Source organism: Stutzerimonas chloritidismutans, from assembly GCF_038562055.1.
Classification (GTDB): domain Bacteria; phylum Pseudomonadota; class Gammaproteobacteria; order Pseudomonadales; family Pseudomonadaceae; genus Stutzerimonas; species Stutzerimonas chloritidismutans_A.
Genome location: NZ_JBCFXD010000020.1, coordinates 1 through 52,167 on the forward strand (window position 1 = coordinate 1; position 52,167 = coordinate 52,167).

At 61.6% G+C, this 52,167-nt stretch carries 46 protein-coding genes and 3 tRNA genes; 28 read left to right on the forward strand and 21 right to left on the reverse strand.

What is annotated here, in order from left to right:
• Positions 1-2: 2 nt before the first annotated feature.
• The 7 genes from AAGW23_RS20295 to AAGW23_RS20325 all read left to right on the forward strand — a co-directional run bounded on the left by AAGW23_RS20295 (position 3) and on the right by AAGW23_RS20325 (position 4,753).
• Positions 3-77 (forward strand) — tRNA-Gln (locus AAGW23_RS20295).
• 53 nt (positions 78-130) lie between these two features.
• Positions 131-205 (forward strand) — tRNA-Gln (locus tag AAGW23_RS20300).
• Between the two features lie 83 nt (positions 206-288).
• Positions 289-1,230 carry a ribose-phosphate pyrophosphokinase gene (locus AAGW23_RS20305; RefSeq protein ID WP_021208703.1) on the forward strand — a complete coding sequence of 314 codons (942 nt, stop codon included), beginning with the start codon at positions 289-291 and terminating at the stop codon, positions 1,228-1,230.
• A 124-nt stretch (positions 1,231-1,354) separates the two neighbouring features.
• The gene (locus AAGW23_RS20310; RefSeq protein WP_342408080.1) at positions 1,355-1,972 is read left to right on the forward strand and encodes a 50S ribosomal protein L25/general stress protein Ctc; all 618 of its coding nucleotides are present in this window, start codon (positions 1,355-1,357) and stop codon (positions 1,970-1,972) included.
• Positions 1,973-2,006: 34 nt separating this feature from the next.
• Positions 2,007-2,591 carry an aminoacyl-tRNA hydrolase gene (gene pth / locus AAGW23_RS20315; protein WP_148924468.1) on the forward strand — a complete coding sequence of 195 codons (585 nt, stop codon included), beginning with the start codon at positions 2,007-2,009 and terminating at the stop codon, positions 2,589-2,591.
• Between the two features lie 138 nt (positions 2,592-2,729).
• Positions 2,730-3,830, forward strand: a complete 1,101-nt coding sequence (gene ychF / locus AAGW23_RS20320) for a redox-regulated ATPase YchF (RefSeq protein ID WP_342408081.1) — start codon at positions 2,730-2,732, stop codon at positions 3,828-3,830.
• A gap of 224 nt (positions 3,831-4,054) precedes the next feature.
• The gene (locus AAGW23_RS20325; RefSeq protein WP_342408082.1) at positions 4,055-4,753 is read left to right on the forward strand and encodes a DNA-3-methyladenine glycosylase; all 699 of its coding nucleotides are present in this window, start codon (positions 4,055-4,057) and stop codon (positions 4,751-4,753) included.
• 8 nt (positions 4,754-4,761) lie between these two features.
• Here the strand turns inward: AAGW23_RS20325 and AAGW23_RS20330 are convergent, their stop codons facing one another.
• Both AAGW23_RS20330 and AAGW23_RS20335 read right to left on the reverse strand, forming a co-directional pair.
• Positions 4,762-5,877, reverse strand: coding sequence for a metallophosphoesterase (locus AAGW23_RS20330; protein ID WP_342408083.1), 1,116 nt, complete (start codon positions 5,875-5,877; stop codon positions 4,762-4,764).
• 404 nt (positions 5,878-6,281) lie between these two features.
• Positions 6,282-6,476: a hypothetical protein gene (locus AAGW23_RS20335; RefSeq protein ID WP_342408084.1), complete on the reverse strand. Its 195-nt coding sequence runs from the start codon at positions 6,474-6,476 to the stop codon at positions 6,282-6,284.
• 258 nt (positions 6,477-6,734) lie between these two features.
• Between AAGW23_RS20335 and AAGW23_RS20340 the strand changes: the two genes are divergently transcribed.
• The 4 genes from AAGW23_RS20340 (at position 6,735) to AAGW23_RS20355 (ending at position 9,201) form a co-directional block, all read left to right on the forward strand.
• A complete protein-coding gene (locus tag AAGW23_RS20340) occupies positions 6,735-6,866 on the forward strand; it encodes a hypothetical protein (protein ID WP_342408085.1) in 132 nt (43 codons plus the stop codon).
• Between the two features lie 71 nt (positions 6,867-6,937).
• Positions 6,938-7,014, forward strand: a tRNA-Met gene (locus AAGW23_RS20345).
• Between the two features lie 77 nt (positions 7,015-7,091).
• Complete coding sequence (locus tag AAGW23_RS20350) at positions 7,092-7,319, forward strand: hypothetical protein (protein WP_342408086.1); 228 nt, start codon at positions 7,092-7,094, stop codon at positions 7,317-7,319.
• Positions 7,320-7,734: 415 nt separating this feature from the next.
• The gene (locus tag AAGW23_RS20355) at positions 7,735-9,201 is read left to right on the forward strand and encodes a lipid II flippase MurJ (RefSeq protein WP_342408087.1); all 1,467 of its coding nucleotides are present in this window, start codon (positions 7,735-7,737) and stop codon (positions 9,199-9,201) included.
• Between the two features lie 316 nt (positions 9,202-9,517).
• Here AAGW23_RS20355 and AAGW23_RS20360 read toward each other — a convergent pair whose 3' ends face one another.
• Positions 9,518-11,449: a sigma-54-dependent Fis family transcriptional regulator gene (locus AAGW23_RS20360; protein WP_342408088.1), complete on the reverse strand. Its 1,932-nt coding sequence runs from the start codon at positions 11,447-11,449 to the stop codon at positions 9,518-9,520.
• 395 nt (positions 11,450-11,844) lie between these two features.
• Here AAGW23_RS20360 and AAGW23_RS20365 point away from each other — a divergent pair, with 395 nt between their 5' ends.
• Genes AAGW23_RS20365 through AAGW23_RS20405 form a run of 9 tightly spaced genes read left to right on the forward strand, consistent with a single transcriptional unit; the run spans position 11,845 to position 19,463 of the window.
• Positions 11,845-12,348 carry a gluconate 2-dehydrogenase subunit 3 family protein gene (locus tag AAGW23_RS20365; protein ID WP_342408089.1) on the forward strand — a complete coding sequence of 168 codons (504 nt, stop codon included), beginning with the start codon at positions 11,845-11,847 and terminating at the stop codon, positions 12,346-12,348.
• 48 nt (positions 12,349-12,396) lie between these two features.
• Positions 12,397-13,974: a GMC family oxidoreductase gene (locus tag AAGW23_RS20370; RefSeq protein ID WP_342408090.1), complete on the forward strand. Its 1,578-nt coding sequence runs from the start codon at positions 12,397-12,399 to the stop codon at positions 13,972-13,974.
• Positions 13,975-13,999: 25 nt separating this feature from the next.
• A complete protein-coding gene (locus AAGW23_RS20375) occupies positions 14,000-14,989 on the forward strand; it encodes a thiamine pyrophosphate-dependent dehydrogenase E1 component subunit alpha (protein ID WP_342408091.1) in 990 nt (329 codons plus the stop codon).
• A gap of 49 nt (positions 14,990-15,038) precedes the next feature.
• Positions 15,039-16,109 (forward strand): 2,3-butanediol dehydrogenase, encoded by a 1,071-nt coding sequence (locus AAGW23_RS20380; protein ID WP_342408123.1) that lies wholly within the window; start codon positions 15,039-15,041, stop codon positions 16,107-16,109.
• A gap of 13 nt (positions 16,110-16,122) precedes the next feature.
• Positions 16,123-17,145 carry an alpha-ketoacid dehydrogenase subunit beta gene (locus AAGW23_RS20385; protein WP_342408092.1) on the forward strand — a complete coding sequence of 341 codons (1,023 nt, stop codon included), beginning with the start codon at positions 16,123-16,125 and terminating at the stop codon, positions 17,143-17,145.
• A 5-nt stretch (positions 17,146-17,150) separates the two neighbouring features.
• Positions 17,151-17,384, forward strand: a complete 234-nt coding sequence (locus tag AAGW23_RS20390; RefSeq protein ID WP_342408093.1) for a lipoyl domain-containing protein — start codon at positions 17,151-17,153, stop codon at positions 17,382-17,384.
• A 2-nt stretch (positions 17,385-17,386) separates the two neighbouring features.
• On the forward strand, positions 17,387-18,088 hold the full coding sequence (locus AAGW23_RS20395) for a 2-oxo acid dehydrogenase subunit E2 (RefSeq protein ID WP_342408094.1): 702 nt from the start codon (positions 17,387-17,389) through the stop codon (positions 18,086-18,088).
• Positions 18,085-18,852 (forward strand): lipoate--protein ligase family protein, encoded by a 768-nt coding sequence (locus AAGW23_RS20400; RefSeq protein WP_342408095.1) that lies wholly within the window; start codon positions 18,085-18,087, stop codon positions 18,850-18,852. The genes AAGW23_RS20395 and AAGW23_RS20400 overlap by 4 nt, the downstream gene beginning before the upstream one ends.
• A gap of 53 nt (positions 18,853-18,905) precedes the next feature.
• Positions 18,906-19,463 (forward strand): VOC family protein, encoded by a 558-nt coding sequence (locus AAGW23_RS20405; RefSeq protein WP_342408096.1) that lies wholly within the window; start codon positions 18,906-18,908, stop codon positions 19,461-19,463.
• Between the two features lie 197 nt (positions 19,464-19,660).
• Here the strand turns inward: AAGW23_RS20405 and AAGW23_RS20410 are convergent, their stop codons facing one another.
• On the reverse strand, positions 19,661-20,248 hold the full coding sequence (locus AAGW23_RS20410) for a glutathione S-transferase (RefSeq protein ID WP_342408097.1): 588 nt from the start codon (positions 20,246-20,248) through the stop codon (positions 19,661-19,663).
• Positions 20,245-20,673 (reverse strand): VOC family protein, encoded by a 429-nt coding sequence (locus AAGW23_RS20415; RefSeq protein WP_342408098.1) that lies wholly within the window; start codon positions 20,671-20,673, stop codon positions 20,245-20,247. Before AAGW23_RS20415 ends, AAGW23_RS20410 begins: the two co-directional genes overlap by 4 nt.
• A 113-nt stretch (positions 20,674-20,786) precedes the next feature.
• Here AAGW23_RS20415 and AAGW23_RS20420 point away from each other — a divergent pair, with 113 nt between their 5' ends.
• On the forward strand, positions 20,787-21,689 hold the full coding sequence (locus tag AAGW23_RS20420) for a LysR family transcriptional regulator (protein WP_342408099.1): 903 nt from the start codon (positions 20,787-20,789) through the stop codon (positions 21,687-21,689).
• Positions 21,690-21,807: 118 nt separating this feature from the next.
• Here the strand turns inward: AAGW23_RS20420 and AAGW23_RS20425 are convergent, their stop codons facing one another.
• Entirely contained in the window at positions 21,808-23,814 is a 2,007-nt protein-coding gene (locus AAGW23_RS20425; RefSeq protein WP_342408100.1) for a TonB-dependent receptor, read from the reverse strand.
• A gap of 526 nt (positions 23,815-24,340) precedes the next feature.
• Here AAGW23_RS20425 and AAGW23_RS20430 point away from each other — a divergent pair.
• Positions 24,341-26,497 carry a PQQ-dependent dehydrogenase, methanol/ethanol family gene (locus AAGW23_RS20430; protein ID WP_342408101.1) on the forward strand — a complete coding sequence of 719 codons (2,157 nt, stop codon included), beginning with the start codon at positions 24,341-24,343 and terminating at the stop codon, positions 26,495-26,497.
• 16 nt (positions 26,498-26,513) lie between these two features.
• Positions 26,514-27,950: an aldehyde dehydrogenase gene (aldA, locus tag AAGW23_RS20435; protein ID WP_342408102.1), complete on the forward strand. Its 1,437-nt coding sequence runs from the start codon at positions 26,514-26,516 to the stop codon at positions 27,948-27,950.
• Between the two features lie 115 nt (positions 27,951-28,065).
• Here aldA and AAGW23_RS20440 read toward each other — a convergent pair whose 3' ends face one another.
• The 6 genes from AAGW23_RS20440 to AAGW23_RS20465 all read right to left on the reverse strand — a co-directional run bounded on the left by AAGW23_RS20440 (position 28,066) and on the right by AAGW23_RS20465 (position 35,055).
• The gene (locus tag AAGW23_RS20440) at positions 28,066-29,979 is read right to left on the reverse strand and encodes a sigma-54-dependent Fis family transcriptional regulator (RefSeq protein ID WP_342408103.1); all 1,914 of its coding nucleotides are present in this window, start codon (positions 29,977-29,979) and stop codon (positions 28,066-28,068) included.
• A 365-nt stretch (positions 29,980-30,344) separates the two neighbouring features.
• Positions 30,345-31,334, reverse strand: coding sequence for a HupE/UreJ family protein (locus AAGW23_RS20445; protein ID WP_342408104.1), 990 nt, complete (start codon positions 31,332-31,334; stop codon positions 30,345-30,347).
• Positions 31,334-32,194, reverse strand: a complete 861-nt coding sequence (locus tag AAGW23_RS20450) for a peptidyl-prolyl cis-trans isomerase (RefSeq protein ID WP_342408105.1) — start codon at positions 32,192-32,194, stop codon at positions 31,334-31,336. Before AAGW23_RS20450 ends, AAGW23_RS20445 begins: the two co-directional genes overlap by 1 nt.
• Positions 32,195-32,203: 9 nt before the next feature.
• A complete protein-coding gene (locus AAGW23_RS20455) occupies positions 32,204-34,057 on the reverse strand; it encodes a DUF3604 domain-containing protein (RefSeq protein WP_342408106.1) in 1,854 nt (617 codons plus the stop codon).
• 403 nt (positions 34,058-34,460) lie between these two features.
• On the reverse strand, positions 34,461-34,766 hold the full coding sequence (locus tag AAGW23_RS20460; RefSeq protein ID WP_342408107.1) for a hypothetical protein: 306 nt from the start codon (positions 34,764-34,766) through the stop codon (positions 34,461-34,463).
• Between the two features lie 37 nt (positions 34,767-34,803).
• Positions 34,804-35,055, reverse strand: a complete 252-nt coding sequence (locus tag AAGW23_RS20465) for a sulfatase-like hydrolase/transferase (RefSeq protein ID WP_342408108.1) — start codon at positions 35,053-35,055, stop codon at positions 34,804-34,806.
• Between the two features lie 319 nt (positions 35,056-35,374).
• On the opposite strand from AAGW23_RS20465, the gene AAGW23_RS20470 reads away from it, so the two are divergent.
• Positions 35,375-35,767, forward strand: coding sequence for a VOC family protein (locus AAGW23_RS20470; protein ID WP_342408109.1), 393 nt, complete (start codon positions 35,375-35,377; stop codon positions 35,765-35,767).
• A 157-nt stretch (positions 35,768-35,924) separates the two neighbouring features.
• Here the strand turns inward: AAGW23_RS20470 and AAGW23_RS20475 are convergent, their stop codons facing one another.
• The 4 genes from AAGW23_RS20475 to otsB form a co-directional block, all read right to left on the reverse strand.
• Positions 35,925-36,860, reverse strand: a complete 936-nt coding sequence (locus AAGW23_RS20475; RefSeq protein WP_342408110.1) for a DMT family transporter — start codon at positions 36,858-36,860, stop codon at positions 35,925-35,927.
• Complete coding sequence (gene can, locus AAGW23_RS20480; RefSeq protein WP_342408111.1) at positions 36,860-37,507, reverse strand: carbonate dehydratase; 648 nt, start codon at positions 37,505-37,507, stop codon at positions 36,860-36,862. The genes AAGW23_RS20475 and can overlap by 1 nt, the downstream gene beginning before the upstream one ends.
• An 80-nt stretch (positions 37,508-37,587) precedes the next feature.
• The gene (otsA, locus tag AAGW23_RS20485) at positions 37,588-38,997 is read right to left on the reverse strand and encodes an alpha,alpha-trehalose-phosphate synthase (UDP-forming) (RefSeq protein WP_342408112.1); all 1,410 of its coding nucleotides are present in this window, start codon (positions 38,995-38,997) and stop codon (positions 37,588-37,590) included.
• Between the two features lie 24 nt (positions 38,998-39,021).
• The gene (gene otsB / locus AAGW23_RS20490) at positions 39,022-39,786 is read right to left on the reverse strand and encodes a trehalose-phosphatase (RefSeq protein WP_342408113.1); all 765 of its coding nucleotides are present in this window, start codon (positions 39,784-39,786) and stop codon (positions 39,022-39,024) included.
• 185 nt (positions 39,787-39,971) lie between these two features.
• On the opposite strand from otsB, the gene AAGW23_RS20495 reads away from it, so the two are divergent.
• Positions 39,972-40,514, forward strand: coding sequence for a hypothetical protein (locus tag AAGW23_RS20495; RefSeq protein WP_342408114.1), 543 nt, complete (start codon positions 39,972-39,974; stop codon positions 40,512-40,514).
• Between the two features lie 94 nt (positions 40,515-40,608).
• On the opposite strand, the gene rimI is transcribed toward AAGW23_RS20495, so the two are convergent.
• The 5 genes from rimI to AAGW23_RS20520 form a co-directional block, all read right to left on the reverse strand.
• Entirely contained in the window at positions 40,609-41,061 is a 453-nt protein-coding gene (gene rimI, locus AAGW23_RS20500; protein ID WP_342408115.1) for a ribosomal protein S18-alanine N-acetyltransferase, read from the reverse strand.
• Positions 41,054-41,905, reverse strand: a complete 852-nt coding sequence (locus AAGW23_RS20505; RefSeq protein ID WP_342408116.1) for an energy transducer TonB — start codon at positions 41,903-41,905, stop codon at positions 41,054-41,056. Before AAGW23_RS20505 ends, rimI begins: the two co-directional genes overlap by 8 nt.
• Positions 41,902-43,449 carry a 2-isopropylmalate synthase gene (locus AAGW23_RS20510; protein WP_342408117.1) on the reverse strand — a complete coding sequence of 516 codons (1,548 nt, stop codon included), beginning with the start codon at positions 43,447-43,449 and terminating at the stop codon, positions 41,902-41,904. The genes AAGW23_RS20505 and AAGW23_RS20510 overlap by 4 nt, the downstream gene beginning before the upstream one ends.
• Before the next feature lie 346 nt (positions 43,450-43,795).
• Positions 43,796-45,034 (reverse strand): saccharopine dehydrogenase family protein, encoded by a 1,239-nt coding sequence (locus AAGW23_RS20515; RefSeq protein WP_342408118.1) that lies wholly within the window; start codon positions 45,032-45,034, stop codon positions 43,796-43,798.
• A 28-nt stretch (positions 45,035-45,062) separates the two neighbouring features.
• Positions 45,063-46,160 (reverse strand): carboxynorspermidine decarboxylase, encoded by a 1,098-nt coding sequence (locus tag AAGW23_RS20520; protein WP_342408119.1) that lies wholly within the window; start codon positions 46,158-46,160, stop codon positions 45,063-45,065.
• Positions 46,161-46,480: 320 nt separating this feature from the next.
• Between AAGW23_RS20520 and mksB the strand changes: the two genes are divergently transcribed.
• The 3 genes from mksB (at position 46,481) to mksF (ending at position 51,351) form a co-directional block, all read left to right on the forward strand.
• Complete coding sequence (mksB, locus tag AAGW23_RS20525) at positions 46,481-47,722, forward strand: Mks condensin complex protein MksB (protein ID WP_342408120.1); 1,242 nt, start codon at positions 46,481-46,483, stop codon at positions 47,720-47,722.
• A gap of 96 nt (positions 47,723-47,818) precedes the next feature.
• The gene (gene mksE, locus AAGW23_RS20530) at positions 47,819-48,505 is read left to right on the forward strand and encodes an Mks condensin complex protein MksE (protein ID WP_342408121.1); all 687 of its coding nucleotides are present in this window, start codon (positions 47,819-47,821) and stop codon (positions 48,503-48,505) included.
• Positions 48,502-51,351 (forward strand): Mks condensin complex protein MksF, encoded by a 2,850-nt coding sequence (gene mksF, locus AAGW23_RS20535; RefSeq protein ID WP_342408122.1) that lies wholly within the window; start codon positions 48,502-48,504, stop codon positions 51,349-51,351. The genes mksE and mksF overlap by 4 nt, the downstream gene beginning before the upstream one ends.
• Positions 51,352-52,167: the final 816 nt, after the last annotated feature.

A 52,167-nucleotide genomic window follows, 5' to 3' on the forward strand; every position in this document is an offset into this window, starting at 1 on the left:
ACAGGGGCGTCGCCAAGCGGTAAGGCACCAGGTTTTGATCCTGGCATGCGTTGGTTCGAATCCAGCCGCCCCTGCCATAACCTTTCGGGGTTAGTACAGCCGGACAAGCACTTTTCAGGGTTACATCTACAGGGGCGTCGCCAAGCGGTAAGGCACCAGGTTTTGATCCTGGCATGCGTTGGTTCGAATCCAGCCGCCCCTGCCAAACATCACGAGAGCTGTTCAAAACGCCTGGCCTTTTGAACAGCTTTTTGTTTCATCGGATCCACCCTCAGGCAGGTACTGCGCGTGTCCAAGATGATGGTCTTCACGGGGAATGCCAACCCCGACCTGGCCCGGCGTGTTGTACGTCAGCTGCATATCCCTCTCGGTGACGCTTACGTCGGTAAATTCTCCGACGGCGAAATCAGTGTCGAGATCAATGAGAACGTTCGCGGTAAGGACGTCTTCCTGATTCAGCCGACCTGTGCTCCCACCAACGACAATCTGATGGAACTGGTTGTGATGGCAGACGCCTTCCGCCGGTCCTCCGCCACTCGCATCACAGCCGTCATCCCCTACTTTGGTTACGCCCGTCAGGATCGCCGCCCGCGCTCCGCACGTGTGCCTATCAGTGCCAAGGTCGTGGCAGACATGCTCGATGTGGTAGGCGTTAACCGCGTCCTCACGGTCGACCTGCACGCCGATCAGATTCAGGGTTTCTTCGACATGCCCGTGGATAACATCTACGGCTCGCCGGTCCTGGTTGATGACATCCAGGCTCAGCGCTTCGAGAATCTGATGATCGTCTCCCCCGATATTGGTGGCGTGGTGCGTGCTCGTGCCGTCGCCAAGTCGCTGGGTGTGGATCTGGCGATCATCGACAAGCGTCGCCCGAAGGCCAACCAGTCTGAGGTGATGCACATCATTGGCGATATCGAAGGTCGTACCTGCATCCTCGTCGATGACATGGTCGATACCGCCGGCACTCTGTGCCACGCTGCTACTGCTCTGAAAGATCATGGCGCTGCCAAGGTCTTTGCGTATTGCACACACCCGATTCTGTCCGGTCGCGCCATCGAGAACATCGAAGGCTCGGTTCTCGACGAACTGGTCGTGACCAATACCATTCCGCTGTCCGCAGCGGCGCAAGCCTGTACCCGTATTCGCCAGTTGGACATCGCGCCAATGGTGGCTGAAGCGGTTCGCCGCATCAGCAATGCTGAATCGATCAGCGCGATGTTCCGCTAAGCCCAACGCTTAGCCCCTTGCGCAGAACGAAAATGTGCCCCGCCTCGTGCGGGGCTTTTTGCCCAACCGCCCGGTAGCGCTGGTCGCGAGCGTTTCGGGTGCGTTGTTATCCTGGAGAAACACAATGACTGATTTCACCCTGAATGCCCAAGTGCGTTCCGACCTGGGGAAAGGTGCGAGCCGCCGCCTGCGTCGTAACGCCAGCCTCGTCCCGGCCGTCATCTACGGTGGCGACAAGGCCCCGCAGTCCATCAGCCTGCTGGCCAAAGACCTGGCCAAGATGCTGGAAAACGAAGCCTCCTTCAGCCACGTGCTGACCCTGAATGTCGACGGCCAGAACGAATCCGTTCTGATCAAGGCACTGCAGCGTCATCCGGCCAAGAGCTTCGTCCTGCACGCTGACTTCGTCCGCGTCGTCGAAGGTCACAAGCTGACCGCTACCGTTCCGCTGCACTTCATCAACCAGGAAACCTCGGTTGGCGTGAAGCAGCAGGGTGGCGAAATCCTGCACAACATCAACGAAGTCGAAGTGTCCTGCCTGCCGCAAGACCTGCCAGAGTTCATCGAGGTCGACATGGCCAAGGTTGAAGTCGGCCAGGTTCTGCACATGACCGACCTGACTCTGCCGAAAGGCGTTCAGCTGGTCGCCCTGGCACACGGCAGTGACCTGCCAGTTGCCAACGTTCACGCCCCTCGCGTGAGCAAGGAAGACACTCCGAAAGAAGAAGGCGCTGCCGAGTAATCCACTCGTCATCACCTGAGGAAGGGCCTCTGTCGTGACTGCCGTTAAACTGATCGTCGGCCTGGGTAATCCAGGCCCTGAATACGACCAGACCCGGCATAACGCAGGGGCCCTTTTCGTTGAGCGTCTGGCTGCCCACAAGGGCGTCAACCTCAGCGCCGATCGCAAGTATTTCGGCCTGGTCGGCAAGTTTCGCCATCAGGACGAAGATGTCCGCCTGTTGATCCCCACCACCTTCATGAACCGCAGCGGTCAGGCGGTGGCGGCACTGGCTGGATTTTTCCGTATTCCCCCCGAGTCCATCCTGGTTGCCCACGATGAACTCGACATGCCCCCCGGCATTGCCAAGCTCAAACAGGGCGGCGGCCATGGTGGGCATAACGGGCTTCGCGACATCATTGCCAAGCTCGGCAATCAGAATAATTTCTACCGCCTGCGTCTGGGCATCGGCCATCCAGGCCACAGCAGTCTGGTAACCGGTTATGTATTGGGCCGGGCGCCCCAGGCCGAGCGCGAAAAGCTCGACGCCAGCATCGACTTCACGTTCGACGTGCTACCCGAGATTCTTGCCGGTGACTGGACGCGTGCGATGCAGCGTCTGCACAGCCAGAAGGCCTGATCGAACTCGACGCGGGACCGCAAGACAAGGCAACGGCTGAGCGGAAAGCTTGCACTGCAGCGCATCACGAAGCCGTTTAACGCAGTTTGGCAACGCCGGTAGCGCATCCGCTGCCAGCCAGTACCGAGGCAAGACACCATGGGATTCAATTGCGGCATCGTCGGCCTGCCCAACGTCGGCAAGTCCACCCTGTTCAACGCGCTGACCAAGTCCGGCATCGCTGCGGAAAACTTCCCCTTCTGCACCATCGAGCCGAACAGCGGCATCGTACCGATGCCCGATCCGCGCTTGCAGGCCCTGGCTGAGATCGTCAAGCCCGAGCGAATCCTGCCGACCACCATGGAGTTCGTCGACATCGCCGGCCTCGTCGAAGGTGCCTCCAAGGGTGAAGGTTTGGGCAACAAGTTTCTCGCCAACATTCGCGAGACCGATGCCATTGCCCACGTGGTGCGCTGCTTTGAAGACGAGAACGTCATTCATGTCTCCAACTCGGTCGACCCCAAGCGCGACATCGAAATCATTGAGCTCGAGTTGATCTTTGCTGACCTCGACAGCTGCGAAAAGCAACTGCAGCGCGTCACACGCAACGCCAAGGGCGGTGACAAGGAAGCCGTCGCACAGAAAGCACTGCTGGAAAAACTGATCCCGCACTTCACCGAAGGCAAGCCAGCCCGCACCCTGCTGAAGAAACTGGGTGAGGACGAGATGCAACTGGCCAAGGGTTTCCACCTGCTGACCAGCAAGCCGGTGATGTATATCGCCAACGTTGCCGAAGACGGTTTCGAGAACAACCCGCATCTGGACGTAGTAAACGCCATTGCAGCCGAAGAAGGTGCCGTCGTGGTGCCGGTGTGCAACAAGATCGAAGCGGAAATTGCCGAGCTGGATGATGGCGAGGAAAAAGACATGTTCCTCGAATCGCTCGGCCTCGAAGAGCCTGGTTTGAACCGCGTGATTCGTGCCGGTTATGAACTGCTCAACCTGCAGACCTACTTCACCGCAGGCGTGAAGGAAGTCCGAGCCTGGACCGTGAAGATCGGCGCCACCGCCCCTCAGGGCGCCGGCGTGATCCACACCGATTTCGAGAAAGGCTTCATCCGCGCCGAAGTGGTCGCCTATAACGACTTCATTCAGTACAAGGGCGAAGCCGGCGCCAAGGAAGCCGGCAAATGGCGCCTGGAAGGCAAGGAATACATCATCAAGGACGGCGACGTGATGCACTTCCGCTTCAACGTGTAAGCGAAATCGCCAGCTCGGCATGCGCTGATCGCAACGCTCAAAAAGCCTCGCTCACGCGAGGCTTTTTGCATTCCGAGCCGCAAACTCGTCCTGCTGAACAGTCAGAAAAAGCGTCTGCGCCAGGCATCTGACTGACGACCGGTACGGAATCTGACCATCATCCGCGGAATATTCGCCCCGCTTGCGCGGTCGGAACAGGCAGACCTGCCGAAGCCGGAGCCCAGATGAACAGCCTCACCGAACCACCGCTACAGCACCTCGACGACGCTTTTTTCGACCGGGACGCGCAAATCGTCGCTCAGGCATTGCTCGGGACCGTGATTCGCCATTGCGTAGACGGTTTATGGTTGTCGGCGCGCATCATAGAGACTGAGGCCTACTACATCGACGAGAAAGCCAGTCACTCATCACTCGGCCACAGCCACTCGCGGCGTGCCATGTTCATGCCGGCCGGCCATCTTTATCTCTATTACTCACGTGGCGGGGACTCGCTCAATTTCAGCGTACAAGGGCACGGCAACGCCGTCTGCATCAAGGCCGGATATCCCTGGGTCGACTCGCTGTCAGGTGAAGCGTCCATCGAACGCATGCGCACCAACAGCCCCTCGGCCGCAGGCGGCCCACGTCCCCTGACCCGTCTCTGCTCCGGCCAGACACTGTTATGCAAGGCCCTGGGGCTGAAGGTTGCAGAGTGGAATGCCCAGCGCATGGACCCTGCCAGACTGCGCGTGGACGACATTGGCGCACGTCCGGACATCATCCAGACCACACGCCTGGGCATCCCCACCGGCCGTGACGAGCATCTGCCCTACCGCTTCGTGGATGCAGGCTTTGCCGCGCACTGCACACGCAATCCTCTACGCCGCGGGCAACAAGAAGGCCAGGATTACGCACTGCTGAGCCGCGAGTCATTGGCGGGCTAGTTTCTGGCTCAAACAGCCCTGACCAAACGAATTCGCGTGATCTCCGACGGCGCCCCAAAGCGCAGCGGTGGCCCCCAGTAACCAGTTCCGCGACTGATATAGATCTGCATTTCACCGACGCGCTGCAACCCTGCCACCCAAGGCTGCTGCCAGCGCACGAAATGCATCCAGGGCCAGAATTGGCCGCCGTGCGTATGTCCCGACAACTGCAGATCGCAGTCCAACTCCAATGCGGCCTTCGCTGAACGGGGCTGGTGCGCCAGCAGGAGGCGAGGCACATCGTCGGGCGCACCGGCAAATGCTGCGACCGGATCGCTGCGATGGCTGGGCCGGAACAGCTCCGCGGAATAATCGGCAATGCCTGCGAGCACCATACCTGCATCGCCGTGCTCGAGCTGAACATGACGATTGAGCAGCACGGCCATACCCAGCCGCTCGAACTCGGCAATCCAGCTGTCCGCACCGGAGTAGTACTCGTGATTGCCGGTCACCACATACGTGCCATGGCGCGCGCTTAGCTGCGCCAAAGGCGCAATGTCATCGGCCAAATCGGCAACGCTGCCATCTACCAGATCACCGGTGATCACGATGAGGTCCGGCGAAAGCCCGTTGACCCGCCTGACGATCGCATCGATATAACCCTGCTTGATCGTCGGCCCCACGTGGATGTCGCTGAGCTGCACAATGCTGAAGCCCTCCAGCGCTGGCGGAAGATTACGCAGCGCGATGTTGCGTTCAACCACACGAGCCGTTCGCCGCGCATTGAGCACACCGAACAGGGTGACCGCTGCCACCGCAACGATGACGGCCAACGCCGTGACTCGCCCAATAGCAGCCGACTCCCAACCGAGCAACGAGGCCAACACCAAAACAAAGGCGCGCAGCAATGCAAAGATCGCCAGGCTGGAAAAGATGCCCATCGCCAACAATCCGGACCACGCCAGCAGCGCACTTCCCGCGCCGCGCACCAGAACGCCGAAACGCATCAGCACAGCCGAGAGCACGAGATAGCCCCATGCCAAGACGCTGCCGAACAGTCCGAGGGAAAGATCTGGAATCAGCGTGACACCGACGAACACATGCAAGCCAATCAGCAGCGCAACAACCGACAACCGCCTTTTCATGCGTCAACGTCTCTTGAGCAAGGAAGGACATGTTCCTACACACCCTGGCCGCAGGCGGCGTAACGGAACCGAAAAGAACTTGCAGCGCGCTTATCCCTAGGATGTCCTCAATACCCCTGTGCCTGAGGCATAGGCCATAGACGTTCCGGCCAGCGCCGACGGTAATAGACGTGGGCTGTCACTAAGAATTTACCCACCCGTTCAAATCCTATCCGCTGAGCGGGCCGGATTGATTCGGCGGCCAGAACGCTTGGATACCAGCGGACAGACACAACCGCAAGCAAATGATTGATCGAGCTTAAAGCGCAGCTGCCCAGCCACCTTGATGCAGAGCCGGAACGCCTGCCTCACAAGTTGCACGCCTCCGGCACGGCTTGAACCATCATAAGCACAACCTAACCCAGCTACATCACGCCAGGATCAGGCATCGGGTCCGGGGGTGGCGGTTCCTTTTCCAGCTGCTCAAGTACTCCCTCCGGCAGAACACCACCATCGTCCAGCTCGGTGTCACTCTCGGCGTCGTCGAGGTCATTCATCGGCGATTGGTCCGCCAGCCAGGGATGCATCGGCGGATCGCTTGGAAGGGGAATGCTGAGCATGATTGATCTCCTCACATAGGTGCCTGAAGGATTAGGCAGCCCCGGTACTGCATCGTTCGGACCGGTCATCCATGACTCGTCCAGGCATGTTCACCCAGGACTCACTCCGGGAATTAAAGAAAACGGCTAATCGCACAGCCAGCGCGGTATTGCGGGAGTAGACCGCTTGGACCGGCTGGAACCCCCTGACGTTCGACTCGACTCGACTAGCACAAGCGCGATCACCTTGCCGCCAACCTCCAGGCGCAAGTGCTGCAAATGGCATACGAACAGATGCAGCAGATCGCCGCGCCCGACCGCAACGAGCGCATGGCCACCCCAGGACACTCGCCAAACGGGGTTGATCGACAGCGCACCGGCAGCGGTCGGACCGGCGGCATAAGCATTTGAAAAAGCAGGTAGAAAAAGCCCACCCGGAGGGTTGACACACAACCGCGCGGCGCGAATAATGCGCGCCACTTGGCTACGTAGCTCAGTTGGTTAGAGCATAGCATTCATAATGCTGGGGTCCGGGGTTCAAGTCCCTGCGTAGCCACCAAATTAAAGAAAGGGTTCAGCGAAAGCTGAGCCCTTTTTTTGTGCCTGCCGTTTAGCCAGCCACACCGAGAGTGCCCCATGAGAGACGACTTCGACAACATCCGCGCCGAACGCGAAACACCCTATCGCACCGCTGCCGCCCATACCAACCAGCATGCCGGTCTCTGGAAACAGATCGCGATCGGCATCGTGGTTGGGCATCTGTCCTTGGGGCTGATTGGAGCGGTGGTCTGGATGGTGGCGACGCAGCTGCTTGTAGGGGATCTGCAGATCGTCATACCGTGGACGGGACAGTCTCAGGGATGATGGGGTTGTTTTGACTGACCTGTGCAATTCTTAGCACGTAGAAATTCATCTGTCCCATCCTCGCAGCCACCAGAGCAGCGACGACGACTAGCACCCAACGATCAGTCAGCGACCGCGGAGCCGCCCGAAGAAAAGGTCAGCTACGAAATGAACAAGGTCCCCCTACAAATAGGGGCGAACCATAAGCAGTCCCGCTGCGCTCGCATAGTGGCTTTGAGCATCCAAATTTGGCGTGCGCGCCCACAGTCAGCGCTTGGCGACGGCTCAGGAACTATACACAGGGCGCCCAGTCTATCTCGCATTCGCCGCCCCGGCCAATGATGGCTGCAAGTGCCGAGCCTGACGCTCGATCGCACCATCAGCGTTAAGTCGCCATTGTCCAGACTGCCGATATTGACCCTTACAGGATAAAGGAATGAATGTATCAGTAGTCTTGCTGGCGCTTACTGTCGCCAGTTTTCTAGTTGGCTTCCTGCGTGATTTGTTCATCGCCAAGGCCTTCGGTCTGAGTTGGGAAGCAGATCTGATTTTCGTCGCGCTGATTCTGCCGCTGTTCTTCGAACAGTTTTTCGGCCTGGCTCTGCGCGACGCCATGATTCCTTACCTTCAAAAGCTGCGCAGCCAGTCCGAGGCGCTGTTCCAAGCGGTTAGCCGTTGGTTGTACTGGCGCGTGATGCTCATGGGCGCGGCGGCCAGCACGCTGGCGGTAATCGGCAGCTACTGGATACTCGGCGCACTGGCACCCGGCTGGACCGATGTTCAGGTTGTGAGTGGCCAGGTGGTGTTCAGCGTGGGCGCCCTACTGGTCGCTGTTCAGGCGGCGCTCTACTGCCAGGGTGCGCTGCTCAACATGGACGAAATTTTCATACTGCCGATGATCCGCACCCTGCTGCTCAATACCGGCGCGATCATCGGCATTCTGCTGTTCCAGCCAACCGGCATGGTCATCTTTATCGGTATGCTGCTGCCCCAGCTGGCTCTCATCGTGGTCCAGCATCGCCGCATCGCCTACCTACGCGGCGGCGACAAGGTGGAGACGGCGGGACACGCGAGCGGTTTCGGCCTGGCGTTCGCACCGGTATTGCTTGCGGCGGGCGCCCAACAGAGCTGCGTACTTGCCGAACGGATGTTCGCCTCTTTTCTCGACGAGGGCAGCATCACCATGTTGTCCTTCGCGTTCCGCATCGTCACCATCCCCTTGACGCTCTATGCCCTGTCGGTCCTCTCAGTTCTGTTTCCGCGGATGGTCTCGAGCTGGGCCAACGGCAACTTCGCCGAACATGGCACGATGATTCGCAAAGGGCTGCTAGCAACCATGCTGTTCTTGGTGCCTGCCAGCGTGGTGCTCTGCTCGTTTCCGCAGAGCGTGGTCGCTGTATTACTGGAGCGCGGCCAATTCGGCGCTACCCAGACCGAAGCCACCGCGTCGCTGGTAGTGCTCTACGCACTGGGGTTGCCGGCAATGGGACTGGCACTGCTGTGGGGACGAGCGCTGTTGGCGCAGCAACGGTCGCGTGTGTTCCTGGTCGTCACGCTAGTCAGCTCGACAGTGACGGTCAGCCTAGACGCGCTGTTTTACCGTCCATACGGCGCCGAGGGCCTGGCCCTGGCATTTTCCAGCGGCGCTGCATTGCAGGCTCTACTGATGGGGCTCTACGTCTACCGGGCATCGCCGGCCGGCCTGGCCTTAACCATGCTGCTGCGCTGGGTTGCAATCGCCGCGGCCGTCGCCACCGCACTGCACTGGTTGCCGATGCCCCATGGCCTGTTGCAACTTGTCCTCTACATTCTGCTGGTGCTGGTCGCCTTCGCTGGCGGGGTGGTTATGCTTGGTGAGCGGGACCTGTTCAAGCCTGCATACTGGTCGCTGAGCAAGAACTGACGCGGGCCTATGCCGCCAACTCTTCCGAGTATGCCGGTGTCCAATTGCAGGCGCGCGAGTCGGCCCTGGCCTTCAAACGGGACGAGCGCCTGCAGCGTGTCGGCGCCTGAGCGAGGCCGACGCTTGCCACATTCGTGCGCAGGCCGGCGTCAGGCCGGACAACAAGGTGCCCGCGCAAATCGCCCTTACGATCATCGCCGACATCCTGTGCGGGTTTCACGGTAAGCAGCACGCTGCGCTGTGAACTGGATTGGCGACGGCCGCGTAAGACTCGGCGCGAGCGTCGTGTGCCTTTGCTTCGTCGCTTGGCCAGACTCTAGATCGGCGCTTCGATCCCCAGCACGCGCATGCGCCGGTACACCGTCGGGCGTGACACACCCAGCTCTCGCGCCACTGCGCTGACGTTCCAGCGGTGCCGACGCAGCTGGTCGCGCAGTGCTGACGCCGAGTCGGGCTCGGCGGCAGCTGCCGACTGACGACAGCGCGCCAGAATCGGAGGCAGGCATTCGTCCGGCAGATCCTGCACGGTGATTTCGTCGTCCTCACAGGTCGCCAGCGCATACTGCAATGCATTGCGCAGCTCGCGGATGTTCCCCGGCCAAGGGTAGGCCAGTAGCGCACTCATCGCATCGCCGCGCAGGTGCGGGTTGCCGGGGCGGCCTTCGGCGAGCTCGGCGAACACGCGCTCGATGAGAAAGCCCTTGTCGGCGCGCTCGCGCAGCGGCGGCAGCTTCAGCGCCGCGCCGTTCAGGCGGTAGAACAGGTCCTCACGAAACGTCCCGCTCTCGACCATCTGCCGCAGGTCGCGGTGGCTGGCGGCAACCACGCGGATGTCCACCTTCACCGGTTTCTCAGCGCCCAGCGGCATCACTTCCTGCTCGGCCAGCACCCGCAACAGCCGGGTCTGCAAGTGCAGCGGCATGTCTCCAATCTCGTCGAGGAACAGCGTGCCGCCGTCGGCCTGCTGGATCAGCCCGCGCATGCCCTTGCTGCGCGCCCCGGTAAAGGTCCCCGGGGCATAGCCGAACAGTTCACTCTCGATCAGCGATTCGGGCATCGCGCCGCAGTTGATCGCCACGAAGGGTTTGCTGCACCGGCTGCCGCTTTCATGCAGCGCCTTGGCCAGTCGTTCCTTGCCGGTCCCGGTCTCCCCATTGAGCAGCACGTTCAGCGGCTCGCTGCACAGGCGCTTGGCACGGGTGAGCATCTTGCGCATCACCGGGTCGTCGTCAGCGAGAGCATCGAGCGCGGCATGCCCTCCGGGCGCGCTGCGTTCGGTCGGCGCAGCGCTCTGGCGGCGCGGCTCCATCAGGGCGGCGAAAAACAGCTGGTGACGGTGGGTGCGAAAGGCGCGCACCTGATCGTGACTGGCGTAGGGAATGCTGAGCACGTCGCTCAACTCGCAATCGAACAACTCATCGACCCGCGTGTGCGCCAGGGTGCCAAAGGGGCCCGGCATCATCAGGCCGTGCTCGGCCAGCAGGCCGCGCGCGGCGGTGTTGCCAGCCAGCAATTGGCCGTCGTCACCCAGTGCCAGCAAGTAGCGACGGTTGATCAGCACGAACTCGCGTGAACCGTCGAAACAGAGGATCGGCCGCTCGCGGTACACGCGCATGAAATAGGCGTCTTCGATCATCCGTGCGTACTGCTTGACCAGCTGTAGCGCGAAGGTCTGAGAGTCCTTTGTGGGGGGCGAGTGCAATGCCGAGATGTCCAGCACGGCTAGCAGCTGCCCGTGCGGATTGAACATGGGCACGGCGGTACAAGTGAGGTTGGTATGCCAGACGCTGAAATGATCCTGCTGATGGCAGGTCAACGCCTGCTGTTCCTTGATACAGGTGCCGACCGCACAGGTGCCAGCGTGGTCCTCACCCCAGTCCGAACCAAGGAACAGGCCGGTCTTGCGATGCGCCTTTTCATCGGCCGGATCGCCGAGAAACTGCACGGCGATGCCACGGTTGTCGGTCAGCAGGATCACGTACCCAAGCTCGGCGATCTGCCGGTAGAGCTGCTCGACGCCCGCGCGGGCCACATTGATCAGCTCGTCGGCCTGATCCTGATGTTCACGCAGCACCTGCCGCGGCACGAAACGGGCCTCGGCCGGGTGCGCGGGGTCCAGACCATAGTCATGTACGCAGCGGCGCCATGAGCGCGCGATGATCGGATCGCGATCACCGGGCAGGTGCGGCGCATTGGCCAGGGACAGCACGGCATCGATATGACTGACAGGACCGGACAGCAGGTTCATGCCTCCTCCTTGAAGCGCTCGCACCAGACCTGACGCGGGCGACTCCAGCAATACATTTTATTGTTGTGCAATAACGTCAGGATAAACCATTAACCCGAACAGACCAGCCTGAACTTTAGAAGCACGTTGCCTGTTCAGGTTTTTTCCTGCGTACTGTAAAACGCTTTACAGCGCGTTACAGGTGTAAAGCTAAGAGTGTTTTACACATCAAATAACAAGCCGTCATAAATTTAAATAAAAACGATATTTATCAAAAACTTATATAACATATAAACGCTATTGAAGAGTTGGCATGACACCTGCTCGTACTGTTTTGCGGAACACCTTCTTCGCATAACAAGATCGCCAGCATTCCGATCATCCTGGAACTGCCGGTAATAATCAGGAGTTATGTCATGCACGATTCAGCTCGCCCGCACGGCACGCTAAACCGGCGACGTTTTCTATCCCTCTCCAACCAGTCGATGCTGGCATTCAGCTTGTCGCAACTGATTCCAATAACGCTGCTTGCCGAAGAGCAGCGGGCAGACCTCCCCGCAGGCTTGTTGCGCATGGGCCGTGACGTCTTCCCCCATGCGTTCATCAGCGACCACCACTATGTGCAGCCCTTGTTCGGCCTGCTGGACGAGCAGCCTGCGCTGGTCGCTCGCGGCCTGGACGAACTGCAGCAGCAGGCGCGCCAGGCCCATGGCTCTCCATTCGAACAGCTCGACGAGGCCGAGCGGGTGGCCCTGCTGACCGACATCGAGAACACCCCCTTCTTCAAGGCCGTGCGCAGCAGCCTGATGTTCGGCCTGTACGACAACAAGGCGCTGTTTCCGCTGTTCGGCTACGAGGGTTCGTCCTGGGAGTACGGCGGTTACGTCAACCGTGGCTTCGACGACCTGAACTGGCTCTGAACGCCCGCGCGCACAAGCTAACAACAAGAACAAGATGAGGAATACCCCATGGCAACTTTTGCCCAGGACGACGATGGCGTCGTGGTGATCATCGGCTCCGGTGCCGGCGGCGGGACGCTCGCCAACGCGCTGGCCAAACAGAAAATTCGCAGCGTGGTACTCGAAGCCGGTAAACGATTCAGCCTGGACGATATCGAGAACGACGAATGGGCCATGTTCAAGAAGATCTCCTGGCTCGATAAACGCCAGGCCGCCGGTGGCTGGCACCTCGCCGAGAACAATCCGACCCTGCCCGCGTGGATCGTCAAGGCGGTCGGCGGCAGCACGGTGCACTGGGCCGGGATCGCCCTGCGATTCCGCGATTTCGAATTCAAGATGCAGAGCATCAACGGCGACATCGCCGGTGCCAACCTGCTCGACTGGCCGGTGACGCTGGAAGAGATGGCGCCTTGGTACGAGAAGGCCGAGAAGCACATGGGCGTGACCGGGCCGAGCACCGGCATGGCCTATCACCCGTGGCACAACTCCTTCAAGGTGCTCGCCACCGGTGCCAAGCGGGTCGGGTACAAGGAGATCCTCTCCGGGCCGATGGCGATCAACACCGAACCCTACGATGATCGCGCGGCCTGCCAGCAGATCGGCTTCTGCATGCAGGGCTGCAAGATGGGCGCGAAGTGGTCGACGCTCTACACCGACATCCCCCGCGCCGAAGCCAGCGGCTACTGCGAGGTGCGGCCGCAGTCGATGGTGCTACGCATCGAGCACGACGCCAAGGGTCGCGCCAATGCCGTGGTCTACGCCGATGCCCAGGGCAACCTGCAGCGGCAGAAGGCGCGAGTGGTGTGCGTGGCGGGCAACTCCATCGAATCGCCGCGCCTGTTGCTCAACTCCGCCTCGTCAATGTTCCCCGACGGGCTGGCCAACGCCTCCGGCCAGGTCGGGCGCAACTACATGACCCACACCACCGCAGGCATCTTCGCGGTGATGCCCAAGCCGGTGAACATGCACCGTGGCACCACCTGCGCCGGGGTGATCTCCGACGAATCCTACAACGATCCGTCGCGCGGCTTCGTCGGTGGTTACCGGCTGGAGATCCTCGCCCTCGGCCTGCCCTTCCTCTCCGCCTTCCTCGACCCGACACCTCGGGGCTGGGGCAAGCAGTTCGCCTCGCGGATGGAGAAGTACAACCACATGTCCGGCGTCTGGCTATGCGGCGAAGACCTGCCGCTGGAGAGCAACCGCATCACCCTGCACGCCACCGAGAAGGACCAGTACGGCCTGCCGATTCCGGTGGTGACCAAGAGCGACCACCCGATGGACGCCGCCATGCGCAAGCACGGTGTCGCCGCCACCGCCAAGTGCTACGAGGCCGCCGGCGCCACCGACATCATCGAGCTGCCGCCCTACCCGGCCAGCCACAACATGGGCACCAACCGCATGAGCGCCAAGGCCCGCGACGGCGTGGTGAACAAGTGGGGCCAGAGCCATGACATTCCCAACCTGTTCGTCTCCGATGGCAGCCAGTTCACCACCAGCGGCGGCCAGAACCCCACCCTCACCATCGTCGCGCTGGCCCTGCGCCAGGCCGAGCAGATCGGCCGTCTGCTCAACGAACGCACGATCTGACCCGCCACTACCAGGGAGTCCACCCATGACCCAGCCCCACAACTCGCAGCGCCTGTGGATGTATGAGCAGATGCTGACCAGCCGCTACATGGAGGAATCCATCGAGCGCATCTACATGGAAGGCAAGACGCCAGTGTTCAACATGGCCAAGGGGCCGATCCCCGGCGAAATGCACCTTTCCAATGGCCAGGAGCCCTGTGCCGTGGGCGTCTGCGCCCATCTGAACGCCGAAGACATCGTGACCGCGACCCACCGCCCGCACCACATCGCCGTGGCCAAGGGCGTGGACCTCAACGAGATGATGGCCGAGATCTTCGGCAAGGCCACCGGCCTGTCCGGCGGGCGCGGCGGGCACATGCACTTGTTCGATGGCCGGGTGAATTTCTCCTGCTCCGGGATCATCGCCGAAGGCATGGGCCCGGCGGTCGGCGCGGCGCTGTCGCGACAGATGCAGGGCAAGCCCGGCGTGGCCGTGTCCTTTATCGGCGAGGGCGCTGCCAACCAGGGCGCCTTCCACGAAACGCTGAACCTCGCCGCGCTGTGGAAGCTGCCGGTGGTGTTCGTCATCGAGGACAACGCCTGGGGCATCTCGGTGGCCAAGGCCAGCGCCACCTGCATCGCGCAGCACCACGTACGCGCGGCGGCCTACGGCATGCCCGGTGTGTTCGTCGAGAACAACGACCCGGACGGCGTGTTCCGCGCCGCCGGTGAAGCCATCGAGCGCGCCCGCGCCGGTGGCGGCCCGACCCTGATCGAGATCGAGACCTACCGCCTGGCCGGCCACTTCATGGGCGACGGCGAAACCTACCGCCCCGAGGGCGAGAAGGACGGCCTGATGAAAAAGGACCCGATCCCCGGCTACCGCCAGCGCCTGATCGACGAAGGCGTGATGAGCGAAGCGCAGGCCGAAGAGATCGCCGCACGCGCCCGCGGGCGTATCGACGAAGCCGTGCAGTTCGCCCGCGAAAGCCCCTACCCGCGGCCGGAAGAGGCGCTGGAACAGGTCTTCGTGTGAGCCCATCCGAAAACAACAAGAGGAACGCCCGATGAACAGCCAAGCCACCATGACCGCCGCCGTCTGGCACGGCCGCAAGGACATCCGCCTGGAACAGGTCCCGCTGCCCGGCGCGCCGCAACCGGGCTGGGTGCAGATCCGCGTGCACTGGTGCGGCATCTGCGGCTCCGATCTGCACGAATACCTCGCCGGCCCGGTGTTCATTCCGGTGGATGCGCCGCACCCGCTCACCGGCATCAAGGGCCAGTGCATCCTCGGCCACGAGTTCTGCGGCGAGATCGTCGCCACCGGTGAAGGCGTCGAGGGTTACGCGCCGGGCGACAAGGTCGCCGCCGATGCCTGCCAGCACTGCGGTCAGTGCCGTTTCTGCAAGACCGGCCAGTACAACCTCTGCGAGCAGCTGGCCTTCACCGGCTTGATGAACAACGGCGCCTTCGCCGAACTGGTCAACGTGCCGGCCGAACTGCTCTACCGCCTGCCGGAAGGCTTTCCGCTGGAGGCCGGTGCGCTGATCGAACCGCTGGCCGTCGGCATGCACGCGGTGAAGAAGGCCGGCAGCCTGCTCGGCGAAACGGTTGTGGTGGTCGGCGCCGGCACCATCGGCCTGTGCACCATCATGTGCGCCAAGGCTGCGGGCGCCGGCCAGGTGATCGCCCTGGAGATGTCCGCCGCACGCAAGGCCAAGGCGCTGGAAGTCGGCGCCAACCGAGTCATCGACCCCAGCGAGTGCGACGCCATCGCCGAGATCAAGGCGCTCACCGGCGGCTACGGTGCCGGCGTCTCCTTCGAGTGCATCGGCCACAAGTCCACCGCCAAGCTCGCCATCGACGTGATCCGCAAGGCCGGGCGCTGCGTGATGGTGGGCATCTTCGAGGAGCCCTCGGAATTCAACTTCTTCGAGATCGTCGCCACCGAGAAGCAGGTGATCGGCTCGCTCGCCTACGCCGGTGAATTCGCCGACGTCATTGCCCTGATCACCGACGGCCGCATGGACGTCACCCCGCTGATCACCGGCCGCATCGGCCTGGACAACATCCTCGAACAGGGCTTCGAGGAGCTGGCCAACCACAAGGACCGCAACGTCAAGATCATCGTCAGCCCCGCCGCACTGGCCGGCTGAGCAGGAGAACCCCATGACCACAGCCGTAAAAGAAAGAAAGCTCACTATCGCCCGTGCCATGGCCGAAGCCGTGGCCCAGGAAATGCGCCTGGACCCGAAGGTGTTCGTGATGGGCGAGGACATCGGCCAGCTTGGCGGCGTGTTCGGCAACACCCGCGGGCTGTATGACGAGTTCGGCAAGACGCGCATTCGCGACACGCCGATCTCCGAGACGGCCTTCATCGGCGCCGCCGTGGGCGCCGCCTCGGACGGCATGCGGCCGATCGTCGAGCTGATGTTCGTCGACTTCTTCGGCGTCTGCATGGACGCCATCTACAACCTGATGGCCAAGAACACCTACTTCTCCGGCGGCAAGGTGCCGGTGCCCATGGTGCTGATGGCCTCCACCGGCGCCGGCTACTCGGATGCCGCTCAGCACTCGCAATGCCTCTACGGGACCTTCGCCCACCTGCCGGGCATGAAGGTGGTGGTACCAAGCAACGCCTACGACGCCAAGGGGCTGATGACTGCGGCCATCCGCGACGACAACCCGGTGGTGTATCTCTTCCACAAGTCGCTGCAGGGCATGGGCTGGTTGGGCACCGAGAAAGGCGCCACGGTGCCGGTGCCGGAGGAGCCCTATATCGTCGAGATCGGTAAGGCGAAAACGGTACGTGAAGGGCGCGACGTCAGCCTGGTCAGCCTCGGCGTAGGTGTCCACCACGCCCTGCGCGCTGCCGCGCAGCTGGAAAAGGACGGCGTCAGCGCCGAGGTCATCGACCTGCGCAGCCTGGTGCCGCTGGACCGCGAGCACGTCATCGCCTCGGTTAGGAAAACCGGCCGGCTGATCGTGATCGACGAGGACTATCACAGCTTTGGCGTCAGCGGCGAAATCATCGCCAGCGTCGTCGAGCACGACATCGGCATACTCAAGGCGCGCCCGCAGCGGGTGGCCTTCCCCGACATCCCCATCCCCTTCACCCCGGTCATGGAGCAATGGGCCCTGCCTAACGCCGACAAGATCGTGGCCGCCTACCACGCCATGCATAAGGAATGACGTTTATGAGTACCCCCATCGTGATTGCAAACGACCTCTGGGAAGGCGACGCCGAAGCGGTGATCACCTCCTGGCTGGTCAGCGACGGCGCCGAAGTGGCCGCCGGTGATCTGGTCGCCGAGGTCATGTCGGAAAAGGCCCAGTTCGAGATCGAGGCGCCGGCTGCCGGCGTGCTGAAGATCATCGAGGAAGAAGACGCGGTGATCGCCAAGGGCGCGGTCATCGCCCAGGTGGAATAGCCATGACTCGACTGGAAATCCTGCCCGAGCGCGCGCCCGAACGAGTGCCGCTCAAGGGCATGCGCAAGATGATCGCGGCGAAGATGCACGAAAGCCTGCAGACCACCGCGCAGCTGACCCACCACAGCGAATGCCGGCTGGATGCGCTGAAAACCCGTCGCGCCGAGCTGAAGGCCGAGGGCAGCGCGGTGTCCGTGCAGGACCTGTTGCTACTCAAGGTGGTCGAGACGCTCAAGGCCCATCCCGGCCTGAATGCCACGCTGGAGGACGAGGTGATCCACCAGCACGCGGCGGTGCATCTGGGTCTCGCCATCCCGCTGCCGGGCGATCTGCTGGTCGCCCCGGCGCTGTTCGATGCCGAACAGCTGGACGGTGAAGGCCTGTGCCAGGCACGCAAGGCGCTGGTGGACAAGGCTTTGGCCGGCAAGCTGTCGGTCAAAGAGCTGACCGGCGCCACCTTCACCGTGTCCAACCTGGGGCTGTCGCGGGTGCACCACTTCACGCCGATCCTCAATCCGCCACAGGTGGCCATTCTGGGGGTTGGCGGCATTCAGCGGCGGCTGGAACTCGGGCCCAGCGGCGAACTGGTGGACGTCGAGTGGATGGGCCTGTCGCTGACCTTCGACCATCGCGCTGTCAACGGCTCGCCCGCCGCAGAGTTCCTCGATGATCTCTGTCGGCGCATCGAGGGGTACGCGGCATGAACGGCATCGCCCGGTTCAGCGTGGGCGCCGGCCTGAATGCCGAGCGGGCGTTGTTGCAGCGCGTTTGCGACGGGTTGTTCGACTGCCAGCTGCTGCTCTGGCGCCCCACCGGTCAGGCGCTGGTGATGCCCGGAAGCTTCGAGCGCCGGCCCGGTTTTGCTCTGGCCAGCCAACGCTGCGCGGCGCAGGGCTGGCCGATCCTGCTGCGTGATACCGGCGGCGAGCCGGTGCCGCAGTCCTCGGCCGTGCTCAACATCGCGTTGGCCTGCGCCTTGCCGGCTGGCGACGAGACCGGCAACCGCATCGACATCGCTTACCAGCGGCTGCTCGAACCCCTGGCCCTGTGGCTGGCGGAGAACGGCCTCAAGGCCGGTGTCGGTGCGGTGCTTGGCGCCTTCTGTGACGGCCGCTTCAACCTCACGCTGGAAGGCCGCAAGCTGGCCGGCACCGCCCAGCGCTGGCGCCGCAGCCGCGATGGCAGACCGGTAGTGCTGGCGCACGCCGCGCTGCTGATCGAGGACTGGCGCGAGCCCATGGCCGACGTGGTGAACCGCTTCTACCACGCCTGTGCCAGCGACCTGCGCTGCCAGGCGGGGAGCCATCTGGCGCTCGCCGAGCGACTGGCCGACGCCTGGGCAACCGCTGCTTCCCTGCCCGAGTGCTACCAGCGCGTCCTCGCCTGGCAGGGCCTGGAACTCGGCGCCCGCACTAGCACCTATGCGCCCGAAGGCCTCGCCGCCGGACAGCACTCCCCCTTGCTTTGAATAACAACAACACGGCTGGCCATCCGGTCCGGCCCTGCACCGGAGGAAACACCATGAACCATCCCATCCCTACCCCGCCCAGAGGCAGCTTGCCCGGCCAGCGCGGCATCCAGCACTTCGGCCTGACGGTGCCCAACCTTGATGAGGCGGTGGGCTTCTTCTGCGAAGTGCTGGGTTGCGAGCCATTCTTCGAGTTTGGCACCTTCGCCTTCGATGACGACTGGATGAACGAGCACCTCAATGTCCATCCGCGTGCCGTCATCCGGAACTTCCAGATGCTGCGCTGCGGCAATGGCACCAACCTTGAGGTGTTCGAGTATTCGGCACCGGACCAGGCCGGCTCGCCACCGAAGAACAGCGACATCGGCGGCCATCACCTGGCGTTCTACGTCGACGACATGGACGCAGCGGTGGCTTTTCTCAGGGAGCGCGGCATCCGCGTACTCGGCGAGCCCTCGACCTTTACGGACGGGCCGGGCAAGGGCCTGATCTGGGTGTATTTCCTCGCGCCGTGGGGCCTGCAGCTGGAGCTGGTCAGCTTTCCCGAGGGCATGGCATACGAACAGGGACGTAGCCGCCTGCTCTGGGACCCGCGCGCGCCCGCCCGCTGAGCACAACGCCGGCTCGCCGTCGAGGGCCGGCCCGACCTCACCCAAGGATCAGAACACCGACAACACGCCTGCGCTTCGGCAGCCGCGTTGTTGCCGCCGGCCGGTTCACGCCTGCCCACGCAGCCGAGCGCTCAACCGAGCAGTCCCTCCTCGGCGACTGGAACGGCGATCCCTCGATGCTGAGGCCCGTCTCAGGCTCAGGGCTTGGGCAGATAACCCGGCAATGCTTCCAGCCGCCTCATCCAGCGGGCGACGTGGCTGTAAGGCGTGAGATCCACATCGCCTTCCGGCGCCAGCACCACATAGGGGTAGACCGCGCAATCGGCGATGGTGGGCCGGTCGAGCGCCAGCCAGTCACGCTGCTGCAGATGGTCGTCCAGCTGTTGGAGCACTTCCGGTGCCTTCGCCAGCGCCGCGGCCTTGTCCAGCGGATAGCCGAACTTCTGCACCAGCCGCGCCGCATTCACGCTGTGCTGAATCTCGTTGGCGGTGAATGACAGCCACTGCATGACCTCCGCCTGCCCGCGCGGATTGTCGGGCCACCACGCCAGTCCGCCGTAGGCGCCGGCGAGATAAACCAGAATGGCCTGCGAGTCGCGGACGACATGCCCGGCATCCTCCAGAATCGGCAGTTGCTTGAGCGGATTCAGCTCGGACAACGGCGGCCTTTTATGTTCGCCATTGAGGAAATCGACGGCTATCAGCTCGACATCGATGTTTGCCAGCGCTGCGAACAGCCGCACCTTGTAGCAATTGCCTGACGGACCCAGGTCGTACAGTTTCATTGCGCACCTCCTCTGATGAGCTGATTGAATTCAAGAACGTTGCCGTCGGGGTCGCGAATGAACAGCGCGATCCGTCGCGGGCCGATGGGATGCGGCCCCTCGGTAATGACGATGCCCTGCTCGTCCAGCCAGCCCTGAAGGGCCTCCAGGTCATCGACGATAAAGGCCGGATGGGTCATGCCGGGCCGCTTGACCGGCGCATCCAGCAGCACGTTGTGCGCATCAGCTGCACGCGCACCGTTGAAGATCAGGTTGATGCGCACACCGTCCGGGCTGACCATCTCGTTCGCCTCGAACAGCGGGAAGCTTGCGCGCTCGACGAAGCCCAGCGCCTGGTAGAAGGCCATCGCTCGCGGCCGGTCGCTGACACGAATGCCGATATGGTCGTAGACGAGAATGCGGGCGGGATTGGCTGACTGACTCATGTGCGAACGTCCAATAGACCTCAGTCCCTGCAGTCTCAGCCCGATAGCGGGTTTCACCTATACCGCCGTCCTGACAACATCTATGCAGCAATCGCACAAATCCCGGGGTGGCAATGGACAAGCTCAAGGCAATGGCCAACGTCGTTCGCATCGTCGACAACGGCAGTTTGAGTTCGGCGGCCGAGGCGGCCGGGCAATCGGTGGCATCAGTGGTCCGTTCGCTGGCGGCGCTGGAACGGCATCTCGGCGTGCGCCTGCTGAACCGCAGCACACGCCGCATGGCCCTGACGGACGAGGGCGCGCAATACCTGGCCTGGAGCCGGCGCATGCTGGCGGACTTTGCCGACATGGAGCAGCGGCTGGAAGCCAGCGATGGCAGCGTTCGCGGCCTGCTGCGCATGACCGCGCCAATGGAGTTCGGTCAGCGTTATATCGCGCCGTTGGTGAATGAATTTCTAAAGGAACATGCAGCGATTCGGGTGGAGCTGAACCTGAGCGACCAGATCATCCCGCTGCTCGACGAGCGCCTCGACCTCGCCCTGCGCATCGGCCACCTGCCCGACTCGGCGATGGTCGCCCGACAGATCGGCAGCACCCGTCTAGTCACCTGTGCCAGCCCTGAATACCTGAGCACCGCCCCGGCCATCGACACACCAGCCGCCCTCAGGGACCACGCCTGCATCGCCTTCGCCGGCCAGGGCCGCCACTGGTACTACCGCCACGGCGAAAAAGAACAGGCCGAAGAAATCAATCCGCGCCTGACCTGTAACCAGATCCGCGCCGCCAGCCTGGCCTGCGTGCAAGGCTTGGGCGTTACCCGACTGATGCACTATCAGGTCGCCGAAGCGCTGGCTGAGGGTCGCCTGGTGAGAGTGCTGAGCGATTACGAACCGGCGGACCTGCCAATCCAACTGGTCTATCCACACGCGCTGCAACTGTCACCCAAGGTGCGGGCATTCGTCGACTGGGCATGTCCGCGGTTGGAGCGCGTTACGCCGGGACCGGATGTGGCGTAAGGCTGCACCAGCCAGTAGCCCTTACGCATGAGCAAACCCATCCAGCATCGAACGACGCGCTAGCGGGCTCGCTGGGCCTCGTTCACCCGCGAGCCGGACCGCATCACAACGCAGCCCATCACTCGAACGTCAGCTTCGCCCCCGCATAGATCGTCCGCCCAGGCGCGGGCTCGTAGTAGCGGCCGAAGTTATCGTTAATGCGCAGGTTGTCGTAGTAGTCGCGGTCCAGCAGGTTGTCGATGCCAACATAGGGCTCCCACCGCTGGTCGCCCCACGCCATTCGCCAGCCCAGCCGAGCGTTGGTCACCGCGTAGCCGGCCACGCGGTCGCGGTTGGCATTGTCGGCGTACTGGTGGCCGTAGGCACTAACGTTGACCCGCGCATACCAAGCGTCACGGTCATAACTGGCCTCGGCGAACAGACTCTGCCTCGGAATCCCCGGGATGCGGTTGCCGTCGAATTCCTCAAACTGGTCGAAACGGTAACGGTTGTAGCTCCAGGCCCCGGTCAGCCGCCAGTAGTGTCCCAGCAACCAATCCCCGCTCAGTTCGACACCGTCGCGGCTGGAGCGCCCCGCATTGGTGTAGAAGGTGCGTCCGTCGCGGCCTTCCGGAACCAGCTCGTCCTCGATGCGCATGCTGTAGAGCACTGCTTCGTAACGCAATCCAGGGTGCTCGCCCTTAAAACCAATCTCGCGGTTGACCGACTGTGCCGGGGCGAGCGATGGGTTGAAGCCGCCCCCGTTCGGGTTGGCCATTTCGTTGATGGTCGGCGTCTCGAAGGAGGTTGCGTAGCGCACGTACGCCACGTGATGGGTGTCCAGTTGCCGGCTCAGCCCCAGGCTGTAGTTCCAATCCTCCAGGTTGCGCTCGCCCGAGGCATCGTCAGCGTCGCTCAGGTAACGGTCCTTGGCCTCGAGCCGCACGCTGTCATAGCGTACGCCTGCGGTGAGCAGCCAGGCATCGCCCAGGCTCAGCTGATCCTCGACAAACACGCCCCGGCTGTCCGCCGTTTCACGCTGGCGCTGCGTCAGGGCGCCGGTGATGCCGCCGGTCAGGTTGTCGTTGCGCGAGCGCTCATCCCGCTGGCTTTCCAGGTCCATCCCGACGGTCAACTGATGCGGCAAGCCCGCCAGCTCACGGCGGAAGGTGCGCTGGGCGCCCACCCCGGCGAACCAGCGGTCATAGGCAGTCTGGCCATTGCGCTGCAGCGGGAGACGGTTACTGAACTCGCGCTGGCCGTAATAGCTGCGCAGTTGGTAGGTATCGTCGCCGTCGGCCTGGCCATCCCAGACCAGTGAAAGGCGTTGCTGCTCGACGGACTCGTCGGAATCGAACTGCAGGCTCTGTGGCCGTGCCTGGGAACGGTCAGCGCGGACCTGAGCCAAGTTCAGCCCACCGGGATCTTCCGCGCGGTTGTCGATTGCATGCAGGGTGAGCCCGAGTGTGCCGCGCTCTCCCTGCCAGCGCAGCTTGCCGGTGAGGTGGTTGGTTTCGGCGGTGCCGTGCGTGCGGTAGCCGTCGAGCTGTGTGGCGTTGACAGCGAGCAAGGCACCCAGCGAGCCAGCACTGCCACTGGTTTCCGCGCGCAGGCGGCGATAGCCCAGTTCGCCGCCGGTCACTTCGACCTGCGTGCGCGGCGTGTCTCCAGGCTCCCGCGTCTGGATCGCCAAGACGCCACCGGCGGCATTGCCGTAGATAGTCGACGAAGGGCCGCGAATGACCTCTATACGCTCGACCAACGCGGTATCCAGACCGTCCATTTCGGTCTGCCCGTCAGGCATGGTCAGCGGCACCCCATCGACCAGCACCCGCACGCCACGCACGCCAAAACTGGAGCGTGAGCCAAAACCGCGAATGGACAAACGCATGCCTTGCGCCAGGTTGTAGCGGCTCTGCGACAGCGCACCCGGCACCGGCCCCAGCAGGCTGTCGAGGGTCAGCAGTTGCTCGCCCGGATGATCCTGCGCCGACACGGCGGACACCCCCATCGGCAAGGTGAACCAGTCCGATTCTGCGCGCGGCGAGCTCACCCACAGAGGGTCGAGCGTGAGCGGTTCGCTCGTCTGCGCGAGCAAGGGTCCGGCCGCCAACGAGAGCGATCCGGCAAGAAACAGTCGATACATGGTTGAGCCTTGTTGTTATGGAGTGACGTTGCTGTCGCCGACCTCTGTTGAAAAAAAGCCTACCAGAAGAAAGCGACTGGGCAGCCTTGGAGCCCAGCGCTCCGGTAAACATGTTCCAAACTACCGAAACGACCTGAAGCGGGAAATCCTCCCTTAGCGTCATCTAGGCAACCCACATGCCAAGCGAGCCTGACGGCTTCACCGCTTACCGTATTGCGCGTCGATACAACCCTCAGACCGCCAACCCACCCGTTCCGACAGTCCGAATCGAATCCCCGCCTCGGCAGCCAGATTGTGATCGGGCGGCCTGCTTGCGCCTGTTTCCCTGTCGCACCGGCGCGACAGTTGTCGCAGCCATGCAACGGCTCAGGTGCGACAGGCCACTTCATCCGCGGCCAACCTGAATCGCGCGAGCCCGCGCCAGTTCTGGCTTTACGACCTGACCGCAACGGCTGGCACAGCGGTTGCTCTCCCAGAAAGACCTGCCCCACGGGGCGGCCAGACCAATAACAAGAGAGAGCCTGCGATGAATCGTTTCGATCCCTATATGGGCCGACGGCCCGCCACCCTGCTTGGCGCTAGCCTGGCGGCCCTGCTGTCCCTGCCGCTGCACGCCGCCGAAGTCGACGGCAAGCGCATCGCCAATGCCGACGCCGAACCCGGCAACTGGATGAGCCATGGCCGCGACTACGGCGAGCAGCGCTTCAGCCCGCTGAAGACGATCACCGATACCAACGTCGATGAACTCGGGCTGGCCTGGAGCTACAAGCTGGACATCGACCGCGGCGTGGAAGCCACACCCATCGTGGTCGACGGCGTGATGTACACCACCGGCCCCTTCTCCATCGTCTATGCGCTCGACGCACGCACCGGCAAGGAGATCTGGAAGTACGACCCGAAGTCCGACCGCGCCCGCGCGGGTGAGGCCTGCTGCGATGCCATCAACCGCGGCGTCGCCGTGTGGAAGGGCAAGGTCTACGTCGGCGTACTCGATGGCCGCCTGGAAGCCATCGACGCCAAGACCGGCGAGCGCGTCTGGTCGGTCGATACCCGCTACGACAAGGCGCGCAGCTACTCCATCACCGGTGCGCCACGGGTGGTGAATGGCAAGGTGGTGATCGGCAACGGTGGCGCCGAGTTCGGCGTGCGCGGCTACGTCACCGCCTACGACGCCGAAACCGGTGATCAGGCCTGGCGCTTCTTTACCGTACCGGGCGATCCGGACAAGCCCGCCGAAGGCAAGGGCATGGAGATCGCCAAGAAGACCTGGCACGGCCGTGCCTTCGTCGAACAGGGCGGCGGCGGTACCGCCTGGGACTCCTTCGCCTATGACCCGGAGCTGAACCTGCTCTATATCGGTGTCGGCAACGGCTCGCTCTGGGACCCGATCTGGCGCAGCGAGGGCAAGGGCGACAACCTGTTCCTGTCCTCTATCGTCGCGGTCAATGCCGACACCGGCGAATACGTTTGGCACTACCAGACCACGCCGGGCGATGCCTGGGACTACACCGCCACCCAGCACATGATCCTGGCCGACCTCGAGATCGAGGGAAAACCGCGCAAGGTGCTCATGCAGGCGCCAAAGAACGGCTTTTTCTACGTGATAGATCGCGCCACGGGCGAGCTGTTGTCCGCCGAGAACATCGTGCCGATCAACTGGGCCAAGGGTGTGGATCTGAAGACCGGCCGCCCCATCGTCGACGACGAGGCAGCCGCCTACTGGAAAGGCGAAAAGAAAGCCAAGCTGGTCCAGCCCGGCTTCTGGGGCGCGCATGACTGGCACCCGATGTCCTACAACCCGAACACCGGGCTGGTCTACATCCCCGCGCACATCATGTCGGCCTGGTACGAGCACGTGCCGGATAAGCCGGCGCGCAACAAATTCAAGAGCATGTATCAGCTGGGCCTGAAGACCGGGATGATGCCCGAGGACCCGGAAGGCCTCGGAAAGTACGCCGACACCTGGTCCGGCAAGCTGATTGCCTGGGACCCGGTCAAGCAAGAGCAGGCCTGGGAAGTGCCCTACGTCACCATCTTTAACGGCGGCACCCTGAGCACCGCTGGCAACCTCGTGTTCGAGGGCAGCGCCGACGGCCGTGTCATCGCCTATGCCGCCGACACCGGCAAGAAGCTCTGGGAGCAGCCCGCTGCCAGCGGCGTCATGGCCGCGCCCATCACCTACAGCGTGGACGGCGAGCAGTACGTGACCTTCATGGCGGGCTGGGGCGGTGCTTTCTCCACCTTTGCCGGCGCCCTGTCGCTACGCGCCGGTGTGCAGCCCTATGCACAGGTGCTGACCTACAAGCTCGGCGGCACCGCCGAACTGCAGGAACCGGCGCCGCGTGACGATGCACCCAAGCCACCGCCACTGACCGCCGATGCAGCCACGGTGGAAGCTGGCGCCAAACTCTATGACGGCTACTGCTCGCAGTGCCACGGCATCCATGCCGTCAGCGGTGGCGTACTGCCTGACCTGCGCATGCTCACCCCGGAAAAGCATGAACAGTTCGTCGGCATTCTCCACGGTGCACGCATCCCCGATGGCATGCCCTCCTTTGCCGAAGCGTTCGATCGCGAGCAGATGGAGCAGATCCATCAGTACCTGATCAAGCGTGCCCACGACCGACTCGAGCACGGCCCGAACGACCTGCCGCAGCCCAGCCAGAAAACGGCCAGCAACTGACCCTCAGGAGACCGACATGACTGATCCAATCACCTATCAGAACTACATCGACGGTACCTTCGTCGCCTGCGACCACCTCATCGAGGTGCGCAACCCGGCCACCGGTGCGGTGCTCTCACGCGTGCCCGAATCCGATGCCGCCACCGCTGAACGCGCCATTGCCGCCGCCCGCGCCGCGCAGAAAGGCTGGAGCCAAAAGCCTGCCATCGAGCGCGCCGGCTACCTGCGCGCCATCGCCAGCAAGATCCGCCAGAATGCCGAGCGCCTGGCCCGCGTCATCACCGAGGAAGGCGGCAAGATTCAGAGCCTGGCGCTGGTGGAAGTCAACTTTACCGCCGACTACCTCGACTACATGGCCGAGTGGGCGCGGCGCATCGAAGGCGAGATCATCACCAGCGACCGGCCGGGCGAGAACATCTTCCTGTTCCGCAAGCCGCTGGGCGTGGTCGCGGGCATCCTGCCGTGGAACTTCCCGTTCTTTCTCATCGCTCGCAAGATGGCGCCAGCGCTGGTGACCGGCAATACCATCGTCATCAAGCCCAGCGAGGAAACGCCCAACAACTGCTTCGAATTCGCCAAGCTGGTGGCCGAGATCGACCTGCCCAAAGGCGTGTTCAACGTGGTCTGCGGCAGCGGCGCGGGCGTCGGCAGCGCCCTGACCACCAGCGACAAGATCGACATGATCAGCTTTACCGGCAGCGTCGGCACCGGCCAGCGGATCATGGCCGCCGCGGCGCAGAACGTCACCAAGCTCAACCTGGAGCTGGGCGGCAAGGCCCCGGCCATCGTGATGAACGACGCGGACCTGGACCTCGCCGTCAACGCCATCCGCGCGTCGCGCATCATCAACACCGGGCAGGTCTGCAACTGCGCTGAGCGCGTCTACGTGCAGCGCGGCGTGGCCGAGCAATTCATCGAGCGCATCGCCGGCGCCCTGGCCGAGACACGCTACGGCGATCCGAGCGCCCAGGCGGACGTGGAAATGGGCCCGCTGATCAACGAGGCCGGCCTGCGCAAGGTCGAGCAGATGGTGCGCACCGCACAGAGCCAGGGCGCCCAGTTGGTGACCGGCGGCGCTGTGGCGGACCTGGGCAAGGGCTTCCATTACCAACCGACGCTGCTCGCCAACTGCTCGCATGACATGGAAATCATGCGCAAGGAAGTCTTCGGTCCGGTGCTGCCGGTGCAGATCATCGATGATCTGGACGAGGCCATTGCGCTGGCCAACGACTGCGAGTACGGCCTGACCTCCTCGATCTACACCCGCGACCTGTCCACCGCGATGAAGGCGGCTGCGGGGCTGGACTTCGGCGAGACCTACATCAACCGCGAGAACTTCGAGGCGATGCAGGGCTACCATGCCGGTGTGCGCAAATCCGGCATCGGCGGTGCCGACGGCAAGCATGGCCTGTACGAATACACCCACACCCATGCGGTGTACGTGCAGAGCTAGGTGACTTGAGGAACAAGAACCCCGCCGCGGCGGGGTTCTTGCTGTAGGGCTTATAAGGCTTACAGGGCCGAGCGAGCGCCCCGCTCAGCGAAAACACCGATTCGCCTGCGTGCCATCAGCCGCGCCGCGCTGTCAGCCCGTAACGGTGCAACTTGCGATAGAGGGTGGCGCGGTTGATGCCAAGGGAACGCGCCGCCGAGGTGACGTTGCCGCCGTGCTGATCGAGTGTCGCTTGCAGATGGGCCGCTTCGGCCGTCTCGCGGGTCGTCTCCAGCGATTGAGCAGCGGGCGACCGCTCCGCCGGCACCGACATGACCTCAGGCGGCAGGCAGTCGAGACCGATCACCCCCTCGTCCGCCAGCGCGACAGCACAGCGCAGCACGTTGATCAGCTGGCGCACGTTACCCGGCCACCTATAAGCGACCAGCCGCTCCATTGCCTTTGCGGTCAGTTCGACCGGCTCATCGTCGGCTTCACGCTGCAGAACGCGACGGATCAGTGCGCCGCGATCCGCCCGGTCACGCAAGGCGGGCAGCCTGACCGTCAAGCCATTGAGTCGGTAATAGAGGTCTTCACGAAACTCGCCGGCGGCCACCATGGCGGGCAGGTCGCGGTGCGTCGCGCAGACCAGCTGCACGTTCAGCGCCACCGGCGTAGCGGCGCCCAATGGCACCAGCTCCCGCTCGGCCAGCACGCGCAGCAACCGAGTCTGCAAATGCATGGGCATGTCGCCGATCTCGTCGAGGAACAGCGTCCCGCCATTGGCCTGTTCCAACTTGCCCTTCATGCCCTGCCGACTGGCGCCGGTAAAGGTCCCGGCGCGATAGCCGAACAGCTCGCTCTCGATCAGGGACTCCGGGATCGCCGCGCAATTGAGCGCGATGAAGGGCCCTTTGACGCGCACGCTGGCCTGGTGGATCGCGCGCGCGAATGCTTCCTTGCCAGTGCCCGTCTCACCGGTCAGCAATAGAGAAATGTCGCGATCCAGCACGCGCCGCAGCTGCTGCACGGCGCGTTGCAGGCCTGGGTCTTCCCCGGCCAAGTGTTCAAGTGTCGGTTCTACCGGAACCACGTTCAGGCCGCGGTCGTTCCTGCCGCGCCGCGCGGGGGCAGCCGGCATACGCAGCGTAAGCTCCAGCGCCGGCCCACCGGCCAGCCGGAACGATGCGCTGCGCTGGCCACCCTGGGTCAGCGTGATCAGCTCATCCAGTGACGTCGACAGGACGTCCTGCACCACCTCACCCAATAGCGCGCCCCCTGGGCCGGCGGCCATGAAGGCCGCGCGATTCGCGCCGAGAATCCGGCCCGCCGAATCGAGCGCCAGCAACCGCTCGTTGCCCAGGTCACCGGCATCGCCGCCCAGAGTCAGCATGGCGCAATGGGCGTAGCGCTGGCGGAAACTGGCGTTTTCGATAAGCCGCGCATACAGGCTCACCAGCTGGAGCGTCAGGTACTGAGCCTGTTTCGGCCCGCCACTGTTGAGGCACGACGCATTGAGACAGCCCAGCAACGCACCCTGTGGATCGAACAGCGGCGCCACCGAGCAACTCAGCATCGCGTTGCTGCTTAGAAAGTGCTCGTCCCGATGGATGATCAGCGGCTGGCCCGCGGCCAGCCCCGTACCGATGCCGTTGGTCCCTACCAGCGACTCGTCCCAGCAACTGCCAATCACCAGCCCCGAGTCGGCATAAGGGCTGTGCAGCCCAGGCAGTCGCGCATCGAGCGTAATACCGCGGCGATCACTGAGCAGCACCGCAAACCCCGCCGGGTTCAGGCGCCGCGACAGACCTTCCATGCCCTGGCTCGCGATGGCCAGAAAGTCATGATGCTCCTGCTGATGCAGCCGGATCTCGTGGTGCTCAAGCTGAACATGGACGGCCGATTGAGTGGGGTCGAGCCCGTGCTCGTGGACGCTGCGGTACCAGGACTCGGCAATCAGCCGATCCGGATTGGAGCCTCGGTCGGCAAAGTGCGAGGCAACGAATGCTGAAAGATCGGTTGGAAGCTCAGAGGGCGGACGCGCGATCATGCGGGACTCCAAACAAGGCGCCGAGTCGGGCCTTGCGTAATTGTTCGTATCGGCTGTCGGAACAGCCAAAACCAAGCCTAGCACGGTCACTCCAGGCCGCGTCGACCACCTGCCAGGCAGGGGTTTTTAGCAAGCAGCTTCGTTGGTTGGGCCCCGCGGTGCGCAGCGGCTTGGGTGCTGCTTCGCTGGGAGGGCACCTATCGGTGCCAATCGCGAACAGGGTATTAACTGGCTATCGCTGAGCAACCTGCGTGCTGACTGGCCAGGAGATGATGCCTGCCCTGTAGACGCTAGGTGTCGGCTCTTGGCCAATAGCAGGCACAGAGTTGAATCACCAACCGCTCAGACCTATTGCGCCCCATGGGTTAAAGGGCAAAAGCCAGGGTCCGCTCGACCACCCAAAACGCACTGACCGAACCGATTGCGTATGCGGGTAGCCGCTGTAGCGCAAGGGACCAGTTTGTTCGCCGTCTCAGCACGCCAATCAGTAACAGCATAACCGCCACGAAGGCCACCTGACCTAGCTCGACGCCGATGTTGAAACAGGCCAGAGCCAACGGGATCTCGGTTTGTGGCAAGCCGATTTCGGCCAGGGCCCCGGCAAAACCCAGGCCGTGTAGCAGACCAAAGGTGAAAGCTACCAGCCAGGGCTTGCGACTGGTCAGGGTGGCTTTGCCTTCTATCTTGCGCAGCAACTCCAGCGCCAGAAACATTATGCTCAGTGCAATAGTGGCTTCCACCGGAGGGCCAGGGACATGCGCATGGCCAAGCGCTGCGAGGCTCAGGGTGATGCTGTGCGCGACGGTGAAGGCGGTGACGGTCTTGATGATGTTGCCCCAGCCGCTGACCAGGATAATCAGCGCCAGCACAAAGAGTAGATGGTCTATCCCAAGCAGAATATGTTCGATACCCAGCCTGATGTAGGTCTGCACCACAGTCCATTTGCCGGGGACCCGAGGCACTTCGATTGCATTGTCCGTGGGGTGCAACAAGAAACTCTGCTTGCTGCCATCAAGCAGGTTCAGATTGACCAGAACGTCGATGGTAGTCAGCGCCAGGTTACTGATCTGCACCCGAGTACCCAATAGCCCACTGTCGCCACTCAGGCGATAGCGGAAAACAACGAACCCCGCCAGCAGCCTCGGGCCGCCTTGCTCCTGCAACGACAGTGTGGAGTCAAACTGCGGCTCAATATCCGGCACCGCGTCATTGGCACTTGGTACCTTCCACAGCACATCGTAGTTTGACGGCGATATCTGGTCGATTTGCAGGTAGGCGGGTCTGATCTCGTGCGCCCATATCGCACTGGAGAAACCAAGCCACACGAACAGCAACGGACAAAGAAGACGGCTCATTACTGCACCGCGAACGAGGCTTTGGCCTCTGCCGGCAGGTTAGCAGCGGTGATAGTGACTCGATAACGTGCCAACAACTCGCGATAGACCCGTTCCTGGATTTCCCGCTCGGCCACGTAAGCATGCTCCTGCGCCACGTACTCGCGCACTTCCTCGAACTCGGGCAGCATCAGCCCTTGCCGCGATTCGACGAAAACCAGGTGCCAGCCATAACCTGAGCGTACTGGACCGGACCACTGGCGCAGAGGCACATTGGCCAGAGCCTGAGTAAAGTCACCGCCAAAGGCGTTCTCCAGCTCAGGGGCGGGGGTTCGTGGCCATTCGTTGGGCACGGACAGTTTGTTGCGCATGATTTGCGGGATTGCTTCGCCGTTCTGTAACCGGACGAGTACGTCTCCCAACTGCGTCTTATCGTTTACCTCACTAGGGCTAAGCAGCACCTGCCGGAAGGTGTAGGAAGGTGCCCGTTGGAAAAGTTGCGGATGCTGGTCAAAGAACGCTCGCAGTTCCTCGTCATTCGCGGGTTTCATCAGCGTCCCAAGGTCACTGGCTACCGCTTCCATTTTCTGTGACAAGCGCTTGCGGATGATCTCGTCGTTGCGATCCAGGTTCATCCGCAGAGCTTCGCGGTAGAACACCTCCTGGCGGACATAGCGCTCCAGCAAGGCCTTAATCTCACTGGTATTGGGCTCGCGCTTCCACTGAATACTCCAGAGCTTGCGCAGATGATCCAGCTCCTGCTGATCGATCACGATCTGGTCTTCCTGCACTTGGTCGCGATTCAGCCAGTAATAGGCAGTGAAAATCAGGCAACCCAGGAGCAGAAAGTGGACGAAGGGTTCCTTGGCAAGTCGCAGCATCAGCAGTCCTTAATTGACTTCATGCCAGATCGGCGAGCCCCAGGCGCGCTCGACGATTTCCCGCTTCACATCGTCGGCGAACTTCACATTGGCCTTGAGCTCGTCGTAAAGCGTCCAGCGGGCCGTGGGAAGTTGCAGCACACGAACGTAGTAGTACGCCTGCTGCTTGGGGTCGAAGTCCGGATCAATCCAGAGCCCCATCAGTTCCGGGCTGCCTTTCTCGGTATTGAACTGTCCTGTCTTAAGATTGATAGGCGCGTCAATGGGATCGACCGTACCGTCCTCACGCAGCCGATTACCGGATGCGACAACGTTGAAGACCTGATCCTTCATCTCGCCATTTTCCAGCCATCCTTTGATGATCTGGATGCGATCAAGATTGGGCGCAATCGGGTCCTTGACTGCCCATACCAGGATTTGCGGCGCTTTCTCTCCTGAGTAGTCGCCGCCCATCGGCACGCCCCTGGCATAGCCATCCTTGACCATCGCCTCATAGGATTCGTACTTGCTCTTGAAGCCCTGGCCGGCAAAGGCCCTTACTTTTATGCGAGGACCGCTGGTGGCGAAGGTTTCCTTGCTGTACATGGAATCCCAGATTGCCCCTCGAGTGTTGGATGTGGCCCAGACCCCAGTCAGGGCACCCGGGTTTAGATCGGACACTTTCATCTCGCCTTCGAGGATGGCTATGGCGCGAATCTCGGCTGTCTGGTCGGCAAGACCATGGCTCCCCACCGTCCAGTTATCTTCTTCGATATTGCCGGGAGCGCCGTTGTGGCTATCAGTACCGCCAACGAAACCGTACTTGAACGGGTTGGTACCAAGGTCATCCTTGTACTTCAGACCGCGGCCGAGGCCGTAGCGCACGAAGTTTCGCTTCATGTACTTGCGGTCGTTGTAATCCTGCAGCGAGCGTGCATTTTCGAAATCTGCGAACTCGTCGTTGGGCCAGAAGTCGGGCACAACTTCGGAATTACCCTTGATCTGCATCATCTCGATCAGGGGCTCCATACTGGCGCGGGTCTCCACATAAGCCTTGGTGATCGGCTTGCCTTCCAGGGTTTCCTCGGTAAACAGCAGCCCTTTGCTCTCGTTGGAGTTGTGCGGCATGGCAAAGACCTTCATGCCTTTTTCGCGCTGCACCTGCATCCAGTCCCAGAGCTTTTCCGGGTCCGGGCTTTCGTTCGAAGAAAAAGGTATATCCGGGACATTGTTGTCACGGAACAGAACGTTGCGATGAAGGTTTCCGCCGCCGGGTGCCGCCGTCCATTCATAAGCGTGAATGGTGGTGAACTTGCCGGGGTGGTAGTGCTTCTCGGTGGCCTCGTAGTTCTTCCGCCAGGTGGACTTGATCGCTTCAGCGCCTTGAAAGAAATCCGGATGAGGGCTTTTACCTGTGCTCAGGGGCTCTAGCACGTACTTGCCATACAGACCCAGCGCAGTCTCCAGGTCGGTGGCTTCGCGAAACGACTTGGCAATGGGGTCGTCGTAGCCTGGCGCTCCTGGGTTCATCAGGGAATAAGCTTCGCCCATGAACTCAGAGTGGTCGGTCACCGCTACGAAATCCAGCGGGCGCTTTATCTTATGCGGGCTGCCGTTAACCATAATCTCCTCGCCCTGGGCGAAGCGGTAGGCGTCATCCGGGGTCAGTCGGTTGCCACCGATGAAGGCATCCATCGACACCCCGGTATGAATATGGGTTTCTCCGAAATAAGCGTCTTTGAGCTCATTCTCCTTAACAGCAGCCTCGGCAGCGCTCGTCTGCGCGGTCTCTGCACCCACTGCGTTGGCCACGCCCAGGATGCTGGCGAAAGCTCCCAGAATGGCAGCGGTTTTTCTGCACGAGGAGTGTTTGGAACAGATCATGGCGATGCGTCCTTGATGACGATAGCAACGCATTTACTCTAGATGGATTTCCGGAGCTGACAACTAATCTGCCAAGGCGGAAATAGCAGGTTTTTCTGAGGACTCGGCATCAGGTAAAAACGTGCAACGCGTAGCATCCTTGGCCACCGTTGCGGCTGACTTCACGGTTAACTGTCGATGTTGCTCGCCTGGGTGTCGCCGCAATGAAGCAAACCGAATCGCCGCGATTCTGAAGAGTCTATTGGCGTCGATTTTTGGCTGACTTCAGCCAGCCACTGAGGGCCGCTTTTGGCGCGGTAGCTGCTCGTCGTCACCAGCTGCAATCGGTTATAGCGATCAGCCAGCAGCAGCTACGAAACGGTCTGCTTTAGCCGCCCCTTTTCGCAAGGGCGGCTATTCATGATTACTCCAAATCAAAACGAACCGTTTTGATCTCACCCAAGGCGCTCCGTGGAAAGATGCTGCCAGTGATAGATGGCCCGATGACCGCCAGTTCCAAAGTACTGGGTGTGCCGAAATTCGGGAGCCTTGCGTCCATGAGCGCTGCGCTCAGATCAAGGCCCGCCATTGGCGTCTGCTCTATACCATCGACAGTCTTGGGTTGCGGGATATGTGCCGCCGCAAGAATTGGTGCGATATCGACTACATGCGAGAACTGCGAGCGCAGACCGCCAGCCTCGCTAATCTTCGCCGGTGAGGTCACCACCATGCGTTATGGGAATCGCCAAAGTGCGAGGGCACGCGCTTCATCCACTGGAACGGCGACGATCCAGCCCAGGCCAGTGCGGCGTGTTGTGCCATTTGCCGAAAGCCGCCGTGCTATATCCGTTGTCGCGCAGGATGGCGCGCCACACTGGCCGTGCTCTTGGGCCAGACACTGTTGTGGCCGGGTAGCCTGTGGCCAGCTCGATGATAGTGCCCATCCCAACCAGATGATGGTTGCGCCCGGTGAGCAGAGCGGCACGGGTGGGCGAGCAAATTGCCGTGGTGTGAAACATCCTGGATGTGCTTATCAGCCAGTCAGAGCCTGGCTATTTCCAATCAAGATAGACAAAAGAGTGGGGGCTGCTTGGTGTGATTAGGAATGGTTGTCGATTAATCCTGGCTCAACCATAAATGTTAAGTAGCCCGACGAGTCATCCCCGACACACGATGATTCCGAAATGTGCGCTTGTGGAGCCGAAAGCGTCCAATGATCTTCCGCCCGCACATCTGAGTGCTGGCCACTTACCCCACCGTTTGACCACCCTCTTCATCCCGATGCTAGAGTGCTCGTTCGATAGCGACATACTCCACAACTCCCTTAGTGAGGCGCTCATGCTCAACCATGTAATGGTCGGTTCGAATGATATTGAACGATCAAAGCGGTTCTACGATGCCGTGCTCGGCCTGCTAGGCGCTGGCGAGCCTATCCGTAACACTGGCCCGACCGGGCACGCCCGCCTCTTCTACCGACATGACGGTAGCCTGTTTGGTGTCACCGAGCCCATCAACGGTGAAGAGGCGACGGTCGCCAATGGCGGCACGATTGGGTTCAAGTGCACCTCACCCGAGCAAGTCAAAGCCTTCCACGACGTGGGTGTGGCTCATGGCGGCACGACTTGCGAAGATCCACCAGGGCTGCGCGAAAGCAGCCTAGGCCCGATGCACCTGGGCTATGTGCGCGACCCTGACGGCAACAAACTGTGCGCCATCTACCGCGCGCCATAACCCGCACTGTGCGCCGCACAACCAAGAGCGGCGCCATCGTTAAAAACGGCTATGCGCTGCACCCCGGCTGCGGCGCTTGAATGCTAACGAGACGGCTGCGTTTCCGAGGCTCTCAATCCAAACGCACCAATGCCCAGGTAGACCTTAAGCGGCCCCGCTAGCGCGGGCTTTGTTTCGCCTGATTTAAGAGCGGGCTACCGGCCCTGACTTGGGTCGCCAGCAGCAAGCCGGCAAAGATCAGTCCACCGCCAATCCAGTGGAACAGCTGCAAGCCTTCCCCCAGCAGCAGCCAGCCGAGAATCGCGGTGAAAACCGGCATCAGATAAGTCGCCATTGCCGCTTTGGCGGCGCCAACGGTTTTGACGCCGTGGTTCCACGACAGGTAAGCGATCAGCGAGGCGAAGACCGCTGTGTAGGCGATGACGCTGAGGTTGGTCAGGGTGGGCGTGAAACCACCGACCTGACTGAACTCGAGCAGGTAGAACGGGAGGATCAGCGGCGTACCGATTGCCATCAACACGCCTAGCAGCGTTAACGGCGGAACCTGAAGAAAGCTGCTCCAGCGTCGCAGCGACAGGGTGTACAGCGCCCAGACCAGCACGGCCACGAGCATGATGAGATCGCCGGCCTTGAAGGCCAGATTCGCAAACGCATCCCAGCTGCCACGACTGATCAGATAGACCAGTCCGCACGCGGCGATGGCCATGCCGAACCAGGCGCGACGGGCTGGCCATTCCCCCAACAGCAGGCCACCGCCAATGAAGGTGAACAAAGGCAGACAGGTGTTGACCAGCGTCAGGTTGATAGCTTCGGTGCTTTGCGCAGCGGAGTACAGCAGCGAGTTATAGCTGCTGATACCCAGCGCCGCGACCACCAGCAAGCGCCAGCCAGCGGCGCGAAGCGTGGCGCGATGCGTCCAGATGGAGCGCGCCACCAATGGCAGCAACAGACAGGTGGCCAGCGTCCAGCGCCAGAACGCGAGGGTCAACGGTGGAATCGCCTCATGAAAAGCGCGCGCCACCAGAGCGTTTCCACTCCAGCAGAGCACAGCGAGCAGCAGGCCAGCGAAAGCCCATCCTTGTCGCGACACCATCAGACGGGCTGATGCGTGCGCAGGCGGTACTGCGGCGGCAGCTGATCAAGACCGCTGATGGTGACGTTGAGGTTCTTCCAGATACCGTCCCTGATGCCGTAGATGCAGCCATGCACGGACAGTGGTTGGCCGCGATGCCAGGCGTTCTGGACGATGTTGGTGTGACTGACGTTGGCGACCTGCTGGATGACGTTGAGTTCGCAGAGCCGGTCCACCTGTGCTTCTTCAGTCGGGAAGCTGCCGATGTGCTCGCGGTGTTCGTAATAGAGATCGCGGATGGTGCGCAGCCAGCCATCAATCAGGCCGAGCTGATCGTCACGCATCGAAGCGCGAACCCCCCCACAGCCGTAATGACCGGTGACGAGGATGTGTTTCACCTTGAGAACATCCACCGCGTACTGAATCACCGATAGGCAATTGAGGTCGGTGTGCAGGACGACATTCGCGACGTTGCGGTGAACGAAGAGATCGCCGGGCAGCAGCCCGACAATTTCGTTGGCGGGCACGCGCGCGTCCGAACAGCCAATCCAGAGGTACTCCGGCACCTGCTGCTTGGCCAGTTTGGTGAAGAACGTTGGGTCTTCCTCGATGATCGCTTCAGCCCAGCGCGCGTTGTTCTCGAATAACTGTTGAAGCTCGTTGCTCATCGACTGCCCCTTCCATTCCGACACGCACGTTACGAACCGGTCGGCGTTTTGACAAGCACGCAGACCGGTACGTCACAGCATTAGACGGCGAACAGCGGATTCGCCTGAACTTCGGCGCGTGGGCGGGAAGAAAAGGCGCGCAAGTCCCGCAGGAAATTGTCGCGCCAAGCATCCAGGTCAGCAGCACGTATTGCCCGCATCATGTGCTCATAGCGATCCTTGCGCTCGGTCAGCGACATGCGCATCGCACGATCCAGCGCCTCGGCCATGCCGATGCAATCGTAGGGGTTGATGATCAGCGCCGAGGTCAGCTCCCGCGCGGCGCCGGCAAAGCGTGAAAGCACCAGTACCCCGGGGTCTTCCGGGTCCTGGGACGCGACGAATTCCTTGGCAACCAGATTCATGCCATCACGCAGCGGTGTGACGAAGCCGATGTCGGACTGGCGAAACAGGCCCATCAGGGCGCGGCGGTCGTGGCTTTTGTTGAGGTAATGCAGCGGCGTCCAGTCCAGATCGGAGAGCCATCCGTTGATGTGTCCGGCCTGGCTTTCCAGCTGCTGCCTGATCGCCTGATAGGTCTTCACATCCGAGCGAGATGTAGGTGCGATCTGGATAAACTCCACCGCACGCCGATGCTCCGGGTAGCGTTCAAGGAACGCTTGGTAGGCCATAAAACGCTCCACCAGCCCCTTGGAGTAATCCAGCCGGTCGACGCTGACAATCTTTTTGCGATCCACGTCAGTGGTGCGCCGCATGGGCTTGGTGCGCCCCTTGTAAGACTCGGCAAGTTCCTGGATCTCATCCGGCACCACGCCGATGGGATAGACCCCGGCGCGGAAGTTCTGACCATAAGCCGTCAGGCTGCCATCTGACTCGAGGATGCCGCGCACCTCGCGGGTCATGTAATCCTGGAATGCCAGCCGATCCGTCTCGGTCTGGAAGCCGATAAGGTCATAGAAGCAGAGCGTCTTGAGCAGTTCGTTGTGCGGCGGAATGACCGTGAGAATTTCAGGTGGCGGGAACGGAATGTGGAGAAAGAAGCCGATGCGGTTGCGAATGCCCAACTGGCGGCAGGCTTCGGCAAAAGGAATTAGATGGTAGTCATGAATCCAGATGATGTCGTCTGGCTTGAGATGGGGCTTGAGCTTTTCCGCCAACATGGCGTTGACCCGTCTGTAGCCCTCGTACTCCTGCCGGTTGTAGCGAGCCAGGTCGATCCGGTAGTGAAAGATCGGCCACAGCGTGGCATTGGAAAACCCACGGTAATACTGATCGTAGTCCTGCTTGGTCAGGCCCAGCGTGACGTAGGTGATGTTACCGACGGTCTCAGTGCTGGTTTGCGGGGAGCTGCTCACGTCCCCACTCCAGCCAAACCAGATTCCCCCGGCCTGGCGCAACGCGTCATGCACACCCACTGCAAGCCCGCCAGCAGCGACCTTCCCCGCCTTGATCGGCGCTACGCGGTTGGAAACCACCACTAGTCGGCTCATGCTCGTTCTCGCTTCAATCTGGTTTTATTGGTTGTTACTGCGGCTCGACAGGGTGCTTTGCAAACGGTCCAGCCAGGCGGCAACAGCGTCTACCGATTCCAGCCGCTGCGCGGCTTCGGTCGCTCCGCTGCCCACCTTGATCGAGACCCCGCCCAGCTCGTTGACCACCGTGAAGCCAGCTTCATCGGTCAAATCATCGCCAATGAAGACGGGCGTCCGCCCGGCAAATGGCGCCTCCTGCATAAAGGTACGGATGACTTCGCCTTTGCTGGCGCCGCGCGGCTTGAGCTCGAATACGCACTTGCCAGGCTGAAGCGCCAGCACCTCACCATAACGGGAGACGAAATCTTCGGCCAGGTGACGCGCTGTCTCCTCCAGCTCAGGGGCCAGGCGGAAATGCAGGGCAAAGGCGACGCCTTTGTTCTCCAGCGAGAGGCCTGCGTGCTCGGCACAAGCCCGCGCCAGCTCGCGCTGGATAGCGTCGAGCATCTGGTTATCGAGAGCCAGATTCCGCAGCTCCCCGGTCGCGGTACGACGCTCGGCGCCGTGCACACCGGCTGCTGGCAGCTGCAGAGGAGTGAGCAGTGCATCGAGCTGACTGATTGGCCGGCCTGACACGACAGCAACAGGAATGCCGTTAGCGCTCAGCTGTTCGAGCGCGGCCAGCGAACGAGGCGGGATAAAAACGAGCTCGGGACGCGGCTGGATTTCAGCGAGCGTGCCATCGACATCGAAGAAAAAAGCGCAGCGCCGAGTTTCTAGCTCGGGTTCATCATCTTGTTTACTCATGTAGCTGGGACCCCCGTTCAACGGTGGTGGTTCGCGTTTTTTTATCGCGGCTACCGCCTGCAATTCAACAAGCACAGCCACTGCAGCTTGGTTCATAAAGCCGGAACCGGCCAGCGGCCAGCCTGAATCTTCAGATCGCCACCGGGTCACAACCTGCAAGACCAGAGTTCTAGCAGGAGGTTGTCATGAACGATTCCAAACCCTACACCCCCAAGGAAATCGACACCACCGAGGACCGCATGGGCTCCATCGAGCAGCTCGATTTCGATGAGCATCGGGACGATCGTAAAGGCCGTATTGGAGATGAAGTACCTGCTGAAGAAGTCGAGGACGAGTTTCCGCCAGAGCGCGTAGCCGAAGCCGGCATGACGACTGGCGAAGTACCTGGCGGGCAGACCACCATGGATGACATGGCGCCAGAGACGCTGATTCCTGACGATGGCGCTCGCTCACCGCGCGAGCGCGGCCACGGCGGGCCGGCCGATCAGGATTTGAGTGAAGTTTCGGAGCACCGTATCGGTGCCGATGTGGATCTGGACGAGGCCGAAGCGGGCCGCTCCGACCCTCTGGATGGCAAACCGTGGGACGGGCCAGCAGATGGCGATCCGGACACCGGCCTTGGCGGCGGCGATGCCGTGCTGCATGAAAATGACGATGTGATGGACGACGAAGAACTTGGCGGCGACGCCCCGCTGGATTCTGCCCGGGACAAAACGCCTGGGCAGTAGCATTACTTAACCGGCCCGCACTCAATGGATTCATGGCGATAAAAGAAGGCCCGGCTCTTTCGAGTCGGGCCTTCTTGTGTCGGGCCTTCGAGGCTCAGTCGATCAGCGTACAGGCCATTACCAGAGCATCCTCGCGACCCTCGGCGGACGGGTAGTAACCTCTGCGGCGTCCGACCTCATTGAAGCCATAACGCTCGTACAGACGGTAAGCCGAAGTGTTGCTCGCGCGCACCTCAAGGAAGCACTCGCGTCCACCACGCTCATGAGCCCGCATCATCAGGTGTTCCAGAAGCCGCAAGCCAAGCCCGTGGCCCTGACTCTGCGGCTTGACCGTGATATTGAGCAGATGTGCTTCGTCGAGAATGACGTTGATCACGCCATGACCGACCTGCTGCTCGCCCTCGAACATCACCCAACACTCATAGGCGGTGAGCGCATCGGTGAAGATGCCGCGAGTCCAGGGATGGCTGAAGGCCGCGTATTCGATTTTCAGCACGGTTTCGATATCCGCCGCGGTCATCGGGCGGAAGCTCACTGCATCACTCATGAACACTACTCGTGGACCCACTCAAACCAATCACCCAGCGCGGCATGCTGCGGCGCATGGCTTTCCACAGCTGCGCCTTGCTCCCGGGCTGCTCCATCAACTGCTCCAACCCCGGCATGGTCAACGCAACGCCCAGGCCTTCAATGGTCAACTCGCGGTAGCAGGCGTCCGGCTCGACTTCGCCAGCAAACCGCAGTGCGGGTGACCCGACCAGCCAAAGGCAGGCACATCCCATATCTTCCAACTCGGCGGCGACCACGCCCTGCACATAGTCTCGCGCGGCCTCTGCCCCCTGATCGAGGCTGCCGCGATGGAGCAGCGGCCAGCGAATCGGCTCACCGTCGCCGACCTGCTGCGGGCTGTCCGGCAGTCTGGCTGCGCGCAAGAGGTCCTTGAGCAGGATGTAAGCCGGATCGCGGCTTTGAAAGGACTCCCCAGTAGGCAGCTCGACCAACAGTAAAACATTGCCGGCACGCAATAACTGCAAGGCGAAGCGAGGTGGCGGTACGGCAACGCTTTGCTCGACCGCTCGTGTTTGCCCCTCGTCAGCCTTGATGGCTGACTTTTTGGACTCGGGCATGGAAACCCGCGACATAACCGCGCGGGCCGCATCCGCAGCCGGACTCGTCGACGCGGCCGCGGCCGGAGCTAGTCCCTCGGATGTGGCACGGGCCGGCTGTGGCGCTGGCTGAGGCTCGACGACTGGCGCGGCCTCTTCTTCCGCCTCGAAGAACTGCAACAGTTCCGGCCGCGAAGGCGCGGCAAACGGCAGCTCGGCGCGCGGCAGCCAGGTGGTGATCTGCATGGCATCGAGAAAGGCCCGACGCCGACTTTCGGTAATCAAACCCCGGCCACCTGCGGATGAGCCTTGGCGCCAACCTGCATCAGATTCAGCGCATTGAGGTAAGCCTTGGCCGAGGCGACGACGATATCGGTGTCGGCACCGTTGCCATTGACGATGCGCCCGCCCTTCTCCAGCCGCACCGTGACCTCGCCTTGCGAGTCGGTGCCCTTGGTGATGGCGTTGACCGAATACAGCTGAAGCGTCGCGCCCGAATTGGCTATCGACTCGATGGCCTTGAAGGTCGCATCGACCGGTCCCGAACCCTGTCCGGACGCGGCCTGCTCGTTGCCGTCCACGCTCAGTACGAGCTTGGCGTCTGGCACCTCGCCGGTCTTGCTCGCCACCTCCAGGGTGACCAGTTTGAAATGCTCCTGCACGTCCTCGGCGAGCGTGTCGGACACCAGCGCCTGCAAGTCCTCGTCGAAGATCTCGTGCTTCTTGTCCGCCAACTCCTTGAAACGTGCAAAAGCCGCGTTCAGCTCGCCCTCGCCCGGCAGGACGATGCCCAGCTCCTCGAGCCGCGAACGGAACGCAGCGCGCCCCGAGTGCTTGCCCATCACCATCTTGTTGGCGTTCCAGCCCACCGATTGCGCGGACATGATTTCGTAGGTTTCGCGGTGCTTGAGCACGCCATCCTGATGGATGCCGGACTCATGGGCAAAGGCATTGGCACCCACGATGGCCTTGTTGGGCTGCACGGGAAAGCCGGTGATCCCGGAGACCAGACGCGAGGCGCTGAGGATGTGCTCGGTCTCGATCCGGGTGTGCACGTCGAGCAGGTCCTGGCGGGTCTTGATCGCCATGACGATTTCTTCCAGCGCGGCATTGCCGGCGCGCTCGCCAAGCCCGTTGATGGTGCACTCGACCTGCCGAGCACCGGCGACTACCGCGGCAAGCGAATTGGCGACTGCCAGCCCCAGGTCGTTGTGGCAATGCACGGAGAAAACAGCTTTATCCGCGTTGGGAATGCGCTCAAGTAGCTGGCGGATGGTCTCGGCGTACTGATGCGGAATGGCGTAGCCCACGGTGTCCGGGATATTGATCGTACGCGCCCCGGCATTGATGGCCGCCTCGATGATGCGGCAGAGGAAATCGATTTCCGACCGCCCGGCGTCCTCGCAGGAAAACTCCACATCGGCGCAGAGGTTGCGCGCCTTGGTCACCGCCCGAACGGCCTGCTCGACCACCTGATCCGGCTGCATGCGCAGCTTGTACTGCATATGAATCGGGCTGGTGGCGATAAAGGTGTGGATGCGCCCGGAGTTGGCTCCAGTCAGTGCTTCGGCAGCACGTTCAATATCGGCATCGACGGCGCGCGCCAGGCTACAGACGGTGCTGTCCTTGATATGGTCGGCCACGGCTTTGACGGCTGCGAAATCGCCCGGGCTGGCGATGGCGAAGCCGGCTTCGATCACGTCCACTTTCAGCCGCTCGAGGGCCTTGGCGATGCGCAGCTTTTCTTCGCCCGTCATGGAGGCGCCGGGGCTCTGCTCACCGTCACGCAGAGTGGTATCGAAGATGATGACGCGATCATTGCTGCTCATAGGAAGGTCCTCACGGCTGCCAAGCGCCTCTCATTGGGCGCTGTTGTCCGCGGATTGTCGCGTGAAATGAACGGGGCGGGAAGGCGCAGCTGCGTTCGTAGAGGAGATGTCGCTTTTGCTTCACCACGAAGCATGTGTGGTGCTGGCACTGGTGCGTGTGCCATCAATAGCCAAAAACGTCTGTGGAAAACGCGTCGCGGTTTTCCACCCTACGAATGCCAGACCCCACGTTGATACGTAGGGTGGATGTCGCTTTTTACATCCACCGCCGCGCCGCGGACAAAGTAAAAGGCCCCGCTGCCGAAGCAGCGGGGCCTTTCGTTCTTGCGTGCAGCTTGTCGCTGGCTTACTGATCCCAGGCCCGGTCGCCGCGCTCGTCCTTGATCCGAGTCGGCAGGCCCATCGCGTCGAGCAGCTTGAGGAATGGCTGCGCCGGCAATTGCTCGACGTTGACCATGCGATGCGCATCCCACTCTCCACGCGCCACCAGCAGCGCGGCGGCAACTGGCGGTACGCCAGCGGTGTAGGAAATGCCCTGGCTGTCCGTCTCGGCGTAAGCCTCTTCATGATCAGCCACGTTGTAGATGAACAGCTCGCGCGGCTGACCGTCCTTGGTGCCTTTGATGAGGTCGCCGATGCAGGTCTTGCCGGTGTAGCCAGGCGCCAGCGAAGCGGGATCAGGCAGCACGGCTTTCACCACCTTGAGTGGCACCACTTCCAGGCCCTCTGCTGTACGTACCGGCTGCTCCGAAAGCAGGCCGAGTTTATTCAGCACGGTGAAGACGTTGATGTAATGATCACCAAAACTCATCCAGAAGCGGACGTTCGGTACGTCGAGGTGCTTGGAGAGCGAATGCACCTCGTCATGGCCGGTCAGGTAGAGGCTCTGCTCGCCCACGACTGGCAGATTGTCGGTGCGTTTGACCTCGAACATGCGGTTGGTCGTCCACTGGCTGTTCTGCCAGCTGTAGACCTGACCGGTGAATTCGCGGAAGTTGATTTCCGGGTCGAAATTGGTCGCGAAATATTTGCCGTGCGAACCGGCGTTGACGTCCAGAATATCGATCGACTCGATGTTGTCGAAGTATTCCTGTTGCGCCAGGGCGGCGTATGCATTGACCACGCCCGGGTCGAAGCCAGCGCCCAGAATGGCGGTGACGCCCTTTTCCTGACACTCGGCCAGGTGTTTCCACTCGTAGTTGCCATACCACGGCGGCGTTTCACAAATCTTGTTCGGCTCTTCGTGAATAGCCGTGTCGAGATACGCAGCGCCGGTGTCGATACACGCGCGCAGTACGGCCATGTTCAGGAAGGCTGAACCCACATTGATGACGATCTGCGATTCAGTTTCGCGGATCATCGCCTTGGTCGCTTCTACGTCCAGGGCGTCCAGCACGTAGGCCTTGATCTCACCGGGCTGCTTCAATCCGCCCTTGGCCTGCACGCTGTCGATGATGGCCTGGCATTTGGAGATGCTGCGCGACGCGATAGCAATACGACCGAGTTCGTCGTTGTGCTGCGCGCACTTATGGGCCACCACCTTGGCGACACCTCCTGCACCAATGATAAGAACGTTTTTCTTCAATTGTTTTGTCACTCCTTAAGCCGCTGCCTCAGGAAAGGCTGGACAGGTAATCGTCAAAGTTGAATTCGCGAACCAGCTCGACGCTGCCGTCGAGCTGCTTTACAACGATGGACGGCATTTTCAGACCGTTAAACCAGTTTTTCTTGACCATTGTGTAACCCGCTGCGTCGATAAACGACAGCCGATCGCCGATGGTCAGCGGACGATCGAATTGGTACTCGCCGAAGATATCGCCGGCCAGACAGGATTTGCCGCACACCATATAGCTGTGCTCGCCGTCGTTGGGCGCCATCTTGGCGTTGAGGCGGTAGATCAGCAGATCGAGCATATGCGCCTCGATCGAGCTGTCGACTACCGCAAGATTCTTGCCGTTGTACAGAGTGTCGAGCACCGTCACTTCAAGCGAGGAGCTGAGGGTAATGGCCGCTTCGCCCGGCTCCAGGTAGACCTGCACACCATACTTCTCGGAGAAGGCTTTCAGGCGGGCGCAGAAGGCATCGAGTGGGTAGTCTTGTCCGGTGAAGTGGATGCCGCCGCCAAGGCTGACCCATTGAACCTGCTCGAGCAGCGAGCCGAAGCGCTCCTCGATGGTGCCAAGCATCTTGTCGAACAGCTCGAAGCTGCCGTTTTCACAGTTATTGTGGAACATGAAGCCGGAAATCTTGCCCATGACCGAGGCTATTTTCTCCGGGTCCCACTCGCCGAGACGACTAAACGGGCGCGCCGGATCGGCGAGCAGATAGTCGGAGCTGCTGACCTGGGGATTCACACGCAAACCCCGAATGGTGCCTTCGGTCGCGGCCTCGAAACGATCGAGCTGGCCGATGGAGTTGAAGATGATCTTGTCGCAGTTGGCGACCATCTCTTCAATTTCATCGTCGGCCCAGGCCACGCTGTACGCATGCGCTTCTCCAGCGAATTTCTGCCGACCGAGCTTGAGCTCATAGAGTGACGACGAAGTAGTACCGTCCATGTACTGCTGCATCAGGTCGAAAACCGACCAGGTCGCAAAGCACTTGAGCGCCAACAGCGCTTTGGCGCCGGACTGCTCGCGTACATAGGCAATCTTTTCCAGATTGCCCAGCAGCTTCTGTTTATCGATGAGGTAATACGGCGTCTTGATCATGTGTGCGTGCCCCGAAAAGGTCGCCGGCAGGAAGCCGACCGCTTCCCGTTTGGAAAAAAGGGCGAATTGTGCCGGTAACTAACGCATATCGAAATAGCATTTCGACACTTCGTCGACTTTCATGATGTTCGGTCGCCACCAAATTGCTGGACTGAAGCGATACGCTGCAGACTAGATGGCAAAAGATGACGACCGGATGAACCTTTGAATTTGCTGACAGGAATGCCGATGAAGGCGCACCCGATCGTCTCCGCCTGCCATTAATTCGGTGGGGATGCAGTACAATTTGCGCCTTTTTTCATGGCTGGATTGGCGCCTCGATGATCGAACCCAAGCGCGTACTGCGCGCCCTCGCCGAACACTGGACATTGCTCGAGCCGCTGTGCGAGCGCTTCGACGCTGGCACCCTGAGCCTGATCGAACTTCGTCACCAGCTCGCAGCACAGCTTCCGGAAGGAACGCCCACCGATATCACAGCCCTGCTTGATCAGTGGATCCGCCTCGACATCCTGGTGCCGGTGGCGAAAAGCCCGAATCGCTTTGAGCTGAACGCGCAGATTCACGATTTTCTGGCGTACCTGCGCCGCGAACATCGCCTGGGCCTGTGCCTGGAAATCGAAGCCTATCTGCGTCACCTCGAACGCCTGGCGGGACACATCCAAGACGCCTTCGAAATCCGTGATGGCCAGGACCTGGCGCGGCAGCTGCGCCTGCTCGATATGCGCGTGCGTGACGTGCTGAAAAAGCTCGCAAATGATGAACAAGCGCTGATCGGCGTGGCCGATCGGGCCAAGACCAGCGACCGGCAGATTCCGCTGCGGCAACGTTATGCAGAAGTCCTGGCGACCTGGGACGAGTACGTCGAGCCAATGATCCAGCTGGTCGCGGCTGACGGTGCCTTCGAACAAGGCGTTTACCGCGTCGAGCAGGTGCTGATGAAGCTGCTCGGCGAGCAACAGCGACTCGGCCAACTGGTCGACGACGATCTGCTGCTACGCACGCATGCGCGGATTCTGGAAATGCAGAGCACCGCCCAGCTGACCCTGCGTCATGCTCGTGAGCTGTTGCTGCCCCTGCGTGAAGAAGCGCGTCGTCACAACGCGGTGACCCGTGGCGCGGCGCTGGCGCTGTCAGCTATCCGCAAGAAAGGCCTCGATGCCGTGCCGCAGGCGTCGCTGCCGCTGTTCACCCGGCCGCAGAGTACTTTTCTCGGCTCGGCCAGCCAGGTCGAAGCCTACGTCTATGCCTTGGCCCGCTTTGAGCCAAAACCCGCGCGATTCCCCCGAGCCGGCAGCAAACGCAAGACCGATGCACCACGTTCTCCGCTGACGGCACGTGAAATGCTCGACCGCTGCGAACAGGCGTTGCCGCTGCCTGACCTGATGCAATGGTTGCTGGAGCAGGAGCCCGAAGGCGCGACCGATGAGCTGCTCTACTGGTTTTCGCGCCTGTCCCGCGATGCACGTTTTCAGCGCGAGCGCCTGGAGCGGCGCGAGTACCTGACGCGCGAGCATCAGGTCAGCCTCAGCTCATTCGCGCTGCTGGCCAATGCCAATGGTTGAGCCTTGTGTTCCACGGGCAAGCTGCGCGCCCGTCCCGACTATCCATTTTCGTGAAATGCGCTTCGCGGTTTCACACGATGATTGCCTGAGTTGCGTATGAACATCGATCTGAAAGAAATGACCCAGCTGGCGCCTATCTTCCGCGAGCTGTTCAAGGGCTATCACCTGTCGCGCAGCGAGCCGGAGTGCTATGCCCAGCTATCCAACATGCAGGACCTGTACCGCGCGCTGTTCAAGGCGCTCGGCTTTGAACTGGTCTGCGACCCGCGCGGCTTTTACTATTTCGTTCCCGAGCAGATGGGCGCCCAGGTCAACAAGACGGCTCAGCGCCTGGCGTTGTTTACCTTCATCCTGGTCGAACATCTGGCCGATCAGGGCCGCGATCCGCTTGCAGTTCTCGATGGCGGCACCCTGGGTCGGGATGAACTGCCGGCCTTGCTGGATAAGTACCGCGACCTGTTTCTGCAGGCTGAGGTGACCACCCAGGACGAGCTGGAAGAAAAAGTCATTCGCCGGCTGACGCAACTGGGTTTTGCCGAAGACAGCAATGGTATTTACCGTTTCCTGCCGCCCATGCACCGTTTCCTCGACGTCTGTTTGTCGGTTCAGCAGGACCGCGACCTCGCGGCAAGCCTGCACAGCAGTGACCTGCCATTGCCCGCCCCTCAGCTCTTCGCCGAGGAGGATGAGGACGAGATCATTCTTCTCGACCGTGATCCGGACGAATCCGAAGAAGATGCCCTAGCGCGTGCCATCGCTGATGAAAAGGAGCTTGAAGCATGAGCCAGGAACGATACGGTATCCGTCGCTTTGCCCTGCTGAACACCGCCGGCTACAGCCTCGGAATTTTTCCGCTGGAAACGCCACTGTCAGTTTACGGCGCCAACAACCTCGGCAAGTCTGCATCGATCAACGCGCTGCAATTCCCGATTCTGGCGCGCATGTCAGACATGAGCTTCGGCAAGTACAGCCTGGAACAGTCACGAAAGTTCTACTTCGCCAGCGACACCAGTTACATCCTGGTCGAAGTCGCCCTGCCCCATGGCCCGCACGTCATCGGTGTTGCCGGGCGCGGGCCGGGCGGCGGGTTTGGCCACCAGTTCTTCGTTTACCAAGGCTCGTTAGACCTCGATCACTACCAGCAGAACGGCACCTGCCTGCGTCAGCGCGAGCTATTCGCCAATCTGGAGCGCGCCGGTATCAAAGCCTACGAGGCCAAGCCGGACGAGCTTCGCCGTCTACTGGTTGGTGGGCATACTGCGATTCCGCTGGACATGACACTCATACCGCTGCGCTCAACCAGCGAGCAGAGCCTGAAAACATTCCGTGCGCTGTTCATCAACCTGCTGCACATGCGCGAGATAACCGCGGCCAAACTCAAGCAACTGTTCCTCGATGCGTTCGAACACAGCTTGCGTTCCGGCAGTGTCGACTACATCGCCGCTACCGAAGAAGCCTTCCGTGATGTGCGCCGCATGGAGCAGGACTATCAGGCGTTGGTCGCAGCCGGCCCGCTGGTAGAAGCCCTCGCCGCTGGCGTAGCTCAACGTGAGTTGCTGCGCGGCAAATTGCATCGCTTGTCCCCCTTGCTCGACTCACTACTCGGCACCTGGCAGGACTATGCCGGCGCCCGCAAGGAAGAGCTGGTCATCCAGGCCGAACACTATCGCCGCGAGCAGGACGGCCTGCAGAACGAACAGCGTGGCGGCACCGCTGAGCTGATGCGTCTCGAGCGTGAAATCAGTGAGATTCAACGCTGGCTGGGTGAGCTCTCGGCGTTGAAGAACCGCTTTGCGCTGGTTGAGGATGCTCATGTTCTCGAACAACAGCTGCTCGCCGCCAAGGACGCCCACGACGAGCTGGCTGGCGCGCTGTCGCAATCACGCCAGTTCTCCAGCGAAGATCTCGATGAGCGTCTACGAGACCTGGAAAAGCGCCTCAAGTCTGTCCGGCAGCAATTGGACCATGCGGACAACAACAGCTATTCGCGCCTGCGTGAAGAGTTCTCTCAGGCCGATGTAGATCGTCTGATGCGCTTGTTCAACAGTCAGCTGTTCAGCCTGCCTTTGGGAGACAAAGGCATATGCACGGACGACAGCGAGACGTGGGTCAAGTCGCTGGAAGCAGTGCTCGACGGTTTCAAGGGCGAGCGATTCGAAGTGCCCGGATTGTCCATCGATCTGTCCCATATCGAACCACCGGCACTGCAGGCGCTGGCTGACCGGGCCGCGCTGCGTGACCAGAAAGACCGACTGGAACGCGAGCTGAAGCAACTCAAGGCCCAGCACTCGGTAGCGGTGGACCGTGCCGCCAGCAAAGCGCAAGCCGAGCAGCTTTACCAACAGGTGCTTGACGCTCAAAAAGCATTGGAGGATTACCGCCGCTGCCAGACGCTATCGGCCGAAGAGCACAGCAAGCTCGAGCAGCTGGCTCAGAACGAAGCGGCTCAGGATGAACTCAAGCGGACCAGCGACGTCTTCACTGAGCGGGTGCAACACCTGTCAGCAAAGCTGCAGCTGGTCGGCCGCCAGTTGGCTGATCTCGAGGCCAAGGAACGCACGCTGGAGGACGCGCTACGCCGTCGTCAGCTGCTCCCTGCCGACTTGCCATTCGGCACACCGTTCATGGACCCCGTGGACGACACCCTGGACAATCTCCAGCCGCTGCTCAACGACTACCAAGACAGCTGGCAGGCACTGCAGCGTGTCGATGGCCAGATCGAAGCACTCTATGCACAGGTACGCCTCAAGGGTGTTGCCAAATTCGATAGCGAAGAAGACCCTGAGCGACGGTTACAGCTGCTGGTCAATGCCTACGCGCACCGCCAGGACGAAGCCTTGACGCTTGCCAAGGCACGTCGCGCGGCAGTGACCGATATAGCACGCACCTTGCGCAACATTCGCAGCGATTACGACAGCCTTGAGCATCAGCTGGCGTTGTTCAACCGAGAGATCAACAAACGGCAGGTATCGAATCTTGAGAGCTTCCGCATTGTGCTGGCCCCTAATAAGGATGCACTGAAGCATATCGATCAGATCATCCACAGCGCAGGGCAGTACGAGCAAGGCGAGACACTATCGGTATTCGACCTGCAGCAAAGCAGCGAACAGGACAGCAGAAACGAGGAAGCCAAGGAATACCTGGCGCGCCTGGTTGCAGCAAATAACAACCAGTTGGGCCTGAAGGATCTGTTCGAGCTGGCATTCGAGATCACCAAGGTGGGCGGTCAGCCGGTCATCCATACCGACATCGACGGGGCGGCATCCAACGGTACGACCATGACCATCAAAGCGCTGACCAACATGTACCTGCTGCTACACCTGATGGATCGTGAACAAGCCGGACGCATACGTCTGCCCTACTACCTAGATGAAGCAGCCGATATCGACGAGCGCAATCAGCAGGCTCTGATCGAAACCAGCTTGCAGCTGGGCTTCGTTCCGATTCTGGCCTCTGTCAAACCGCAAGTATCAGCGCATGTGGCCATCGACCTGGAAGGCGGTAGCGGTCCGAGCGGGATATACATAGACGAAGCGGATTGGAAATACATCAAACGGCGGGACCAGCCTGGGCAACCGGTTTTAGCAGCTGAGCGAAACGCGGTACCAGAAGCCGAACCGATCAGCTGATCGCTAGGTTGAGAGCCAGTCTGCCAGTAATGTCGGCTGGCCCTCTCCCTTCTAGCGTTTACTCACCTACCGAGCTGTCCGTTGACTGAGCCATTAGGACTCTTTTGCAACGACGTCAAAGTCGCCAGGCCTTGGTTGCTGGGACTGGCTGGCCGCCCGGACGTTTCGTTATTAGCTTCCAGAACGTGCGCACCGAGCCCCCAGACAAGGTGCCAACATCGGTTCCGCGCTGACTTGAGCGTGTACGCGTGATGGCTGAAGCCTCTCTGCCATCAGCGCTGCGGCATCGCCTGCGTATTACCGAGCCTGGTCTTGTTCCTCTCAGCCGCGGTCCGGATACCAACGTCCAAGTCACCCGAGGATGGCATTCAAGGCCGGAGATTCCTCTGCCCGAAAACTCTATCGATGCGCCCGCACCACCTCGTTTGCAACATCCGCAGGCAGAGCCTGAGCGAACATGGATGCACAGCGAGGCAATTCGTCACCGCACATTTTTTCTGGTCGGTTTAGGGCGTTCGGGTGGCACCTAAGCGCGTCGAGCAGCTGTTTCTCCTCACATGGAAATTCCCGAGTTGGTCGGCCGTTCGTTATGCAACGTTGTGGCCCCTCATGCAAGCTCTGCAATGTTCGCCAAAAACGAACCGGATGCACAGTAGACAGTATGTCTGCACAGCACTCGGCACGATTGCTGTATTAGAGGCTGCTAGAGCTCATCAGCGACGGATACAAGATATCTCGCCCCAAAGACAAACCCCCGATCCTCTTACGAAGATCGGGGGTTTGGTGTAGAAGCTTGACGATGACCTACTCTCACAT

What these genes read in the sequence shown, in the direction of transcription:
- AAGW23_RS20310 (WP_342408080.1), top strand. Translation starts at nt 1,355, where the DNA reads ATGACTGATTTCACCCTGAATGCCCAAGTGCGTTCCGACCTGGGGAAA.
- ychF (WP_342408081.1), top strand. Translation starts at nt 2,730, where the DNA reads ATGGGATTCAATTGCGGCATCGTCGGCCTGCCCAACGTCGGCAAGTCC.
- AAGW23_RS20325 (WP_342408082.1), top strand. Translation starts at nt 4,055, where the DNA reads ATGAACAGCCTCACCGAACCACCGCTACAGCACCTCGACGACGCTTTT.
- AAGW23_RS20330 (WP_342408083.1), bottom strand. Translation starts at nt 5,877, where the DNA reads ATGAAAAGGCGGTTGTCGGTTGTTGCGCTGCTGATTGGCTTGCATGTG.
- AAGW23_RS20335 (WP_342408084.1), bottom strand. Translation starts at nt 6,476, where the DNA reads ATGCTCAGCATTCCCCTTCCAAGCGATCCGCCGATGCATCCCTGGCTG.
- AAGW23_RS20340 (WP_342408085.1), top strand. Translation starts at nt 6,735, where the DNA reads ATGGCATACGAACAGATGCAGCAGATCGCCGCGCCCGACCGCAACGAG.
- AAGW23_RS20350 (WP_342408086.1), top strand. Translation starts at nt 7,092, where the DNA reads ATGAGAGACGACTTCGACAACATCCGCGCCGAACGCGAAACACCCTAT.
- AAGW23_RS20355 (WP_342408087.1), top strand. Translation starts at nt 7,735, where the DNA reads ATGAATGTATCAGTAGTCTTGCTGGCGCTTACTGTCGCCAGTTTTCTA.
- AAGW23_RS20360 (WP_342408088.1), bottom strand. Translation starts at nt 11,449, where the DNA reads ATGAACCTGCTGTCCGGTCCTGTCAGTCATATCGATGCCGTGCTGTCC.
- AAGW23_RS20365 (WP_342408089.1), top strand. Translation starts at nt 11,845, where the DNA reads ATGCACGATTCAGCTCGCCCGCACGGCACGCTAAACCGGCGACGTTTT.
- AAGW23_RS20370 (WP_342408090.1), top strand. Translation starts at nt 12,397, where the DNA reads ATGGCAACTTTTGCCCAGGACGACGATGGCGTCGTGGTGATCATCGGC.
- AAGW23_RS20375 (WP_342408091.1), top strand. Translation starts at nt 14,000, where the DNA reads ATGACCCAGCCCCACAACTCGCAGCGCCTGTGGATGTATGAGCAGATG.
- AAGW23_RS20380 (WP_342408123.1), top strand. Translation starts at nt 15,039, where the DNA reads ATGACCGCCGCCGTCTGGCACGGCCGCAAGGACATCCGCCTGGAACAG.
- AAGW23_RS20385 (WP_342408092.1), top strand. Translation starts at nt 16,123, where the DNA reads ATGACCACAGCCGTAAAAGAAAGAAAGCTCACTATCGCCCGTGCCATG.
- AAGW23_RS20390 (WP_342408093.1), top strand. Translation starts at nt 17,151, where the DNA reads ATGAGTACCCCCATCGTGATTGCAAACGACCTCTGGGAAGGCGACGCC.
- AAGW23_RS20395 (WP_342408094.1), top strand. Translation starts at nt 17,387, where the DNA reads ATGACTCGACTGGAAATCCTGCCCGAGCGCGCGCCCGAACGAGTGCCG.
- AAGW23_RS20400 (WP_342408095.1), top strand. Translation starts at nt 18,085, where the DNA reads ATGAACGGCATCGCCCGGTTCAGCGTGGGCGCCGGCCTGAATGCCGAG.
- AAGW23_RS20405 (WP_342408096.1), top strand. Translation starts at nt 18,906, where the DNA reads ATGAACCATCCCATCCCTACCCCGCCCAGAGGCAGCTTGCCCGGCCAG.
- AAGW23_RS20410 (WP_342408097.1), bottom strand. Translation starts at nt 20,248, where the DNA reads ATGAAACTGTACGACCTGGGTCCGTCAGGCAATTGCTACAAGGTGCGG.
- AAGW23_RS20415 (WP_342408098.1), bottom strand. Translation starts at nt 20,673, where the DNA reads ATGAGTCAGTCAGCCAATCCCGCCCGCATTCTCGTCTACGACCATATC.
- AAGW23_RS20420 (WP_342408099.1), top strand. Translation starts at nt 20,787, where the DNA reads ATGGACAAGCTCAAGGCAATGGCCAACGTCGTTCGCATCGTCGACAAC.
- AAGW23_RS20425 (WP_342408100.1), bottom strand. Translation starts at nt 23,814, where the DNA reads ATGTATCGACTGTTTCTTGCCGGATCGCTCTCGTTGGCGGCCGGACCC.
- AAGW23_RS20430 (WP_342408101.1), top strand. Translation starts at nt 24,341, where the DNA reads ATGAATCGTTTCGATCCCTATATGGGCCGACGGCCCGCCACCCTGCTT.
- aldA (WP_342408102.1), top strand. Translation starts at nt 26,514, where the DNA reads ATGACTGATCCAATCACCTATCAGAACTACATCGACGGTACCTTCGTC.
- AAGW23_RS20440 (WP_342408103.1), bottom strand. Translation starts at nt 29,979, where the DNA reads ATGATCGCGCGTCCGCCCTCTGAGCTTCCAACCGATCTTTCAGCATTC.
- AAGW23_RS20445 (WP_342408104.1), bottom strand. Translation starts at nt 31,334, where the DNA reads ATGAGCCGTCTTCTTTGTCCGTTGCTGTTCGTGTGGCTTGGTTTCTCC.
- AAGW23_RS20450 (WP_342408105.1), bottom strand. Translation starts at nt 32,194, where the DNA reads ATGCTGCGACTTGCCAAGGAACCCTTCGTCCACTTTCTGCTCCTGGGT.
- AAGW23_RS20455 (WP_342408106.1), bottom strand. Translation starts at nt 34,057, where the DNA reads ATGATCTGTTCCAAACACTCCTCGTGCAGAAAAACCGCTGCCATTCTG.
- AAGW23_RS20460 (WP_342408107.1), bottom strand. Translation starts at nt 34,766, where the DNA reads ATGGTGGTGACCTCACCGGCGAAGATTAGCGAGGCTGGCGGTCTGCGC.
- AAGW23_RS20465 (WP_342408108.1), bottom strand. Translation starts at nt 35,055, where the DNA reads ATGTTTCACACCACGGCAATTTGCTCGCCCACCCGTGCCGCTCTGCTC.
- AAGW23_RS20470 (WP_342408109.1), top strand. Translation starts at nt 35,375, where the DNA reads ATGCTCAACCATGTAATGGTCGGTTCGAATGATATTGAACGATCAAAG.
- AAGW23_RS20475 (WP_342408110.1), bottom strand. Translation starts at nt 36,860, where the DNA reads ATGGTGTCGCGACAAGGATGGGCTTTCGCTGGCCTGCTGCTCGCTGTG.
- can (WP_342408111.1), bottom strand. Translation starts at nt 37,507, where the DNA reads ATGAGCAACGAGCTTCAACAGTTATTCGAGAACAACGCGCGCTGGGCT.
- otsA (WP_342408112.1), bottom strand. Translation starts at nt 38,997, where the DNA reads ATGAGCCGACTAGTGGTGGTTTCCAACCGCGTAGCGCCGATCAAGGCG.
- otsB (WP_342408113.1), bottom strand. Translation starts at nt 39,786, where the DNA reads ATGAGTAAACAAGATGATGAACCCGAGCTAGAAACTCGGCGCTGCGCT.
- AAGW23_RS20495 (WP_342408114.1), top strand. Translation starts at nt 39,972, where the DNA reads ATGAACGATTCCAAACCCTACACCCCCAAGGAAATCGACACCACCGAG.
- rimI (WP_342408115.1), bottom strand. Translation starts at nt 41,061, where the DNA reads ATGAGTGATGCAGTGAGCTTCCGCCCGATGACCGCGGCGGATATCGAA.
- AAGW23_RS20510 (WP_342408117.1), bottom strand. Translation starts at nt 43,449, where the DNA reads ATGAGCAGCAATGATCGCGTCATCATCTTCGATACCACTCTGCGTGAC.
- AAGW23_RS20520 (WP_342408119.1), bottom strand. Translation starts at nt 46,160, where the DNA reads ATGATCAAGACGCCGTATTACCTCATCGATAAACAGAAGCTGCTGGGC.
- mksB (WP_342408120.1), top strand. Translation starts at nt 46,481, where the DNA reads ATGATCGAACCCAAGCGCGTACTGCGCGCCCTCGCCGAACACTGGACA.
- mksE (WP_342408121.1), top strand. Translation starts at nt 47,819, where the DNA reads ATGAACATCGATCTGAAAGAAATGACCCAGCTGGCGCCTATCTTCCGC.
- mksF (WP_342408122.1), top strand. Translation starts at nt 48,502, where the DNA reads ATGAGCCAGGAACGATACGGTATCCGTCGCTTTGCCCTGCTGAACACC.